The 51,084-nt window shown below is 42.4% G+C and carries 41 protein-coding genes and 2 pseudogenes; 5 read left to right on the top strand and 38 right to left on the bottom strand.

Annotated features, from left to right (window positions below; genetic code table 11):
- Positions 1-127 precede the first annotated feature (127 nt).
- The 7 genes from H6A32_RS12770 to allE form a co-directional block, all read right to left on the bottom strand.
- Positions 128-1,366: a M20 family metallo-hydrolase gene (locus H6A32_RS12770; RefSeq protein ID WP_087253791.1), complete on the bottom strand. Its 1,239-nt coding sequence runs from the start codon at positions 1,364-1,366 to the stop codon at positions 128-130.
- 21 nt (positions 1,367-1,387) lie between these two features.
- Positions 1,388-1,597 (bottom strand): hypothetical protein, encoded by a 210-nt coding sequence (locus tag H6A32_RS12765; protein ID WP_087253794.1) that lies wholly within the window; start codon positions 1,595-1,597, stop codon positions 1,388-1,390.
- 13 nt (positions 1,598-1,610) lie between these two features.
- A complete protein-coding gene (locus tag H6A32_RS12760; protein ID WP_204864491.1) occupies positions 1,611-3,221 on the bottom strand; it encodes an L-lactate permease in 1,611 nt (536 codons plus the stop codon).
- A 41-nt stretch (positions 3,222-3,262) separates the two neighbouring features.
- A complete protein-coding gene (gene arcC / locus H6A32_RS12755) occupies positions 3,263-4,198 on the bottom strand; it encodes a carbamate kinase (protein WP_087253801.1) in 936 nt (311 codons plus the stop codon).
- 20 nt (positions 4,199-4,218) lie between these two features.
- Positions 4,219-7,227, bottom strand: a complete 3,009-nt coding sequence (fdrA, locus tag H6A32_RS12750; RefSeq protein WP_118637233.1) for a DUF1116 domain-containing protein — start codon at positions 7,225-7,227, stop codon at positions 4,219-4,221.
- A 15-nt stretch (positions 7,228-7,242) separates the two neighbouring features.
- Complete coding sequence (allD, locus tag H6A32_RS12745) at positions 7,243-8,295, bottom strand: ureidoglycolate dehydrogenase (protein WP_087253810.1); 1,053 nt, start codon at positions 8,293-8,295, stop codon at positions 7,243-7,245.
- A 361-nt stretch (positions 8,296-8,656) separates the two neighbouring features.
- Positions 8,657-9,445, bottom strand: a complete 789-nt coding sequence (gene allE, locus H6A32_RS12740) for a (S)-ureidoglycine aminohydrolase (RefSeq protein ID WP_087253812.1) — start codon at positions 9,443-9,445, stop codon at positions 8,657-8,659.
- Between the two features lie 439 nt (positions 9,446-9,884).
- On the opposite strand from allE, the gene H6A32_RS12735 reads away from it, so the two are divergent.
- Entirely contained in the window at positions 9,885-10,733 is an 849-nt protein-coding gene (locus tag H6A32_RS12735) for an alpha/beta hydrolase (RefSeq protein WP_204864490.1), read from the top strand.
- 67 nt (positions 10,734-10,800) lie between these two features.
- On the opposite strand, the gene allB (H6A32_RS12730) is transcribed toward H6A32_RS12735, so the two are convergent.
- The 3 genes from allB (H6A32_RS12730) to allB (H6A32_RS12720) are packed head-to-tail and all read right to left on the bottom strand — an operon-like array spanning position 10,801 to position 15,012.
- Positions 10,801-12,174: an allantoinase AllB gene (gene allB, locus H6A32_RS12730; RefSeq protein WP_087253815.1), complete on the bottom strand. Its 1,374-nt coding sequence runs from the start codon at positions 12,172-12,174 to the stop codon at positions 10,801-10,803.
- A 36-nt stretch (positions 12,175-12,210) separates the two neighbouring features.
- Positions 12,211-13,554 carry an NCS1 family transporter gene (locus tag H6A32_RS12725; RefSeq protein WP_087253819.1) on the bottom strand — a complete coding sequence of 448 codons (1,344 nt, stop codon included), beginning with the start codon at positions 13,552-13,554 and terminating at the stop codon, positions 12,211-12,213.
- Between the two features lie 51 nt (positions 13,555-13,605).
- Positions 13,606-15,012, bottom strand: a complete 1,407-nt coding sequence (gene allB, locus H6A32_RS12720) for an allantoinase AllB (protein WP_204864489.1) — start codon at positions 15,010-15,012, stop codon at positions 13,606-13,608.
- Positions 15,013-15,227: 215 nt separating this feature from the next.
- On the opposite strand from allB (H6A32_RS12720), the gene H6A32_RS12715 reads away from it, so the two are divergent.
- Positions 15,228-16,097 (top strand): DUF2877 domain-containing protein, encoded by an 870-nt coding sequence (locus H6A32_RS12715; protein ID WP_138373355.1) that lies wholly within the window; start codon positions 15,228-15,230, stop codon positions 16,095-16,097.
- A gap of 88 nt (positions 16,098-16,185) precedes the next feature.
- Here the strand turns inward: H6A32_RS12715 and H6A32_RS12710 are convergent, their stop codons facing one another.
- From H6A32_RS12710 to H6A32_RS12670, 10 genes are all read right to left on the bottom strand, one after another.
- Positions 16,186-17,442: a dicarboxylate/amino acid:cation symporter gene (locus H6A32_RS12710; protein WP_087253828.1), complete on the bottom strand. Its 1,257-nt coding sequence runs from the start codon at positions 17,440-17,442 to the stop codon at positions 16,186-16,188.
- Between the two features lie 172 nt (positions 17,443-17,614).
- The gene (locus tag H6A32_RS12705) at positions 17,615-18,862 is read right to left on the bottom strand and encodes a pyridoxal-phosphate-dependent aminotransferase family protein (RefSeq protein WP_118637227.1); all 1,248 of its coding nucleotides are present in this window, start codon (positions 18,860-18,862) and stop codon (positions 17,615-17,617) included.
- Positions 18,863-18,918: 56 nt separating this feature from the next.
- Positions 18,919-20,163, bottom strand: coding sequence for an aspartate aminotransferase family protein (locus H6A32_RS12700; protein WP_118637225.1), 1,245 nt, complete (start codon positions 20,161-20,163; stop codon positions 18,919-18,921).
- A 215-nt stretch (positions 20,164-20,378) separates the two neighbouring features.
- Positions 20,379-23,429: a glycoside hydrolase family 2 TIM barrel-domain containing protein gene (locus tag H6A32_RS12695; RefSeq protein ID WP_204864488.1), complete on the bottom strand. Its 3,051-nt coding sequence runs from the start codon at positions 23,427-23,429 to the stop codon at positions 20,379-20,381.
- A 31-nt stretch (positions 23,430-23,460) separates the two neighbouring features.
- Complete coding sequence (locus H6A32_RS12690; protein WP_182466567.1) at positions 23,461-24,111, bottom strand: YczE/YyaS/YitT family protein; 651 nt, start codon at positions 24,109-24,111, stop codon at positions 23,461-23,463.
- 231 nt (positions 24,112-24,342) lie between these two features.
- Complete coding sequence (locus tag H6A32_RS12685) at positions 24,343-26,217, bottom strand: beta-N-acetylhexosaminidase (RefSeq protein ID WP_118637219.1); 1,875 nt, start codon at positions 26,215-26,217, stop codon at positions 24,343-24,345.
- A 12-nt stretch (positions 26,218-26,229) separates the two neighbouring features.
- A complete protein-coding gene (locus tag H6A32_RS12680; RefSeq protein WP_243424926.1) occupies positions 26,230-27,072 on the bottom strand; it encodes a carbohydrate ABC transporter permease in 843 nt (280 codons plus the stop codon).
- 4 nt (positions 27,073-27,076) lie between these two features.
- Entirely contained in the window at positions 27,077-27,673 is a 597-nt protein-coding gene (locus tag H6A32_RS12675; RefSeq protein ID WP_243424925.1) for a carbohydrate ABC transporter permease, read from the bottom strand.
- Positions 27,646-27,939, bottom strand: coding sequence for a carbohydrate ABC transporter permease (locus H6A32_RS16475; RefSeq protein WP_243424924.1), 294 nt, complete (start codon positions 27,937-27,939; stop codon positions 27,646-27,648). The genes H6A32_RS12675 and H6A32_RS16475 overlap by 28 nt, the downstream gene beginning before the upstream one ends.
- Positions 27,940-28,029: 90 nt before the next feature.
- Complete coding sequence (locus H6A32_RS12670) at positions 28,030-29,295, bottom strand: ABC transporter substrate-binding protein (RefSeq protein WP_087253843.1); 1,266 nt, start codon at positions 29,293-29,295, stop codon at positions 28,030-28,032.
- Between the two features lie 187 nt (positions 29,296-29,482).
- On the opposite strand from H6A32_RS12670, the gene H6A32_RS12665 reads away from it, so the two are divergent.
- Together H6A32_RS12665 and H6A32_RS12660 are read left to right on the top strand one after the other, a co-directional pair.
- A complete protein-coding gene (locus H6A32_RS12665) occupies positions 29,483-30,355 on the top strand; it encodes a class I SAM-dependent methyltransferase (protein WP_204864487.1) in 873 nt (290 codons plus the stop codon).
- A 49-nt stretch (positions 30,356-30,404) separates the two neighbouring features.
- Positions 30,405-31,015: pseudogene (locus tag H6A32_RS12660) on the top strand (BRO-N domain-containing protein).
- Between the two features lie 109 nt (positions 31,016-31,124).
- Here the strand turns inward: H6A32_RS12660 and H6A32_RS12655 are convergent.
- The 5 genes from H6A32_RS12655 to H6A32_RS12635 all read right to left on the bottom strand — a co-directional run bounded on the left by H6A32_RS12655 (position 31,125) and on the right by H6A32_RS12635 (position 35,880).
- Complete coding sequence (locus H6A32_RS12655; protein WP_346342283.1) at positions 31,125-32,000, bottom strand: alpha/beta fold hydrolase; 876 nt, start codon at positions 31,998-32,000, stop codon at positions 31,125-31,127.
- 61 nt (positions 32,001-32,061) lie between these two features.
- Entirely contained in the window at positions 32,062-33,432 is a 1,371-nt protein-coding gene (locus H6A32_RS12650) for a citrate/2-methylcitrate synthase (RefSeq protein ID WP_087169040.1), read from the bottom strand.
- A 40-nt stretch (positions 33,433-33,472) separates the two neighbouring features.
- Positions 33,473-34,153 carry a TIGR00266 family protein gene (locus H6A32_RS12645; protein ID WP_087169039.1) on the bottom strand — a complete coding sequence of 227 codons (681 nt, stop codon included), beginning with the start codon at positions 34,151-34,153 and terminating at the stop codon, positions 33,473-33,475.
- Positions 34,154-34,177: 24 nt separating this feature from the next.
- Positions 34,178-35,053, bottom strand: coding sequence for a 16S rRNA (adenine(1518)-N(6)/adenine(1519)-N(6))-dimethyltransferase RsmA (gene rsmA, locus H6A32_RS12640; protein ID WP_204864485.1), 876 nt, complete (start codon positions 35,051-35,053; stop codon positions 34,178-34,180).
- A gap of 65 nt (positions 35,054-35,118) precedes the next feature.
- Entirely contained in the window at positions 35,119-35,880 is a 762-nt protein-coding gene (locus H6A32_RS12635; protein WP_204864484.1) for a TatD family hydrolase, read from the bottom strand.
- Between the two features lie 92 nt (positions 35,881-35,972).
- On the opposite strand from H6A32_RS12635, the gene H6A32_RS12630 reads away from it, so the two are divergent.
- A complete protein-coding gene (locus tag H6A32_RS12630; protein ID WP_087169036.1) occupies positions 35,973-36,266 on the top strand; it encodes a hypothetical protein in 294 nt (97 codons plus the stop codon).
- 391 nt (positions 36,267-36,657) lie between these two features.
- Here H6A32_RS12630 and H6A32_RS12625 read toward each other — a convergent pair whose 3' ends face one another.
- The 13 genes and pseudogenes from H6A32_RS12625 to H6A32_RS12565 all read right to left on the bottom strand — a co-directional run bounded on the left by H6A32_RS12625 (position 36,658) and on the right by H6A32_RS12565 (position 50,879).
- Positions 36,658-37,728, bottom strand: coding sequence for a hypothetical protein (locus tag H6A32_RS12625; RefSeq protein WP_204864483.1), 1,071 nt, complete (start codon positions 37,726-37,728; stop codon positions 36,658-36,660).
- Positions 37,729-37,767: 39 nt separating this feature from the next.
- The gene (locus H6A32_RS12620; protein ID WP_204864482.1) at positions 37,768-37,995 is read right to left on the bottom strand and encodes a phosphopantetheine-binding protein; all 228 of its coding nucleotides are present in this window, start codon (positions 37,993-37,995) and stop codon (positions 37,768-37,770) included.
- 47 nt (positions 37,996-38,042) lie between these two features.
- Positions 38,043-39,389, bottom strand: coding sequence for a radical SAM protein (locus tag H6A32_RS12615; RefSeq protein ID WP_204864481.1), 1,347 nt, complete (start codon positions 39,387-39,389; stop codon positions 38,043-38,045).
- A complete protein-coding gene (locus tag H6A32_RS12610; RefSeq protein ID WP_204864480.1) occupies positions 39,367-40,338 on the bottom strand; it encodes a radical SAM protein in 972 nt (323 codons plus the stop codon). The genes H6A32_RS12615 and H6A32_RS12610 overlap by 23 nt, the downstream gene beginning before the upstream one ends.
- A gap of 205 nt (positions 40,339-40,543) precedes the next feature.
- The gene (locus H6A32_RS12605; protein ID WP_138373771.1) at positions 40,544-42,151 is read right to left on the bottom strand and encodes an ATP-binding cassette domain-containing protein; all 1,608 of its coding nucleotides are present in this window, start codon (positions 42,149-42,151) and stop codon (positions 40,544-40,546) included.
- A 30-nt stretch (positions 42,152-42,181) separates the two neighbouring features.
- On the bottom strand, positions 42,182-43,753 hold the full coding sequence (locus H6A32_RS12600) for an ATP-binding cassette domain-containing protein (protein ID WP_138373770.1): 1,572 nt from the start codon (positions 43,751-43,753) through the stop codon (positions 42,182-42,184).
- Between the two features lie 17 nt (positions 43,754-43,770).
- Positions 43,771-44,733: a hypothetical protein gene (locus H6A32_RS12595; protein ID WP_138373769.1), complete on the bottom strand. Its 963-nt coding sequence runs from the start codon at positions 44,731-44,733 to the stop codon at positions 43,771-43,773.
- 19 nt (positions 44,734-44,752) lie between these two features.
- Positions 44,753-46,588, bottom strand: a complete 1,836-nt coding sequence (locus tag H6A32_RS12590; RefSeq protein ID WP_204864479.1) for a S8 family serine peptidase — start codon at positions 46,586-46,588, stop codon at positions 44,753-44,755.
- 454 nt (positions 46,589-47,042) lie between these two features.
- A complete protein-coding gene (locus H6A32_RS12585; RefSeq protein ID WP_138373767.1) occupies positions 47,043-47,576 on the bottom strand; it encodes a hypothetical protein in 534 nt (177 codons plus the stop codon).
- Positions 47,577-47,637: 61 nt separating this feature from the next.
- Positions 47,638-48,291 carry a PD-(D/E)XK nuclease domain-containing protein gene (locus tag H6A32_RS16930; RefSeq protein ID WP_243128575.1) on the bottom strand — a complete coding sequence of 218 codons (654 nt, stop codon included), beginning with the start codon at positions 48,289-48,291 and terminating at the stop codon, positions 47,638-47,640.
- Between the two features lie 152 nt (positions 48,292-48,443).
- Positions 48,444-48,536 (bottom strand): annotated as a pseudogene (locus tag H6A32_RS17050) (SEC-C metal-binding domain-containing protein); the annotation flags it as partial.
- Between the two features lie 215 nt (positions 48,537-48,751).
- Positions 48,752-49,432 carry a tetratricopeptide repeat protein gene (locus H6A32_RS12570; protein ID WP_171027977.1) on the bottom strand — a complete coding sequence of 227 codons (681 nt, stop codon included), beginning with the start codon at positions 49,430-49,432 and terminating at the stop codon, positions 48,752-48,754.
- 205 nt (positions 49,433-49,637) lie between these two features.
- Positions 49,638-50,879 (bottom strand): aminopeptidase P N-terminal domain-containing protein, encoded by a 1,242-nt coding sequence (locus H6A32_RS12565; protein WP_138373764.1) that lies wholly within the window; start codon positions 50,877-50,879, stop codon positions 49,638-49,640.
- Positions 50,880-51,084: the final 205 nt, after the last annotated feature.

The following is a 51,084-nucleotide window of genomic DNA, read 5'->3' as shown; positions in this document are numbered from 1 at the left end:
ATGGCCTGCGAAACCAATATCATTATAGCATAGGAGTTTTTTAGTACTCTAGGTAACGCTACGGCTTTGCCTCGGCCCCCATTTCAAATGGGGGATATATATATTATTCATTATTTTTCAGGTCTGATTATCCGAGAAGCTTCTCTGCAAGTTCTGTCATGATTGTTGCTGCTTTTGCAAAATCACTGTACTTTGTAAACTCTACCGGGCAGTGGCTTCTTCCGTCTTTGCTCGGTACGAAAAGCATAACTGTCGGAAGAACCTGACCGATCTCAAGCGCATCATGTCCGGCTCCGCTTGGAAGGTATTTGTAGCTGTATTCGTGCTGCTTGCAGCTTTCTTCCATAATTCCAAGCATCTCCTGAGAAAGATCAACCGGTGTGATTACCAGTTTTGTCTCGATATCATAGCTTCCGCCCATTGCTTTTACTTCTCTGTCAAGTGCGGCGCGGATCCGGTTTGCAATATCATTGATATTGTCATTATTCTTGGAACGGATATCTACTGTAAACTGACATTCTTCCGCAACGATATTCATGCCTCCCGGAACCGTATTGATATATCCTACTGTGGAAACCGTACCGTCTGCTTTTTCTCTTGCCCAGTCCGCAATTTTGGAGATAACTTTTGTAGCTGCATCTACAGCGTCCATTCTCATATCCATCGGGGTAGTTCCTGCATGATCGGATCTTCCGTGCACGGTTACCATGTAACGCTGAATTCCTACGATACAGTCGACAAGTCCAAGTTCAATGTTCTCTGCGTCCAGAACAGGTCCCTGCTCAATGTGTGCTTCCAGAAAATATCCGATAGATCCATCCGGCCACTTTGCGTCTCCGATCTTTTCCGGATCCAGTCCGTATCCTTTCATGGCATCATAAATGGAAATACCGTCAGTGTCTTTGAATTTTTTGCAGTATTCTACATCTCTGTGTCCAAGCATTGCTCCGGATCCGAAATATCCGGTACCAAAACGCATTCCTTCTTCATCGCAGAAACCTACAACCGCAAAGTTTCTCTTCGGAGTAATGCCTTTTTCTTTTAACTGTCTTGCAACCTCAACCGCGCAGATAACGCCGGCAATACCATCATAGTCCCCGCCGTTTACAACAGAATCATAGTGAGAGCCCATCATAACGCACGGAAGAGAAGGATCTTCCCCTTTCATAATTCCGATTACGTTTCCTGCTGCGTCTTCACGGACTTCCAGGCCTGCTTCTTCCATCAGTCCCTTCAGATATTCCGCCGCTTCTCTTGCCTCTTTTGTGAACGGCAGTCTTGTACAGCCCTCTCCCGGTGTCGCTGTATACTGTTTCAAGTGTTCCAGATTCGCGGCAATTCTTCCTGTTACTTCTTCAATGCCCATAAATGATTCCTCTCTTTCTTTTTATTTTTTGGATTTTTTTAAGCGTTGATATATATGTACTTCAATCGGAGAATACAGCATTGCTGCTGCTGTCATAACGAAACCGACTGAATATAACATACTGTTGTCTGAATGCAGGCCTGTCAGCATGAGCACAAATGCTGCCATGATAACACAGAATGCAATCGTCAGACGTCCTGCTCTTGTCCGAAAAAATTTCTGTTCTTCCATGCTTCTCCTCCTTCTACAGGCTTGTCAGCGCAAATACCAGTACACCGATCACTACAGCCGCAGGAACTGTAATTACAATAATCTTCTTCAGTACCTTGCCTTCGCTTCCAAGAATATTGGCTGTCGTAGTCCCGAGAATAATATTACTCGGGCTGATAGCGCTTCCGATGGATCCTCCTGCTGTCTGCGCTCCCAGAACAATGGACGGATCTACATGAAGCAGATTTGCCGTTGTCGACTGGAATCCTGCAAACAGAATGTTGGAACTCATGTTGCTTCCTGTCATAAAGGAGCCGAGAAGTCCGATAAACGGGGAAAGAATGACGTAGACTTTTCCCAGCACATTTGCGATACCATTAGCCAGAACCTCTGTCTGCCCCGTACCTGCCATAATCTTTGACATAATAACCAGCCCGATGATTGCCATTCCGGACGGCATGGTCATGGACACGGCTCTGATAAAAATTCTTCCGATTCCTCCTTTTTTGATCCATCCTTTTTTCCGGTAATAGATCATTCCCGCCAAAGAGGAAATAAGAAGAAACATACTTGCGTGAGTAAATGGCGATAACGGTGAAAAGCTCTCCACCGCTTCATTTACATATCCGTATCCTGTCACTGTTTCCGGAAATGAAAATCCAATCTGTATGCGGCCCAGAAACGTATGCACCGGTTCCACCAGAAGAACAACCAGCGCAATTACCGAAAGCAGGAAATACGGAACAAACGCCTGAACAAGCGTCATGCCTTCCGGCTTCTCCCCATCTTCCTGTGCGGCAGTTTTTCTTTCCATAATCTGACTTTCTTTTACATTCCATTCATTGCGAAAAGCAGGCAGCCTGCCCAGCATCAGGATAATAATCAGGGAAATACATGCCGGCACAAAGCATGCAATTGTTGTATTTACCTGAGTCAGCAGCAGCTCACCTCCGCCTTGAATCACGGAAATCAGAGCAACTGCAAGAATTCCTTTTCTTATTGCCTTTCCTTTTCCATAAAACCAGCAGATTGTTACGCCGATGATCAGATTCCAGACCCAGATAAAAACAGCGGCCCATAATGCAGTAACCAGATACTCTCTGCTCCCGGTAGTCAGCCCGGCGCTCATTCCCAGCGCATCCCATGCTGCTGCCAGTGTTCCAAAAGTATTTCCCCAGGACTGTCCAAGAAGCGGAATAATAACCGCCCACATCGGCTTTACTCCGATTCCGATCAGCAGCGGCGCTCCCACCGCTACCGGAACCCCGAATCCTGTAATTCCCTGAAGAAAGCTTTCGAAAATCCATCCCATCGCCAGGATCAGCAGGAGCTCATTCGGGAGCAGCTTTCTCATGCCGTCCCGAATGACAAGAAATGCATGGGTCTCATTTCCCACCTGATACAGCAGTACTGCTGTCCATACAATAATCAGAATCGTCAGTGCATTCCAGATTCCCTTGCTTCCTTCCGAAACAATCACTTTCAAATCTGCCTTGTAAAATACAATGCCTGTAAACACGGTAATGGCAAGCCCGATCGGAGCCGCATCGGTCGCGCCCCACTGAAACCTGATCATCAGTACCAGAAGTACAATGATCGGCAGACATGCCAGAACCCACATAAAAAGATTTACCGGTATATTCATGCTTTCTCTCCTAAACTGTCTTACGCTTCAGCGCAATCTTTTTATTGATGGATTACCGTACCTGTTTTTCCGGCAATACCTTCTGCTGCTTTATCCAGCAGTGTAATCAGTGTCTTACGTCCTTCTCCGGACTTTGCAAACCGGATCGCAGCCTCTATTTTCGGCAGCATCGATCCTTTTGCGAACTGATTTTCTTCAATATATTTTTCAGCCTGATCTACCGTCAGATCAGACAGCCATTCCTGATCCGGTTTCCCGAAATTAATGGCAACTTTTTCCACGGCAGTCAGAATTACAAGATAATCCGCGCCGATTTTAGATGCCAGAAGGCTGCTTACATTATCCTTGTCAATGACAGCATTGACACCTACGAGTTTTCCTCCCTGGTTGATTACCGGAATTCCGCCGCCCCCGCATGTAATAACAATATGTCCGGCATTCATAAGTGTCCGGATTGTTTCCAGTTCGCGGATTCTTTTCGGCATCGGGGAGGCTACCACAATACGGTATCCTCTTCCGGCATCTTCCATGCAGCGGATTCCTTTTGCTTCTCTTTCTTCGGCTTCTTCTTTTGTAAGAAATCTTCCGATCGGTTTCGTCGGATTTCTGAACGCTTCGTCGTTCTCATCTACTTCCACCTGAGAAAGAATTGTAGATACTTTTCCATCAATATTTCTTTTAAATAATTCATATTTGATTGCATTCTGCAGATCTATTCCAATATATCCCTGGCTCATTGCCACGCTTGTCGGAAGCGGAACTTTCTTGGAATCCACCTGATCTTTGTCAAACTCATCCATGGCATTCTGAATCATTCCGACCTGAGGCCCGTTTCCATGAGTTACAATCATCTGATATCCTTCTTCTGCAAGATCTACAATCACTTTCGCCGTCTTGGCGACAGCCTCTTTCTGTTCTTCTACATCATTGCCGAGGGCGTTTCCGCCCAGGGCAATTACAATCTTTTTTGCTTCCATCGCCGACTTCCTTTCCGGCTTTATTTTGAAGTATAGCCAAGTTTCTTTGCGTATGCAGCAACTGCTTTTTCAAAACATTCAATCGGAGGATGTACTGTTCCTGCTCCGATCTGTCCGTATCCTGCAATTTTATGCGCAATACCTGTATTGATAACCGGGGTAATGCCTTTCTCCACAACGAGTCTTGCATCAATTCCAAGGCAGATTCCCTGGAAGTTCCAGTTCGGAATAATAAAGTTCGGATTTCTGTCGATAGTAATTTCTGTCATTTCCGTACTTGTACGAAGTGCATCTTCATATCCGCCGGCTCCTACAAATCTCGTAACAGCAGGGGCCGCAATCATCGCCATTCCTCCGACACCAAATGTTTCTGTAATTGCGCTGTCACCCATATCCGGACATGCATCTTCTCCATCATATCCTGTAAAATACAGTCCCTGAGGTGTGTTGACCGGACCTGTAAACCATTCGTCTCCCATGCCGGCAATCCGGATTCCAAACTCGTAACCGTTTCTGCACATCGCAGTTACAATGGTTCCTTTTTCGATCGTACGTGCCGCATCCATAACAGCTTTTCCGGTTGCCATCATGATGTTCAGGAAGAACTGGTCTGTATCGGAAAGGAACTTAATCACATCATAGCGATCTTTATCATCCATTTCCATCTTTGTAATAGTCGGCGCAACTTCCTTTAAGAACGCAAGGGAAGCTGCAATGTTCCTCTGATGGAATTCATCTCCCATCGCAATCGCTTTTGCGATCAACGGATTTACTGCAATACCTCCAAGCTCACGGATTGCCTTTCCAAGTGTCGGCCCAAGAATATCTCTCATCCAGCGGAGACGGTCTACTACTTCTTCTGAATATGCTCCAAACCGAAGTACTTTTCCGATACCTTCGTTCATTGTACAGTATGCTTCATTTCCATCTGTCATGTTCTTGACAACGAAAACTGCCATGTTCGGGGACGTAATACCGCCCATCGGTCCTACCGCCTTCACATGGTGGCATGGAATAAACCGGATTTCCCCTGATTCCAGAAGTTTTCTTGCATCCGCTTCATTATCCGCCCACTCTTCAAAAAGAACTGCTCCCACACAGGAACCCTGCATTGGATCCGGCATGTTCTCATACGCAACCGGCGGTCCTGCATGTAAAATCACTTTTCCTTCATTCATTTCCGGAATCACGTCTTTTGCTCTGACATTATCGATAATTACCGGCTGGCTGGCAACCACTTTCGCAATAACCTCCCGGTTCGCTTCATCAATATCCAGACCTTCATAGTGACGCAGGAAGTTGAGTGTTCTGATTAATTCTACATTTCCTCCTGCCGGCGGCATCCAGTCATATTGTACAACCTGACATCCGAACTGTTCTACGACTTCCGCAAAGCTCTTCAGACCGATGTTGATGATCTTCGGTTTCTCGGAAAGAAGCGCGCGAAGCTTTTCAGATGGTACTGCCTTTTCTGCTTCTACTGCCTTCTTCGGACGTACTTCCTTAACCGGTTCCGTGAAATCTCTTCCGACAGCCCGGATTGCTGTCCGGCATGCAAGTTTATTGTTTTCACAGACAATTACGCCTGCTTCTTTTAATTTACGTACAGCCTCATCATATCCCTGATAGTCTCTTCTTGTCCCGCAGACAGTCGCAATAAAGAACACTTTCCTTCCTGCTGCATCAGCCTTTGCTTTCAGCTCTTTAATCGTAGGAAGAAGAGCTCCTGCCATATCCTCATGAGATCCGTATCCAAGCATAATATCAAGGAGAACGGCTCCTGTGCTCTCGTCATCAACCGCTTCCTGCATGCATTCAATCCGTTTCGCAGGGTCAATCATCGGATGAGGTTTGCCCTGAGTATAAGCGTCATCCCCAAGATCCACAACAACATTGCCATCCAGCTGAAGCATATATCCTTCGATATCTTCCGGCGGTACTTTCACATCCATCGCATCTTTGATCAGCATGGCAGCTTCATTTGCCAGAGTTCCGCCTGAATAATATGCCTTGATCGTCTTTCCGTCTTCCGCCTTGTAAAACGTAGTTTCATCCACATCCGCAACAGCTTCCGGAATCTCCGTTCCTCTCACCAGCCCCACTGCCAGTCTTGCCGCCTCATCCAGTGTATACGCATGGTAGAAGTTTTCTTCATGGTATTCCGGTTTTTCGCCTACAAACAATGTGACAACCGGTTTGCTGAAATTACTCAATCTTGCGGCAATTTTGTCACGGACTTCTTTTGCCGGCGGTTTGGAAACAATGATGACAACCTTCACCGCGTCATCATCTTCCATTGCGTCAATCATATCCATCATAGTGATTCCGCCTACCGCTGCATTCAGATCTCTTCCTCCGATTCCGATCGCGTTGGTTACACCTTCACCAAGACGGTCGATAATTGTTGTCAGTTCCTGAATTCCCGTGCCTGATGCTCCGATAATCCCAATAGAACCAGGCGCTACATTATTGGTAAACGCAATCGGAACGCTCTGAATAATGCCGGTGCCGCAGTCCGGTCCCATTACAGCCAGCCCTTTTTCATGTGCTTTCTTTTTCAATCTGACTTCGTCCTCAAGTGTCACGTTGTCGCTGAACATGAATACGTTCATTCCTTCATCAAGCGCGCGGTCTGCTTCGAGAGCTGCATAGGCACCAGGAATGGAAATCACAGCCAGGTTTGCATCCGGAAGCTTCTGGAGCGCCTTGTCCCATGATTTCACGCTTTCTGTTCCCTTTTTTTCACCGCTTTCCGCGGACTGCTGGCGGAAAAACTCTTCTGTTTCTTCCATAATTGTATCCAGAAGGCTGTCATCATCAATATCCGCTACAACAACCATATCATTCGCTGTTGCTGCCATAAGTTCCTCTGTGTCCAGCCCGCTTTGTTTGAAAATATCCTTGTTGGCAGGCGTTGCCATCATGATGGAAACCTTTTTGACTCCTTCAATCGCTGATATCTTGTTGGTCAGAAGCATCAGCACAACAGAGTCATGATAGCTGCCTTTTTTTACTACTGTTTTTAACATGTCTTTCTCTCACTCCTATTCTGCAAATCTGTTTTTATGATCATATCGATTGTAGTGGATATCATCGCTTTTCAGGTATTCATAAATAGAATCTACGATCTCAATACCGCCCGTCTTGTATGCTTTTTCTTTTCTCATCTGCGCACGTTCTCCCGGATAATACACTTTATCATATCCGTCGGCTGTCGGCATTGCGTTCAGCTCATCACAGGTTGCGGACATATTTCTCTTAAATGTTTCAAGTCCCACAAAGCGTTCCGGGTCCATCACGATATGCATCTGTCCAAGCTCTCTTCCCTTGGAGCAGTCATGGTACATGGAGCTGACATGCTTTCCAAACGGAACTCCTGTCATGATACCGGAGAAAATATCTACCATCATCATCAATCCGTATCCCTTTGCTCCGGCAATCGGAAGGAGGGCATTCACCTTGTTCGGATCAGTTACCGGATTTCCCTTCTCATCTACCGCCCAGTTGTCCGGGATAGATTCTCCTCTGGATCTCTTATCCAGGATCTTGCCCCAGGCCTGTACAGTAGTTGCCATATCGAAAACTACTGTCCGGTCATCTGCTGTCGGCGCCGCAAAAGAAATCGGGTTGGTTCCATAATAAGGTTCTGTTCCTCCCGGAGGTACTGCCATCGGATCAGACTGGCAAAAAGAAATCGCAGCCAGATCGTTTTTTGCCGCCATCTCCGTGTAGTAACCGATAGAACCACTATGAGAAATATTACTGATACCGATAACGGCAATTCCGTTCTTCTTTGCCATCTCGATCGCTATGTCCATTGCCTCTTTTGCTGCTGCATATCCGCATCCATTGTCTCCGTCAAACATACCGGAACATGGACCTGTTTCCTTAAATGTGAAATTTGGATTCGCGGTAATGCCGCCTTTGGCAATTCTTTCACTGTAGTATTCCACTCTCACTGCTCCATGAGAATGATAGCCTCTCTCATCGGACCATGTCATAACTTCTGCCGCAATATCAGCATGCTTTTCGTTCAGTCCGGCTTTCATCAGCTTGTTTTTCATCAGGCCTTTCAATTCTTCTCTGGATAATTTCATTTTTCCATCTCTCCTTAACTATTCGTTCCCTTCTTAAAACTGATAGCATTATTATCCCAATTTACCGGGGATTTTTCAAGCGGAGAACTAGATAAACACCAAAAACATTTTTATCTAGTTTTGTATAATTTGTCTCATTTTTATCAATTATTTTCCAATTCTATGTACTTTCAGACAAGAAGTTCTTTCATCCGGTTAAAATCCCTTGTGTTATTGCCCAGTTTTTCCGTCTCTCCTGCTTTTTTTTGCACATCCTTTATGAGATAAAATGAAATCGGCATTATCCAAAATGGATAATGCCGATTTCTGCGCAAACATTCTATATAAAACTATTAAGGAATAACTTACCGTCATCTGCTGATTAGAGCTGTACGTCTCTGTTGCAGTCTTTTGAGTAGATGTAAATCAGATCCTCTTCTTTACCTACACCATAGCATGCCTGAGGGCAGTAGCTGTCCATGAATACATAATCGCCCTTCTTTAACGGAATCCAGTCATCACCGATTCTGTACATTGCCTTTCCCTGAAGGAAGTACATACCATGCTGCTGAATATGAGTCTCAATATATCCATGAGATCCGCCCAGTTTGAATTTCAGAAGATGCATGTTCATATCAAATCCAAAATCTCCTGCTGCCGGAAGGAAATCTTTGCTGTGGCAGTTTTCCATTCCTTCATATGGCATCCACGGTGTGTCATTAATATTGGCTACAACTGTATGAGCGCTGTATCCCTCTACCGCCTCATATCTACGTTTGTATGCAAACAGTGTAGCGTCCTGTGCACCTGCGTTTTTAAATGCGATTGTATTTCCTGCCGGAGAATAGATGTATCCGCCGGCTGTCAGAGTTGCCTCTTCATCTGCGTTTTTCACAGTAATGCTTCCTTCTACCACATAGATGAAAGATTCGATGCCTTCTCCTCCAAATGCAGGATTGCTTCCATTTTCATGTACTGTGATCAAGTAATCCGCAAAAGTTGCTCCCATAGCCGGAGATCCAAGAATGGTCACATCACAGTTCTCATATCCCGGGATTGCATTTTTTACAATTCCGTCTGGTTCAATTACTGCGTAGCTTCCCATTTTTACAACGGATCTTGTATTAAGAAGATCTTCGCGATATCCTGTCTGACCATTTAAATAGCTCATAACATATCCTCTCTTTCACTTTATTTGGACCGTTCAGTCTTTATGATTTTATTATTACAATTCTTTTTCCCTTTTTCAAGCAAAATATCAGATAAAATACCTGCCGTTTTTTATCCAGTTTTGCCCTGTTTTTCTTCCACAGGAGCTCTGACTTCCTTCCCGATCCCAGTAAACAGACACTGTCTGTCATTCATAAATCCTACATCTCCATACCATCATCTTAAAATCAGCAATATAGTTGTTGGGTATCAAAATACGTGCTAAACTAATCATAGCGGTTTACGTATTTATGAAGCAGGTTCCTGTGCACCAGTCCGGCTGTACGCTGTAAATACCAAAACTGCTGTTTTTTCAAAACATCGAAATCATCTGCCCTGCATCAGCAGCTGTGCCGGATGCGGGCAGAAATTCCAATATAACAAAAGAAAGGATCGTTAATATGATATCGATAAAAGAACTCGAAACAAAAGGCAGCGCATTTCCGGTCCGTGCCGTTGTCTATACGAATCCATCTGTCGAACCCAGGGCCTGTATTCTCTATTTCCACGGAGGCGGGCTTCTATATGGACACGCGGAAGATCTTCCTTCCCTGCATCTGCAGAGACTGACCGAAGCCGGCTACCCTGTCGTTTCTTTTGAGTATCCTTTGGCTCCGGCCGCAAAGCTGGACACCATTTTGGCATGCGTATGCAGTTCCATCAATCATTACCTGAATCACTGGCAGGAATATGTCCCGAAAAGACTTCCATATGTTCTTTTTGGCCGTTCTGCCGGAGCATATCTCTGCCTGACCGCTGCCGCCCACGGAAAACTTGATGAAAAACCCGCAGGAATCCTGTCCTACTATGGCTATGGATTTCTCTGTGACCATTGGTACGAAACACCCAGCAGTTACTACTGCTCTCTCCCGGCAGTTTCCGAAGCCTGTCTGGATGCTATTCCAAAAGAAATCCATACTTCCGGAGATCTGGATACCCATTACAGTGTCTATGTATATGCACGGCAGACAGGAAAATGGAAATCGCTCATCTACGAAGGACGCGAAAAATTCTTTTATCTGGATTACTCTCTTCGTACCATCGATACACTGCCGTGCCCTCTTTTCACCGCACACAGTATCGGGGATACTGATGTTCCTTATGAAGAATTCACTGCCCTCTGCAGCCGGTATAATCCGGTCCGATATATTTCAGCCGGAAACATCCACGACTTTGACCGGGATGAGAAATCGCCGGAGACCACAAAACTGTTGGACGAAACAATTGCTTTTCTGAAAACCATAGAGTAAACCGCAAAAGGGGGATATAAAAAGGGACTATCTATTTCCCGATAGCCCCTTTAACAGCTGATTCTGTCTATTTGATTTTCTTTACAAATTCTCCAACGCCTTTTTCCGCAACAATTTTGCCGTCTTCTGCTACAATATTTCCTCTTACGATTGTGCATACCGGAAGACCTTTTCCTTTCATTCCTACAAAAGCGGAAATTTTGTTAACATAAAGCAGCGAATCACTTGTGATTTCCCACTCTTTTTCCGGATCGATGATAATCATATCCGCATCAAAGCCTACACGGATATCACCTTTCTTGCCATAAATTCCAAATGCTTCTGCCGGTTTCTTTGCCATTGCGTTTGCAAGAACTGTCGGACATACATTACGTTTTACGCATCCTTCATAGAAGCTTACCTGGACACCGCTCTGGATTCCGCTGATTCCGCCCCATACGTCAAATACATTTTCGATCTTTGTTCCAAGAATTTCATTATATTTTTCATCATAGGAACACGGAGAATGGTCGCTTGCGATTCCGCTGAATGTACCGTCTTCTACATAGCTCCAGAGTCTGTCTACTTCTTCCTGAGAACGGAGCGGCGGCGCACATTTGAACATTGGTCCGTTCTTGAGCACATCCTGATCTGTCATGCTCAGATAGTGAGAACATGTCTCGGCCGTAATATCATAGCCTTCCTGCTGTGCTTCTTTAATTTTCTGCGCAACATCCGGACTGCTGACGTGACAGATATGTGCTTTACACCCTGTTGCTTTTGCAAGTTCAATAATATCAACTGTCGCAAGCATTTCTGCGGCAACCGGTCTGGAATCCAGGAACCCCTGCCAGTCAAGGCGTCCTTCTTCTTTCATACGCTTTTCCAGCCATTTAATTGTTGAAAAATCTTCGCAGTGGAATCCGGCTCTTCCGCCAAATTCCTTAATAATGTTCATTGCCTCGTAAGCCTGTCCATACGTCAGCGGAGAGTAATCCGGAGAAACAGGTCCGATGAAAGATTTAAATGCCACGCATCCTTTCTCGTCAAGCCCTTTCAGATCCTGGAAGTTATCCGGAATCAATCCGCCCCAGAAGCAGTAATCTACATATGCGTTCGGGTCGACTTTCGCGATTTTCTTTTCCATAATTTCTGCCGTTGTCATAGCCGGTTCATTCTGGAGCGGCATGTCGATAATTGTAGTATATCCACCTACTGCCGCGGCTGCTGTACCGTGTTCGTAATCTTCACGCCATTCATAACCCGGATCATTCAGATGTGCATGAGTATCAATTGCACCCGGGAATACATAACCCCCTTTTGCATCCACAGTTCTGGAAGCTTCCGGTTCCTCTCCGGCAAGAAGAATTGCCGCGATTTTTCCGTCCTTCACCGCTACGTTCCCTTCATAAACAGCCTCTGCAGTTACAATTTTTCCGTTCTTTACCAATAAATCATACATGTCTTTTTCCTCCTTTTACATTAAGATCATGCTGTTTTAATCTGCCGCTTTATCCTTATTCATGACTTTATTCAGGATATAGTAAACCAGTCCGGCCGGGACAAGGCTGATAATCCAGGAAATATCCAGGAAAATAATACCTACAACAGCTCCCACTGCAACACCGATAATGGCCGCCAGATTAATTCCTCTGTACGGTCCGTCCGGATTATAATAGTTTTTCAATGTTACTTTCTGTCTGTTATTAATATAGTAATCAACAACAAGAATCGCAAAAATCGGTCCAAGAACAGCGCCTGAAACTAGTACAAAAATATTCAGTCCTGCCGCCGAGGAGTCTTTGACCAGTTCCCAAGGGAATGTCACATAAGCAAGAAGTCCGATAATGATCGCACATTTCTTAACCGGAAGTTTTGCCAGCTCTGCCAGGACATAAATAGGCGGAAGTGCATTATTCAGCATATTAACAGTAACAACACCGAATACAATACCTAAAAGCGTAATAACCGTAATCACTTTGTTCGGCATGATGTAGGCAAATCCAACAATCGGGTTTGCTATTCCTGTTACGCTTGTAACCAGAAGACCGATGATTCCCATAAATACCACAGAAGGAACCATCGCAAATCCATATGCTGCACAGCGGGTTCCTGCGCCGTATCCCGGCTTCAGCTCTCTTACAGAGTCTCCGATATTTACAAGCAGCGCGCAGTTGGATCCGATGAAAGCTGTAATCGCTCCCCAGAACGGAAGTCCCCAGGATCCTTTTTTGTTTACCACTTCTGTTACAACGTCTCCATGCATGCTCAAAATCGTAATCAATGCATAGATCAGGGCAAGAATAACAACCGCACCGCCGATGTTGTTGATAATCTTAATTCCCTGGAATCCTTTTGCTGAAAGCACAATCTGAAGTGCCTGGAACAGGATGAACCATAATACAATATTATCAAATCCGCAGATAATTTTACTGATTTCATTAATTGCAGATGCGCCTACCCAGCTCTGGAATCCATACCAGATAACCGCCGGAATCGCACGGCATAACGATGGCAGCAGTGTACCTTTATATCCGAACGCCCCTCTTAACTGTACAACATACGGAATTCCTGTCTTATAGCAGAGTTTGTCATTTAATGCCATGCAGACTGCACAGATTAATCCGCCTAATGCAATGGCGATAATGGCCTGCATCAGGTTCATTCCTCCTGACACAAGGTTGGAACCTAAAGTCAGGTTCGCTGTGGAAACACTCCCTCCAATCCAAACCAGCCAGTAGGAAAAGGCTCCCATTGTCCTCTTTTCTGCCGGTACCGGGCCAAGTCCGTCTTTCCCGACTTCAACTCCTGTGTTTTCTCCTTCTCTTGTCTGTCCGCTCATTTTATTCCTCCTGTCTTAATCCCCCCTCCTGATCAGAGGGCTGAAATTTCCTTATTTCTCTGTCGGTGTCACATATTTGCCGTAGCCGACCGCATCTTCCTTATACATACCATCCTTCGCGACCACTTTTCCACGGATGATTGTATAGATAGGTGCTCCTTTACCTTCCAGACCGTCAAAGCAGGACACATGACCTTTTGTCAGCAGTTCTTCCTGTCTGCATTTCCATGCTTTCTCCGGATCCACAATGACAATGTCACCATCAAAGCCGAGTTCAAATGCACCTTTCTGTCCATACAGCCCAAATACCTTTGCCGGATTATAATCCATAACTTTGGCAATCAGACTCGGGCTGAGTCTTTTTTTATGTACTACCATATCAAACATCATAGGGAGGAAGAACTGGATGGAGTTCAGTCCGCCCCATGCCTGCCAGATATCTTTTGTCTCATTGTCTTTTTCCTCATCTGCTGCCGGAGAATGATCGCTTCCAACACAGGAAAGTGTTCCATCCAGAACGTAATCCCAGAGTTTTTCCATATCCTCTTTCTTCCTCATCGGAGGCGTACATTTGGCTGGAGCACCCTTTTCAAATACAAAGTCTTCTGTAAATCCAAGATAATGCGGGCATGTCTCCGCAGTTACCGGAAGTCCTTCGTGAATTGCATCTTTTACTACCTGTGCCACCATCGGATGGCTCACATGACAGATATGGACGCGTCCTCCCGTTGCTCTTGCCATATCAATAATATTTTTTGTAGCAACGTATTCTGTCCATACGTCGTGCGCGTCAAGGAATGCACGGATCTTTTCTTCTCTGCTCAGTCCTTCTTTTGCTTTCGCTTCTTTTTCCCGCTCAAGCACCTGTCCGTATTCTTCGCAGTGGAATCCGCACAGTGCATTATAAGGTTTCAGAATTTCAAGTGCTTTTCTGACATTTCCCATGTTAACGGTAGGAAACAGATCGCCGTTCGGGCATGTAAATCCTTTGAATGCCGCAACACCGCATTTATGCAGGTCAACCAGATCGTTCATATTATTCTTTACCGAATCCGGTTTATCATCATAGTCTCCTACAATTCCTCCCCAGAGAGCAAAATCCACTGCTGAATGCTTGCTGATTTTTCCCATTTTCAGATCAAAGATTTCTTTATTCATCAGAGATGGGTTATTGTTCAGCGGCATGTCAATCAGACATGTACACCCTGCCGCCGCAGCTGCTCTTGATCCTGTTTCAAAATCTTCCCGATATTCAAATCCAGGTTCGTTTAAATGGGCATGACAGTCAATAATACCCGGAAATACATAATTTCCCCCGGCATCAATCTCTTCTTTTGCTTCTGCCGGGGTCCTCTTTTCAAGAAATGCGGCGTATACGCCGTTCTTGATTGCAATATCGGCTTCGTAGATTCTGTCTGGTGTAACAAGTTTTCCATTTCTTACAATTAAGTCATACATGGTGTGTACCTCCTTCTTTTCCCCAATATATTTTTTCCGGTTTATAAAGTATAAAAAAATCTGTATCACATAACAAGTGTACGAATAGGCAAAAAAACTGTTCCTTTTTATCTATTATGTATAATTTTTCTCCTGATTTTCGCTTTTTTTGTGCTTTTTATCTATCCTTTTCTGAGGTATAATTCCCTTATCATGATAGAAAGGACGTACTGCTTATGAATATTCCTGTTATCTGCGCATCTTCGTATGCTCTCTCTCTTCTGCAGAAAACAGCATCTTTTCAGGTGCATTCCGTGTACCGGAAAACCATCAATCTTTCCGGCGGTTCCTCTCTGCTTTCCCTGCAGGCTTTTGGATCCCCTGTCTCTCCGCTGAGTCTGATCACCTGCCTGTCCCTGCCGGAAATGGAGATGCTAAAAGCAGCACCCGGCATCCCCGTCCAGAATAGACCGGACGGTCTTGCTTTCTCCGCCTCCGGAGAGGAATATATCTTTACGCTCTTAGGCACGCAGACTGTGGACTCTTTTCTCCGCTCAGGATTGCCTGACCATGCTGTACCGCTCATCCGAAAGGCCCTCTCATCAGCTGAAACTACAGGATTCCGGATATTATTTCCTGAGCTGGAAGCAAATCCTGCCCCGCCGGGTCAGTTTCTGATCAACGAAGCGGCACAGCATCTTCTGGATCAGTGTACAGCTTTAATCCGGCAGGGAAACTGGGAGATGGCCGCCTGTTTTCTGTCCCGCCTGACCGGGCTTGGCATCGGTCTGACCCCAAGCGGTGACGACTTCCTGTGCGGCGCTCTTGCAGGGCTGATCCTTGCCGACATGACCGGTCATCCTTTTTTTACTGCACTGAAACAGGAAGTCCGCAAGCATCTGAATCAGACCAACGACATCAGCCGGGCTTTTCTCTCCTGTGCTCTTCTGGGGCAGTTCAGCCAGGCAGTCTGTTCCCTTTCGTCCGCCCGGTCCGCTGGAGAAATCCTCTCCTCTTTCCAGGCCATCGGACACTCGTCAGGGACGGATACCCTATGTGGAATCTACTATATTTTTACCTCTTTTTCAAAAGAACCAACTGTATAAAAAAGTGTGTACCGGCTGAGTGAATATGCGTCTCAGCTGATACACACTTTCTTTCTATGTGCTGCCTTATCCGGCAGACACGCATCTACTATTTCTGGCTCTGATAAGAAACCTGTTTCTTGTCGTTGTATACGTCATAGTCGAATTCTCCGATCTTGCATGCAACCAGCATAGCAACCATAACGTCTACGTCTACATTCATCAATGTACGGAACATTCCTGCGAACCAGTCGATACCGATCAGAACTGCAATACTGTCCATCGGCAGTCCAAGAGAGGACGCAAGGAATGTATAAACGATCACAGAACCTCCCGGTACGGAGATTGTTCCAAGACACATCAGACAGGAGAGCAGGATTGCCATACCCATCTGGTATGGGCTCAAATCGATGCCTGTTGCCTGTGCCATAAAGAAAATAGCCACCACATAACACTGAGCAGCTCCACAGCTGTTCATTGCCATGGTAATCGGGCCTGTGAAGTCTGCAACCTTACGGCTGACACCAAACTTCTCCACTTCGTCTTCCATCTTCGTCGGAAGACAGATCGCACCGGATGTCGTTGTGATTGCCATCATGGACATCTTGGCAAATTTCTTCGGCATCTTGAACAGGTTGACCTTGCAAAGAGCCGCTGTAAGCGGTCCGAATACAAGGAACTGAATCGCATCGCCCACAAGCAGAATTCCAAGGAATTTTGCCATCGGCACGATAACCGCAAATCCTGTCTTTCCGGCAACATCTGCCAACAGACAGAAGATACCGATCGGCGCTACTTTCATGACAATCTTGATAATATTTGTAATGACAGCATTCACGCCCACTACCAGATCCGCAATGTTTCTGTTCTTTGTCGTCTTTGTGTACTGTCCCATCGCCACACCGAAGAACAATGCAAACACGATACAAGGAACCATGGATCCTTCTGCCATGGACTGAATGATGTTGGTCGGTACAAATGCAGTGATCGTATCCTGAAGAGATGTGGATACTGCTGTTTCCGTAACTTCCTCTGCACTTGACAGATCAATGCCAAGTCCCGGTTTTACAAGTATTGCCATTACTGCACCAAGTGCAGCAGAGAAAATTGTAAACCCGATGATCCATTTGAATGTATGGAAGCCCATCTTTCCAACATCCCGTCCGTCTCCTCCACCGACAGCGCCTGCCACGGCAGACATAACCAGAAGCACAACGGACATCTGAATCAGACGTAAGAAGATATCACCGATAAACTTCAGGTTGGATGCCCACGGTCCTACGATCGCTCCGAAAACCAGACCACCAACCGTACCGATCAGGATCTGTGTTGTCAACGAAATTGACAGTTTTTTCTTCTTTTCCATCCATATTTCCTTCCTTTCTTTATAATATTTCTCATACGGAAAATATAGTTTTATTTTACAGAATGCTTTCGCACATTACAATGCAAAAAGGAGGGAAAATATTTTTTTGTTTTATCCATCTTGTATAATTTAATCCCTGTTTCTTTCTGTTTTTCGTCTATTCAACCAAAAATTATTCTTTCTTTTTGTTTATTTCTTCTGCCATATAAACATCCAGCGCCGCATCTACGGCTTTTCCTGCTGTCACTTTTGCGCCGTTTCTTCGCATAACCGTTTCCAGCGCTCCAAGAAGCAGAAGGATGTTTCGTTTCTGGCTGGAATATCCCATATTTCCGATTCTCAGGATTTTTCCGTCCAGCGGGCCAAAGGAGGTGGCAATTTCAATACCGAACTCGTTTAACAGCATTCCTCTGACTGCTTTTCCGTCTACTCCTTCCGGAATATTGATGGCGGTTACAACCGGCATCTTGTGCTCCAGATCCCCGAAAATTTCAAGCCCCATCGCCTGCAGGCCGGCTGTCAGTGCCCGGTCATTTAATTGATGTCTTGCAAACCGTGCTTCGAGCGTTTCCTCCACGATACAGCGGAGTGCTTCATGCACCGCATACTGCATGCTGGTTGCCTCTGTATGGTGGTTAAGCCGGCGCGGGCTCCAGTAATCTTCCAGCTGTCCAAGGTCCAGATAGTTGCTTGGGATTCCGGCAAGCTGCCCCGCCACATCATCCGCCGTACGGATTCCTTTCTCCACACGTTTTCTCGCTTTGACAATCTGCTCGATCTGCTCATTGTAAGTGATCAGGGCAGAGCCTGACGGAGCGGAGATACATTTCTGTGTCCCGGAGATGCAGGCAGATAATTTCCATTCATCGACTTTTACTTCTGCTCCTCCCAGAGTTGCCACTGCATCTACAATCAGAAGGGCTCCGTACCTCTCGCAGATTTCTCCGATTTCTTTCAGCGGCTGCATCATGGATGTAGAAGTCTCCCCGTGGATGCAGGCTACTGCCTTATAGCTGTCTTTTTTCAGCGCATCCTCCACTTCCTGCGGATCAAACACAGTTCCCCATTCTTTCTCCAAAAGCGTGATCTGCGCTCCGCAGCGCTCCAGGATCTCCGCCAGCAGATATCCGAAACGTCCGAATGCCGGGATCAGTACTTTATCCCCCGGACAGATGGCTCCGGTAAGAACCGTCTCAAGTCCTCCTCTGGAGGTAGTATCCACAAGATATGTCTGACGGTTTTTCGTCTGGAACACATAGCGTTCCATCTCCATTGTCTCATTCATCAGTTCGGTAAACTCCGGGTCAAACTGTCCCAGAATATGTGCACTCATCGCGCGCAGCACACGTGGGTCCGCTTCAACCGGTCCCGGTGTCATCAGTGTGCGTGGTGATGGATTGATTTCTTTAAATTTTCTCATGTTTCTTTAACTCCTTTTCCTACTTTACAAACCCTTTTTTCGAATTCCTGTTTTGATTATGCAGTCCGGAAATTCTCAGACTGATAGGAAAGCACTGCCGCATGGACTGCCTTTTTCATAATATCAATTGCCTGGTCGACATGCTCTTTCTTTAAGATCAGCGGCGGGATCATCCGGTTGGTGCTATCGCCGATCGCCGTGATCAAAAGGCGTCTCTTCATACATTCCGCCTTGACTTCGTGTGCAATCGGAATATCGAATTCACATCCTGTCAGGAGTCCTCTTCCGCGGACTTCTTTAATATGAGGAAGTTCTTTCATCCGTTTCATGAAATACTCTCCCATGATTTTGGCATTTTCGCTCAAATTCTGATCAAGGATTTCTGAAATTGATGCCAGCGCCGCCGCACATGCTACCGGATGTCCTCCATAAGTAGAACCATGGGATCCGGATGTCATGACCCTTGCGAGCTCCTTTGACATACAACATGCACCGATCGGCATTCCGCCTCCCATCGCTTTTGCCATCGTGACCGCATCCGGCTTCACGCCATATCCCATAAATGCCATGATATCTCCTGTTCTTCCCCATCCGGTCTGTACTTCGTCAAGGAGAAGAAGCATTCCTCTCTCATCGCAGAGCTTCCTTAAGCCTTCGATAAATTCCTGGCTGGCCGGATGAACTCCGCCTTCACCCTGTACCGGCTCAATCATGATCGCAATCGTATTTTCAGTACATTTGCTCTTAAAATCTTCCAGATTGTTAAATTCCGCATAGGAAAATCCCGGGAGCACCGGTTTATATCCCAGCTGGCATCCGTTGTCCGGCTGTCCTGTCGCGGAAAGCGCACCGTAAGTACGTCCATGGAATCCATTTTTGGCCGTTACAATATGGTAATGCTCCGGTCCGAATTTCTCCGTCCCGTATTTTCTGGCCATTTTGATCATGCATTCATTTGCTTCCGTTCCGGAATTCTGATAAAAAATTTTGTCCATGCCGATGGTATCACAGATTTTCTTTGCAAGCAAGGCCTGCGGAACCGTATATGGATAATTAAACGTGTGAATGATATCATCTGTCTGTTCGTGAATTGCTTCCACAACCTTCGGATTGCGGTTTCCTACGCTGTTTACTGCCACGCCGCCGTAAAAGTCCAGGTAGGCGTTTCCTTTTTCATCATACAGATACATGCCTTCCGCCCGTTCTGCAATAAACGGATATCGTTCATATGTTTCTACCATATATTTGTTCACAATTTTTTTCAGTTTCTCGGCTGTCAGCCCTGCATCTTTCAATCTCATACCAATCTTCTTCCTTTCTGCATCCTTTTCGTTTTTCCGCGCTGCCGGAAAGCTTTTTATTCTGCGGGAAATCCTTCGGATTCTCCTGCAAAAATAAAAAAAGGTGCCAGATCGTCTTTCGATCTGACACCTTTGTCACGCGATATGGTTATATTACCCCGTTTTTTCCCGTCTGTCAAATGCTTTTTCAAAAAATGCATGATTTTCTTTCAGATTTATCCGAGCAGACGGATATAAAATGTAAATGTCCTTTCTTCGTTTCCTTTTATCAGATACGGCTCATGTGCCCATGCACCCCAGCTGTTGTCTCCTCCGACTCCTGTCTGTTTTTCCATAATCCGCAAGACAGAAGCATATACCGGAGGAAGTTCATAGGCATGCTCCGCGGATTCAATCTCATGACATGTATAAGGAAGTACGGAAAAATCAAAGTTTCTGTCCGCCTCAATCCGAATACCGCATCCTTCCTGATCCGTCAGCTCTATCCATCTGGTATCTGTATGATTACCGCATTCCTGAGGTCTGACATAAGGTGTCATCCCTTTCTCCGCCGTCGTCTGGAATACGCCGATACGTCCTCCGCATGCCCGGTCGCAATAAGTCTCTTCCGGTCCTTTTCCATACCATGTTACCCGTGAAAACTCTTTTGGAAGCTTCCAGGACATTCCAAAACACGGCAGATCCGGCACATTCGGGAATCCATTGTATTTCTCCGTGACTTTCATCGTTCCTTCCCCGTTTACCAAAACAGAAACCGTACATGTCACACCTTCAAACAACTGATATGTTGTCTCAACTTCCAGTCCTTCTTTTTCTTTCCGGATATCTACCTGATTCACTTTTGGATACAAAGATGCCGTCTTCCACGGTGCGCACTTCTCAGCCATACGGTACCCTGCATCATTGTCTGTCGGCGCTCTCCAGAACTCCGGCTTTAATGTATGGCCGATATGATAGACAAGCTCTTTCCCGCCAATTTTACATGCAGTCATTTTTCCATTGTCTTTTTCAAAGGTAATACGGAATCCCCTGCCCACGACAGAAACAGAAAAATCTCCATCTACAATTTCCGGTTCTGCAGCGGACTCTTCTCTTTTGACTTTCCGGCTTCCCACCATTTCCACCGACTGTCCAAAACAGAATTCCTCTCCTTCTTCTGCGTACGGTGTACTCTCCTTATAGACAAGCGCGGCTGTCCGGACATATTCTCCCGGCTCGTCGCCTGCCAAAAAGCTGCATGGTATTTTCACCTCTTCTCCAGGTCCCATTTCCACATCTGTGCTGCCCCGGCGCAATACCTGTCCATCTTTTTCCAGCGTCCATCTGAGCCGGTACGCCGCGGTTGTCTCAAACAGCTGTCTGCTCTTTATACGTATTCCATCTTCCTCCGGGATGAGCTCATATGGTTGATACAGGTAACGAACCTCCTGCATTTTCGGGGAAAGTGTCCTGTCCGCAAAAATCACACCATCCGCACAGAATGCGTAATTGGACGGTCTGTCTCCAAAATCCCCTCCATAAGCCAGATATTCCTTTCCATCCGGTCCTTTTTTGTAAAGCGCCTGATCAATATAATCCCATATAAAACCACCGCAGTACTGAGGATACTGATCTAAAAGTCTCGTATATTCATCCAGATTGCCTGTAGAATTTCCCATGGAGTGAGCATATTCACACAACACATATGGTTTCTCCGGATGATCTTTCAGGTATTCTTCTGCCTTCTGCGGCGAGGCATACATCCGGCTTTCCAGATCTGTCGTTCCTGCCCATTCCGGTGTATGACAGACATTTTCATAGTGTACCGGACGGCTGTTGTCTCTTTTTCTGAAATACATGCTCATGTCATACAGATTTTTCCCGCCCCATGACTCATTTCCTACGCTCCAGCAGAAAATACAGGCATGGTTTTTGTCCCTTTCAAGCATCGCTTCCGCCCGGCTTATAACCGCTTCCCTCCACTGTGGAAAATCTCCCGGCAGTGTGTGTTCAAATTTCATCGTGTGCCATGTTCCGTGTGTCTCCAGATTCACCTCATCCATGACATAGATTCCGAATCTGTCGCACAGATCATACCAGGCCGTCTGATTTGGATAATGACTTGTTCTCACGGCATTAAAATTGTTCTTTTTCAAAAACCGGATATCCCATTCCATCTCTTCCATTCCGACCGCCCTGCCTTTTGACGGTGAGAATTCATGCCGGTTCACTCCGTTTATCCGCAAACCCTTTCCATTAAACAGAAGTACTGCATCTTTTATCTCCACTTTTCTAAATCCGATCAGATACGGAACTGCTTCCTGTATGGTTCCTGCAGAATCACATACCGTCAAAAGGAGTCTGTAAAGGTAGGGAAGTTCGGCGCTCCAAAGTTTTGCCTGCGGAACCTCAAACGAAATCTCCGCCCTGCCGTCATGAATTTGGACCCTTCCTGCCATAATTTCCTTTTCTTCCTTTTCAAAAGGACTGTCCATGCGGATAAGACCGTCTGCCAGTGTCCAGCATATTTCTCCGTCATCTGCTCCGTCCAGTAAAATGCAGACCTCTGCTCCGGCATTCGTATATGTAATGTCCAGATCCGTCTTTACCTCGATGTCACGAATGTGCAGATCCGGTATCGCCGTCAGAGCCACCTCCCGTATAATTCCTCCCATTCTCCAGAAATCCTGATCTTCAAGCCATGCCCCGGAAGAAAAACGGGATACTTCCACCGCGAGTCTGTTTTCTCCTTCTTTGAGAAAATCCGTAATCTCAAATACAGCCGGCGTATAGCTGTCCTCGCTGTATCCGGCATAAATCCCGTTCACCCAGAAATGAAACGCGGTCTCCACACCTTCAAAATGGATCTGGATTCTTTTTCCCTTCATCCGGTCCGGAACCGAAAATGTCGTCACATAGCATCCTGTCGGGTTGTCTTTTTCCGGCACTTCATGCGGCTTCACATCTTCAATCCCATTCCATGGATAGTCTGTATCACGGTATACCGGTGATCCGTAGCCGCTTAGTTCCATCTGTGCCGGTACTGGAATCGTATTCCAACCTTCACAGGAGAACGATTCCTTCTCAAATCCATCCGGCACACTGTCCGGATTCGGCACATAAAGGAAGCGCCATCTTCCATTCAGGCTGTATCTTAAACGCATCTCCTTCCCTGATACTGCTTCCTTTTCTGTCTCATACCATCGATGATCCGATACCGGTTTCATTCTGTTTTCCTGAAAAAATTCCGGATCAGACAGATGTCTTTTGATTTCTTCTCGTTTCATAGATCCTCCGTAATCATATTTCTTTTTTCCATTATTTTTTTCGGATTCTGTCTGCTACATGAACCCGGAAAAACTGTATCAGCGGGCCATTGAAAAATGCATTGCACAAAGTCCCTATACCAATAACCGTCCACAGAGAGCTGTCTGACATCAGACAGAATATCACTCCGACAACTACAACTGTGATATCACTTCCAACGCGTGCATACCGAAACCCGATCTTTCCTCTGCTCATCTTTCCGATAATCAAAGCAACACTGTCATACGGCGAAATTCCCATTTCAGCCGCCATATAGAGCGCAACCCCAAGACCGGCAAACAGACACCCTGTAATCAGTGCCGCGATACGCAGCGGTAATGTCATCTCCATCTGTAGAGAATCCTGTACAAGCCAACATAGAAAATCCGCACCATATCCGACTCCCACCATATTCACAATCGTTCCTGCTCCAATACAGTTCCGCACCGTAAAAAATACCACTGCCAGAATCACTGCATTCATAATCAACTGCCATGTACCAAATGTCATTCCCAGATATCCGCTGATCCCGAGATTCATACATGTAAAAGCATCTACGCCAAAACCGCTCAGCCGGTAGCATCCGACACAAATACTGATAAAAAGATTGCCTGTCAGCATCATGACCATTCTCTTTACCAGCTCATTCCCTTTTCTGCTCATTTTTTGATCCCCGTTTCTGTAAAATGTAATGTCTGAATTCTAATTCCATCCGGTTCGGATTCTTTCGTTTTCAGTATAAAATTGTCCGGTTTTTTTTGCAATACGGCATATGGAAAAACTGAAATTTAGCAGAAGACAAAATACCGGTTTCTCTCAAATCACCAACCGCAAAAAGAGCATGTCACATGAGAAAATAAATTTCTCATGCGGCATGCCCCATTAATGGAATATTTACAATTCATTGATATTGGATGCGCTTACAATCTGTTCCCACCGGTTGAACGAATAGATTCTGTCTTCATCCGGCCAGAAACATACCCGCTTTTCTTCCAGCTCTTCAAGCGGCTGCTCCGGATCTGAAAGCCAGGTGGAAATCCGTTTTGCGGCAGATTCCAGGCGGCTTCTTATACCGCCCAGACGCACATCGATTACTTCATATCCCTGTGGTTTGCACTCATCCATCCAGATTTCTTCCCTCATGCCGTGCAGTTCCTTCAGAAGATTAAGACATGCAGGAATCCTTTTCTCGGCCCAGACGCAAAGGCGGTCCTTATCCTGATTGTCATAACCGGACTTTAATTCCAGACCCATCTCCGCTTTCTCAGCCAGAAACGCTGCCAGCTTCTGATAATAAGCAAGCAGTTTCCTGATTCTTTGCGGCTGTTCTTTTTCAAGACACTGCTCCAGTTTCTCCGCAAGATCCTGATAATATTCCCTGAGCCCTTTTCCTTTAAACTGCCCGTCAAAGATTCCAAGCATCGGATCCTGATAAAGAGCCAGCTTGGACGGGTTTGCCGACTTGAGATTATACGGATCCTCCGGCTGAAAATTATCGAACCGGTCAAGAAGCATGAGGTCTTCACTGTCGATGCCGAACAATTCCTTTACTCTGTCATGCAGCCGTTCTTTCGTCACTTCTTTTTCGTAAGCACACTCGGCAAAATATGTTAAGGAAAGCAGACAGGTTTCCATCGGTGTTTCCGCTCCATCGTCCTGCCAGAGAGTGCAGAACCATTTGTCTGCTCCCGCTTCTTTCATGACCTTCGTCCCAACCCGTGTCGTTTCCAGTGCTCTTGCGTAATTCGGCGCGATTCCATTCCAGGTCCAGCCTCCTCCCGCAAAATACATGTGACCGGACAGTTTTCCATGAAGATGTACCATCTTTCTGTACATATCCTCGGACGCATTGTAGTAGTCCCAGTATACGAGTGTAAGATCCTTGTCCGGTTTGTCCTTCTCCTGCCATTCATAGTCTTCGGAAACACTGTAATAACGTCCGTCTTCGGATGCCAGCATGAAATACATATCACTCCAGATCATCGGATCAAACTCGTATTTCCGGCAGATCGCGCATACCCGGTCCAGATGCTCTTTCATAATTCCGGTACGGTCCTGATATCCGTTCTTTCTAAGATAATTACCGAGCCCCAGCTGAAATGCCTCATCCATTCCGATATGAATGCGCTTGCCTGAAAACGAAGTTCTTACAGAACGGATCATGTCCTCTAAGAATTCATATACCGCAGGTTCACCCACAAGAAGGATATCTGAATTGTCCCGCATCTTTTCCGTAACCGGCCATCTCAGATAGGTCCGCAGATGTGCAAGTGTCTGTATACACGGAACCAGTTCGATCCCGAATTTTGCGGCATACCGTTCCATCTCTCGGATCTCTTCTTTCGTGTAGCGTCCTCTGAGCGCTCCAAAATGCGGATATTTTGGAATCTCATATGTATCTTCCGTGTAAAGAAGAAGATCATTCATTCCAAGAAGCGCCAGATATTCAATGTACCGTTTGACTGTCCCGACTTTAAGCACTCCATTTCTGGAACAGTCGAACATCGTCCCAAGCCGGCTCGTGTACGCGGTCTCCGAGCAGGAAATATCTTCCTCCGGATCTCCAAGCACCATCCCAAGCGCCCGGTAATACTGAACATCCTGGTGGTACTGAATTTTGACGTTGTTTCCGTATTTCAGCACCCTCAATCCGGATTTTTCCGTATACTCCGGATAAATTACCAGCTCTTCTTCCGGTGCTTCCGGAAAATGTTTCAGCAGAATCTCCGAAGTCTCCTGAAATTTTAAGTCCTTTACAATCAGTTTCATATCGTCCTCCTGTTATCCTTTTACACCTCCAAGGGCAATTCCCTGAACGAACTGCTTCTGAAGGAAAATATACAATATAAACGGGAAAATAAATGTAATCAGTGAGCCCGCCATAATCAGACCGTAATTGACTGAATACTGCGTTTTCAGTACGGACAGGGCAACCGTCAATGTATATTTCTCCGTCTCAGTGGCCGCGATTAATGGCCACAGGAAATCATTCCATGCCGAAATGAATGTAAATACAATCAACGTCACCACAACCGGTTTTAAAAGAGGCATCACAATCTGGATAAAAATCCTGTATTCCGGACATCCGTCCACCTGCGCGGACTCAATCAGTTCATCCGGAACCCCATTCATAAACTGCTTGACAAGGAATACCGAGAACGCCCCGATCATGGTAATCACAAGGGCTGTCCTCGTATTGAGCAGTCCTAAATTTCTCATAATAACGAACAGCGGAATCATTGTCACCTGTCCCGGAATCATCAGAGAAACCATGTAAATCTGGAAAATAAAATTCCTCCCCGGAAACAGCTTCTTCTCAAATCCATATGCTGCCATACAGGATATTATCACATTGAGCACACAGGAGGCAACGACTACAACTACACTGTTAACAAATGCCTGCAAAAATCCGCTGTTCTGGAAAATATAGATAAAGTTTTCCATATTGGTAAAGTCCACATCTGCCAGATGAAGTTTCAATGTCCTGGATTCGGTAAAGGACATCAGGAACATGTAAATAAACGGAAACACCGCGATCACTGTCACAAGAATCGTACAAAGCAGTCCGAAAATACCAAGCGGCGTCCAGTGTTCTCTTTTTTTCATTCTTATTTTCTGTGCCATCTTATCACCTCGCTGCCTCATTTTTCTCTTTAAAGAATACGTTTTCTACAATGTTGATAATCAAAATGATAATTAGAAGCAGAATCGCCATCGCGCAGGCGTATCCCATCCGGTATTCTTTAAAGGCCGCATTGTAAATTCCCATGACAAGGGTGACGGTCGACCGTCCGGGTCCTCCGTTTGTCATCGTGTAGGAAAGGTCAAATACCTGGAAGGACCAGATGATTCCAAGAGTGATAACCAGATAGTTGATCGGCTTTAAAAGCGGCATGGTAATCTTGAAAAAGGACTGGATTGAAGTCGCCCCGTCCACTTTTGCCGCCTCGTAAAGTTCCGGCGAAAGCCCCATAATACCGGCGTAATAGATAACAAGGAAATATCCTACATTTTTCCAGATCGCCACCACGCAGACGCAGATCAGCGCCGTCTTCGAGCTCCCCAGCCAGTTGATCTCACCGACTCCGAACAGGCCCAGAATGGTATTGATGATACCGCCGTCTGTTCCAAAAATTGTTCTCCAGATCGCCCCTGCCGTAACCGAAGATGCAATCACCGGAATAAACATGGCACTCCTTAAGAAATTTCCGACGATATTCTGCATTTTGTCCGCCAGAAACGCCGCAAAACAAGCGCCAGAAAGGTCTGAACCGGAACTGTGACAATAACATAAATAAACGTATTTTTCAGTGCGTCCACCACATATTTATCCGAGAATACTTTTTTATAATTTTCCAGTCCGATAAAGTCGGCTTTTGTCATGATATCGTAGTCTGTCAGACTGAAATACGTTGACATAAAAATCGGCAGCAGACAAAAGCACACCATAAAAAACAGACTCGGAAGAATATAAATGTATCCCTGTATCATTTCTCGTCTTCTTCTTTTCAACTGTCTCACCTCAACTACATTGACACGAACCGGCAGGAACCTTCCCGCCGGTCCGTATGTTTGAATTCCTTATTCTGCTGCCAGGTTTTCGTTATAGTAATCCTGAGCGTTTTTCAGAACTTCGTCCGGTTCCATCTCACCCATCATCATGGACTGCAGATTTTCATTGACTTTCGTCAACAGGGAAACCGCACTGTTAAACGGAGTGATGGTCTTGAAGTTGTCATTTTCCACTGTGTAGAGCTCTTTAAACCGCTCGTCTCCTGTATATTCCTCATCTTTGGTGATCGGCGGCTGTTCTGTGATCTGCTGGTGGAACGCGGACATCACATCTGCACTGGAGAGCAGTTTGATCGCCTTCATTGCCAGTTCCTTGTCCTCACACTTATCAAAGAGCACAAGGGAATCTGCCGCAAAGAAGGTCTTTGCCTGTCCGTCCGGTCCTGCAAGAGCCGTCGTCCAATCCCAGTCTACTCCTTCCAGATTCAGGCAGTTGCTTGTCGCAAGCACCATAAATCCGGTCTTTCCTGCCTCAAAATCCGGGCGGGCATCGTCGTTGGACGTCGCTGCTTCATCGATAAAGTTGTACTTAAATCTCAGATCATAGAGGAACTGCATTGCCTCTCTGCCCTCTTCCGTGTCAATCGTGACATTGCCATCCTCATCTACCAGCTCTCCGCCTGCACTCCAGAAGAACGGGAGGAAGTTTTCATCCACATTTCCCCATGCTCCGCCAAGTGCCATATCAAACGGCTTCACACCTTCACAGTTATCCTGAATTGCCTGACATGCGCTGATAAATTCATCCCATGTCGTCGGCATCTGTGTAATACCCGCCTGCTGCATAATTGCCTTATTTCCTACAAGAACCCGCGCATTTCCAACAATAAACGGCAGTGCATACTGTTTTCCATTAATTGTTCCATAATCATAGTAGATATAATTATCCTTTTCTGCATCATCGAAATAAGAATCCATATCTGCAAGAAGATCTTTGGAAATATAGTCTCCCATCATCTCCATGGACATATATCCGATGTCCTGTCCGTTTCCGGATGTTACTCCAGACAGATATTTCTCCTCATAATTAGACCACGGAAGGATCTGAACATCAAACTCGCAGTTCTCTTCCTTCTCTAATGGTGCAAGCTGTTCCTCCCAGAATTCCTGGTCTGAAACTTCCGCATCCGTTCCCGCATAAGCCGGGAACCAGATAGAAACTGTCTTCTTTCCGCCGTCTGATGAATCCGAACTGCCGCCACAGCCCGCCAGCAGCCCAACACACATTGCCGCTGTCATACATACCGCACCTAATTTTTTGAACCGTTTTCTCATATAGGCCTCCCTCGTTTACTAATATCATTGTTTTCTTGTCAAATGCCTGGCCAGATAAACTCATCTTCCCCCCGGTATATATTTGTCAAGCTGTTACAAAAATTTCTTTTCAACTCCTCTCTTTTTGTCGATTTTGTTCACTCTGCATGATATACTTTCTGTACACAATCGGAAAGGGGGGCCAATTATGAATATCATCTGGTCAAAATATGTACAGGGAGTAAAAACCTTATATTTTTCCCGCAGATTACGGTTTCATGATATGTTTGCAGAACAGTATCAGGCACTGTTTGACTTGAGTAAAGACAAGCAGCTCAAAATTCTGGAAATCGGCTGCGGTCCGGGTGCTCTGGCAGGTGCTCTTCACCGTTGGTACCCGAACGCTGAAATTACCGGGCTGGATCGTGACAGTGCATTTATCCAGTTTGCCGGAGAGCATGAACCGGGAATCTCATTTGTTGAAGGGGATGCCGCAAAACTCCCTTATCCGGACAATACCTTCGATGTTACGATCTCCTTTACAGTCAGCGAACATATCGATCCTTCCGCATTCTTTCAGGAGCAGCTTCGGGTACTGAAACCCGGCGGAGTCTGTCTCGTACTTTCCTCCCGTAAAGGAATTACGGTTCCTGCACCCGTCATTTCCGATAGCGACCGCGAACAGAAATTCTGGGATAAAGCCGGGAAATACGATCATACAAAGGATCAGTATGAAATCTGCCGTTATCCGATGAGCGAAGCCGAATTACCACTTGCAATGGAATCCTATGGTTTTCAACAGATTCACACAGGATTTGTAACTGTCAGTCTGACACCGGACAATCCAGATATTTCATCCTCACTGGCTTATGATATGATTAACGCATCCCGCCAGACAGAACTGGATTCTATTGAGTCGGTATGTCATTCTATACCTGAACAGGTCTCACCCGAAGAACGGGATGAAATGATACGGCTTATCAATGAAAAATATGATCGCCGGCTCCACCAGTACGATCAGGGCGAAAAACAGTGGGATACAAACGTGTCTCTCATCATGGTTGTGCGAGGAGTAAAGTGAGCCGGAAGACACAAAATAATTATTTTTTATCAATAGGGAGGTAACTATTATGAGGGAACTGAAGAATAATGATGCGGTTCAGTTGTTCGAGGACAAAAAGGTCCGTACCGCATGGGACGAAGAAAAAGAAGAATGGTATTTTTCCGTTGTGGATGTAATCGCCGTTTTAACTGACAGTCCAAATCCAAATAATTATTGGAAAGTCTTAAAAAAACGACTTAAAGATGAGGGAAATCAGTCGGTTACAAATTGTAACCAACTGAAATTGAAATCCCCCAAAGATGGCAAGCGCTACAAAACTGATGTTGCCAACACTGAACAGCTTTTGCGGATCATCCAGTCTGTTCCATCCCCGAAAGCCGAGCCGTTCAAGGCCTGGCTTGCCATGGTCGGCACAGAACGTATCGAAGAAACCATTGATCCAGAGCAGGCAATTGACCGTGCACTGGAAACCTATCTGAGCATCGGGATGTAGCCAAACGCGGAGGAAACGTAGCCGGCATTGCACGCCAGGCTTTGGAAGCCGAAACCGGAAAGCCGGTAATCACTTCGCAGAATGCCAATCATTTCCGGCAGATTATCACAGATATTGTAGAGGATGCCGCCACGCTGCCAGTTCACACAGAAAAGGTTTTTGACAACGAAGGAAACACTAAATAATCATTCCAACGCTCTCTTCGATTATAGGCATACAGTAATCTGTTATCGTACAAAAAAGGGAGCCCTGCTTACGCACCCTTCGTGCAAAACAAGACTCCCTTTCTCTGCTTTATTTTATTATCCGGTCTGCTATCCAGTTCTCAATCTCTTCAAAGACCTGCATCCGGTCTTCTTCATGCAGGATTTCGTGCCGGTCGTCCGAATACAGCCGGATCGTCGTATCTGAAATTCCTGCCTTCCGGAACTGTTCGTATACTTTCCACACTCCGGCTCCGAAATCACCTACCGGATCTTTTGCCCCGGATACAAAGAACACCGGCAGATCTTTCGGTATCTCTTTCACGCCTTTTTTCGTCAGTGTCCGCATACCGCGGAACATCTGACGGTAACCGCTTACCGTAAACAGGAAACCGCAGAGTGGATCTGCTTCGTACCGTGTCACATTTCCCTCATCTGCGGAAAGCCATTCCCGTCCGGTCTTTCCCGGTTCAAATTCTTTGTTATAACTTCCAAACGCCATGCTGTCCACCAGCCGGCTCCGATAATGGTTTCCACGAAATCTGCCGATCAGGCTGCACAGAATCTCTCCTGCCAGAAGCAGCGGGTACGGCTGATACCCGGTCCCCATGATAACGGCTCCATCAAGTTCACTTCCATATTTCTGGATATACTGCCGCAGTAGAAAAGATCCCATACTATGCCCGATCATAAAATACGGGCAGTCCGGATATCTCTTCTTTGTCGCCAGATACAATTTTCGGATATCTCCAATGACACATTCATTTCCCTGCTTCTCCGGGAAATAGCCGTAGTCTTCCTCCGAAAAAATGGATTTCCCATGCCCCAGATGGTCGTGTCCGGTGACATAATATCCCTTCCCGCAAAGCCAGAGCGCAAATTCTTCGTACCGGTCAATATATTCTGCCATGCCGTGGCAGACCTGGATCACCGCTTTCACCTTCCGGCTCTCCGGCTTCCACGCCACGGCATGAATCTTTGTCCTTTTGTCACAGGATAAGTAAAAAGTTTCCCTTTTCATTCACATCCTACCTGTCTTCCAGTTTCACATATTCCTTATGTCCCGCCAGTGCTTTGTAAGCCGGACGGATAATCTTATCTACATTTTTCAATTCTTCAAGACGATGTGCGCTCCATCCGACAATACGTGCCGCTGCAAAGATTGGTGTATAGAGTGCAGGCGGAAGATCCAGCATACTGTATACAAGGCCGCTGTAGAAGTCCACATTGGCATTAACACCTTTGTAGATCTTTCTCTTCTCCCCGATGATCTGCGGGCCAAGGCGCTCCACGAGTTCATAAAGTGCATACTCTTTTTCGTATCCTTTTTCTTTGGCAAGTTTCTCCACAAATACTTTGAAGATCTCTGCTCTTGGGTCGGAAATCGAGTAGACTGCATGTCCCATTCCGTAAATCAGTCCCTTTTTATCAAAGGCCTGCTTATCCAGAAGCCGTGACAGATAGTCTCTTACTTCGTCCTCGTCCGTCCAGTCTTTCAGATGGCTCTTCATGTCCTCAAACATCTGCACAACCTTGATATTGGCCCCGCCGTGTTTTGGTCCTTTCAGGGACGCCATCGCCGCTGCCATCGTAGAATAGGTGTCTGTTCCTGATGAGGTAACGACATGTGTTGTAAAGGTAGAATTGTTACCACCGCCATGATCCATATGAAGCACAAGTGCCATATCCAGAATTCTTGCCTCCAGATCCGTATATTTCCGGTCTTCCCGAAGCATCATCAGGATGTTCTCCGCTGTGGAAAGCTCCGGCTTCGGCGCATAGATAAAAAGATCTTCTCCCATCTTATAATTATACGCATGATAGCCGTACACCATCAACATAGGGAACTGGCTGATCAGATTGAGACACTGTCTCAGTACATTCGGAATACTTGTATCATCCGCCTTGTCATCGTAAGAATACAGCTGAAGAATGCTCCTGGAAATACTGTTCATCATATCAGGGCTTGACGCTTTCATGATCACGTCCCGCACGAAATTCGGCGGCAGCGTTCTTCTCTCTACCAGAAGTTCATGAAAATCTTCCAGCTGCTTTTCTGTCGGCAGTTCTCCGAACAGAAGCAGATATGCAATCTCCTCGAAGCCATAATGATTCGAAGCCAGAAATCCTCCCACCAGATCTTTAATATTATATCCCCGGTAGTAGAGGCTTCCCGGGCAAGGTACTTCTTTTCCGTCCACAATCTCTTTTGCATGAACATCCGAGACATTTGTAAGTCCGGCAAGAACACCTTTTCCGTTTAAATCACGCAGCCCTCTTTTTACCTCGTATTTGGTAAAAAGTTCTTTGTCGATTGCGTTGTTCTTTTCACTCAAATCGGCAAGTTCCTGAATTTTCGGTGTAATCTCAAATAACGCTTCGTCTACTGTTTTGGCCATAAGCTGCTCCTCCTTTACGTCTTGATTTTATGTCAGAGTCCTAGTTTGACGATGGGAAATACGGTCTTAATACACCTGCCACGTTACTCAGCGGCATCGTCTGAAGCCAGACATGTCCCGGTCCCGTAACCACCGTGTTAAACAGGCCTTCTCCTCCAAATACCATATTTTTAATGCCAGGGACGGTCTGAATCTCGATTCCGCAGGAAGCCGACATTGCAGCCAGGTATCCGGTATCAATAACAATCTGCTGATCCGCCCTGAGTTCGTACTCTACCACATGTCCGTCAAACTCGGCAAAAACGATCCCCTGTCCTGACACTCTCTGCATGATAAAACCTTCACCTCCGAAAAGTCCTGAAGCCACCTTTTTCTGGAAATGGATACTCAGTTCCACTCCAGCCTCAGAGGCAAGAAATGCACTTTTCTGAAGGATATATTCCTGGCCCGGGCCGACTTCAAATGCCTTGATCGAGCCAGGAAAACTGGATGCAAACGCAATCATGCCGTTTCCATGCTCTGCAGTATAAACATTCTGGAAAATCGAATCTCCGGAAAACATTCTTCCAAATGCCTTTCCAATACCTCCGCGGGCTCCGGATTCCATCCGCATATTCGGTGACATCCAGCTCATCGCGCCCCGCTCTGTCACCATCTTTTCACCATCTTCCAGGTGGCAGATTACTACCGGCAGTGTCTCTCCCTTAATCTCATAACGCATCTCATTACCTCCTTTTCTGTGCTTTTATGCAAGCATCTCATTAATTTTATTGGCAAGTCCGGCAAACTCCTCCAAAGTCAGAGCCTCTCCTCTGACACCGGCACCCTTGCCAAGACTTTCCACCGCCTCTGTGATCTGCTCTTTTGTAAGCGTGATCTCCGGCGAATTGTTCAGACCATTTACCAGCGTCTTTCTCCTCTGGTTAAACGACGCCCGGATAATCTGGAACATCAGTTTTTCATTGTCCACCTGTGCCGGCGGCACTTCGTGCCTCGTCAGGCGGATCACCGCCGACCCCACATTCGGCCTTGGCATGAAACAGTTCGGCGGCACATTAGCCGCAATATACGGTTCGGCATAGTACTGAACTGCCAGCGAAAGCGCTCCATAATCCTTGCTTCCCGGACCGGCCTGCATCCGCTCCGCAACTTCCTTCTGCACCATGACGGTCACCGAAGCCAGCGGCACCTGACTCTCAAACAGACTCATAATAATCGGAGTCGTAATATAATAAGGCAGGTTTGCAACTACCTTGATCGGCCTGCCGCCGTTTCTTTGTTCTGCGAGGCCCGCAATATCTACTTTAAGGATGTCATCATGTATCACTTCTGCATTTGGGAATCCGGAAAGAGTATCCTGTAGAATGGGAATCAAAGCCTTATCGATCTCTACAGCGACCACTTCTCTCGCTGCCTGCGCCAGATACTGAGTCATCGTTCCGATGCCCGGTCCGATTTCAAGAACAAAGTCATCTTTCGTAATCTCAGCTGCGCGTATAATCTTGTCCAGAACGTGGGTATCGATCAAAAAGTTCTGTCCGAACTTTTTCTGAAAATTGAAATGATATTTCTGCAGTACCGCGATGGTATTCTGCGGATTTCCTAAAAAAGGATCTGTCATAAACTTTCCTCACTTTACTACTTTATTTAGTATAACATACTTCACTTCTGCAAATTGTTAAAATATTATGAAAAGTATATTAATTTTGCATTATTTTCAGTCTGTTTTATTACCGTTTCTTTGTCAATTCCTTTGATTTCTGCAATCTGCTGTGCCACAAAGTGAATATTCCGGGAGTCATTTCTCCTGCCCCGGTTCGGCTCCGGCGCCAGATATGGACAGTCTGTCTCCAGTACGAGCTTCTCCAGCGGAATCTCCTTTACAATCTCTTTAAGTTTTCTTCCGTTTTTAAACGTAACCACTCCGCCTACTCCGATGGAAAATCCCATCTTAACATATTCTTTTGCCATTTCCCTGGAATAGGAAAAACAGTGAATGATGCCGCCCAGCCCCTGTGCGTGCTCCTTCATGATCTCCATCGTATCTTCCGCCGCATCCCGGCTGTGAATATTGACCGGAAGCCCCGTCTCTCTGGCCATATTAAGCTGCCGGATAAACCAGTGCTTCTGCACCTCTCTCGGCTCCGTATCCCAGTGATAATCGAGCCCGATCTCTCCGACCGCCACGACCTTTTCCTTCCGGCACATCTGCCGCAGTTCTTCCATGGCCTCCTCGTTCAACTCCCCGACATGATCCGGGTGCACGCCCGCAGCCGCATAGACAAACGGGTACTTCTCTGCCAGCCGTACTGCATCCCGGCTGGACTGCATGGACGCTCCGATCTCTACGATCGTTCCCACACCGGCGTCCGCCATTCCGGCCAGAAGCTCATCCCGGTCCTCGTCAAACTGCTCATCGCCATAATGCGCATGTGTATCAAAAATCATAGTTTCCACTCCTTAAAATCCAACAAGATGGTTGTATTATAATTTAAAACATACTATAATTCAAATAGAATATCAATAGGAGGGACTTTACAATGCAGGTATATGACAAGGTAAACAAAACCGAGCTTACCGCCGACACCGAAGAGCTGATCAAGCTGATGGCTCCGGGCGGACGCCAGGTTGACTTATATCTGAAAGAGAAAAAATCCGACGAGGACGGATACATGACATGGGACGTAGAGCACTGGTCCAGCGTAGACGGAAGACGTTTCATCCGCTGCTACTCTCTGGAGGGCCGCGTATTAAGCGAATCCACAGGCCACAACATCTACGACCTGAAGAATGAATTCAAGCCGGAAGAAGCAGAGAAAGTAGAACTCAGCTAAAAGTTACTCAGCAAAAGCATCGGCGCACCGGGAGCATGTCTCCCCGGTGCGCCAGTTTCGTTATGTGGTTTTAGCCAGTTAAGCGTGGAGGAATTTTTCGCGTTCTGAAAAACAGAGGCACACTTAATAGACTAACGCCTCATTAATCTGTAGATGCTGGTTCCGAAAACCGGTATCTCCTTGAAATGGCTTCTATAATCCTGTTTAAAGAAATTTGCACTTTTCATACATCCTTGTTAATTTTCCAATAGGATCTGGTAATGACTCAAAAAATGCGTAGTAATATTGGAACATTGCAAATGCGCCAACAGAAATTCTTCCATCGCAATAAGAAAGAATTGCAATAATTAAGCCAATATCAAGTTATAGAAATTCTAAGTATTTTTTTGTTTTAATCCTTTTTTGTTATAACACTTATTTTTTCAATTACTTTGCATACTACTTCATCTGTATTTTCAATTTCAATAATTAAATCTTCAATTAATTTCTTTTCTAACATTGTTATTTGCGGGAAATATATTTTTACAATTTTTTCTATCTCATTTTCTCTTAAATTATAAACAAATTTTCTTATTAAGGTTTTGACTAAATTATATTGCTTTAAAACCTCATCAAACTCACTAAAGATATCTTTATTATATATTTTTTCATTTTCCCAAAAGTATATCCGTCTTAAAGTTTCCATATAATTAATATGCGAAATTAGCCCCTCTACCTCTTTAGGCCAAGGTCCTACATCGTTAATAACCCATTTTTTATGATGTATATTTCCCGCATTTGCCACTAGATATTGAAATGCACTATATAAGCCTTCCGTATTCTTTTTCATATAAGAATGGTACTCGTTAAGCATATCTCTTAATAACGCTTTATATATTTCTACAATATTGCTATTTTTAAACCATAATAATTTATTTTCCTCTAGTCTATAATAAGGGAATTCATTTTCTTGAATTTTACTTACTTGTTTATAACACTCTTTAACAGTACCACATAATTCAAATAAATCGTCCTTTGAATAATATTGTTTGCAATATCTCATTCCATTTTGACGATTTTTAGGAATACCATAATTTTTGCTATAGTCCTCATCAATAACTTCATAACAATCGCGTATTGTATCATAAGATGAGACAATTAAATAATGTGTATAATGCTCCATATGGAACATTTTATGCTCCTTTTTATAGTACAAATTTATTGGCAAGATAAGTTTGCTTTTTTTTAGTAATTTGTTTATACTTTCAAAAAATTTTTGTTTATCTCCTAGATAAAGTTGCAAACAATTAGAAGGACTGATTTTTAATTCTTTTGAAATATTGTTTTTAATATCTTTATATCCACTTAAAACCAAGTAATTTAGGGTAATTCCAGGATACTTTTCCTCTAAGATTAACCAAATACACCTATCAATACAATCAAATGTTAATAAATTAAATGAATCAATAAATTTATTTTCCACAATACTCTTCCTTTTATATATTTCTAGTTAACTGTTATTTTATTTCTTTTTTAAAACAATTTTTCTTTCAACGCACTGGATAAATTCATTAACATTAGCATATTTATCCGAAAACAGCTCATCATCCGAAAATACTATCTCGAATTTTGATTCCAAATCACATATTAGCGCAACAAATTGCAATGAATCCATCTCTATACTTATTTCTTCTTCTCCCTCTAAATTTACACCAACATTATTTATTACCTCTAATATTTCCTCTCTCATGTATCATCTTCTCCTTCTTGAAAACAAATGAAAATAATATTTTTAATTTATAAAAAACTGATTATCTCTTTTGACGATGTACTTAATAATGAACTCATCCAATATAAGTATTCTATATTTTCCTCACATTCCATCTGTTGATGAAATTTCATTGCATAGTTACATTTTGCTCCGCCCATGCAAAACGGAAATGCAATGCACTCATAACATTTGTCTAAGTTTTGTTTTCTCGTCAACCATTTCGCCTCTTTATATGGATCTATATGAATCTTCCCACTATTATCAATAAAACCTATATTATTTGCTTCTTTATATACTTCGTCAGACATTGCCATTTCACATTTATGAACAGAAGCATCATTCATGATAACATAGCCTTTTTTCTTAGATGCGGCACAAAACTGAACCTCACTATTATACTTTAAATAGTCCTGTAAATTTGTTCCTTGTCTTGCAGCCTCTTTATATAAAGCGCTTATAAGTTTTATATCAGAAATTACCTGCTCCTGATGTGTTTTAATCCGTTCACCTTTCCAATCATGTACCGGTTCCAAAACAATGTGGAAACGCCTATCTTCTTCAAATTCCAAATTCCATTTTTTTAAAAACTCTTCTATATAAGGATAATTATCTCTAGACACATTAACTCTTATATCTATTGAATATGAGCGATTAATTTTCTTGATAGCTTGTAAATTCTCCATAATCCTATCATATGTTCCCTTACCATTTTTCAGAGGTCTCTGTTTATCATGGTATTCTTTTATACCATCAATTGTAATCATATAAAAAAATATGTGCGAATTCAAAAGATTTAGAAATAAATTTTCTGTTAACAAATATCCATTTGTAGTAATGCGTCCTAAATAGGTAAATTTATTTATTTTTCCTATTTTTAATATAAAATCACTTAAGTCAAGTAATGTCTCTTTTTCTAATAAAGGTTCTCCCCCAAACCAATTGATATAAACTTTTTTTATATTATTTTTTGTTTCCCTTTCTATAAACCTCTTAATTTTTTTTATAGCATCTATTGAAAAAGATTTTTTTTCTTCTTTCTGGTAGCAATAAATGCATTGGAAATTACACGCATGTGTCATTATAAATGTCAAATCTAAAACTTCTGAATCCCATACGATACTATTATATTTATATTCAATATACTCCATTTCATTTATTGTATCATCAATAATATAACCTTTTTCTATCATTTTTTCTTTTAAAAATGGATTAACTAAAATTTTATCTATTTTTTTATTCACTAATAGATTATATATCTTACTAGAAACCAAATCACAATTTTTACTTAATACATTATATATATAATATTGATCCATATAATTCTTAGCAACTAAATTATATTTCGAAAATTTATACATCTTTTGCTCCTTCATTCAAAATACATCCTTCTTTTTCCCAATTAATGGGACATGGTGAACACCACTCATAATATTGGCATTGCTCACATTCTTTATATTTAGGATCACTATCTCTCACATCTTTTAGTATATTTTCTTTATTCCAAAATTCAATTAAATTAGCTTCACTGCACACAGAAATTCTACCATCTGCATGAGTACATGGCATCATGTATCCCCAAACGTTTATTGCCATTGAATATTTCCCTGCGCTACACCCTTTTAAAATAGAATTTTTGATTTTAATGCCACACAAGTTTCTTAACTCAAAAAAGCAAGACTCAATATTGATCTTAATTTTTTCCAATGTGTTCCTCATTATAAAATTAGCTAAAAACTCGATGTCTTTATACTGTAATTGACCATTAATTTCGCCCCTTGCATCTGGCTTATTTTTTAATATGTCAATCGCTTCAACGCCTACATCTTCAGCAAATTTGCACAATTGAGGAAAGTCCTCCACATTATCTCTACGTGCGACCCAATTAATTCTCGTTTTGATCCCTCTTTTTTTCGCTTCGAATAGCATTCTTTTCGCTGCCTTAAACCCATCCCTAGACTTCTGATTCACTTCCTCCGTAGATCCATTTAATGATATATAAAGAGCATCCAGCTGTGTCATTATATTATACAATTCATCTTGTATTTCTACGCCTCCTGTAGAAATGTATAACTCCATTTCAAGTTTTTTTACTAGTTTTATTGCCTCCTTTATCCAAGGATAAAATAATGGTTCTCCTCCACTGAACAATATTTTTCTTACCCCTACTGTTTTTGCTTCCACTAGTAACTCCTGAAGTCTTGACCATTCAAAATTTTTTTCCTCAATTCCTTTTATTTTTTTATAACATTGAGGACATTTCCATGGACATATTGTCGTCAACTCTATATTAACAATTTGGGGACTTCTCAAATATTTTTTCATGACTCTTTCTCCTTTTTCTTGGGGGAACGACTCCCCCAAGAATTTTCATCAAAAATCTTACCAGTTACAACACTGTTCTCCATTCATAAAGAGCAATACTTTTTTTGATGACTTGGCTTTTCTTTTTTTTAACTTTTTCATACTTTACCTCCTTCCTATTTTTTATTTATTTACACCATTAAATACTGGTGAAAATATCTCTTTCCTATTTATAGATATTCCCTGTCTTTAATTCCTCTACTTGTTCTGCATATTTTAATAAATTTTTGTCATGCGTTACAATAATTAAAATCTTTTCTTCTTTTATTTTTTTTAGCACTTCCCACAATTTTTGTTTATTTTCTTCATCCAGGGATGCCGTTGGTTCATCCATGATAAGAACAGGACAATTTTTATATAATGCTCTTGCAATAGACAATCTCTGCCTCTGGCCACCAGACATTTCCAGTACTTCACTATTCAAAACATGATAAATGCCGCCCTCTATACTTGATATCCAGGCATCGAGATTCAATTCTTGAATGAGTTGGAACACTTTGTTTCGATCAGGAGTCTCCTCATAGCCTGTAATATTTTCTAAAATTGTACCTTCTAACAATATATTATTTTGATCGACATATGCCGTGTTTTGTCTCAAATCGACATTTCGTTGTCTTTCTTCATCAAAATAAACTTCTCCAGTCTGAGGAATCAATAAGCCACATAAAATTTTTATTAATGTCGTTTTGCCTGCCCCATTTTCTCCTATTACAACATTAATTTTATTTTTTTCAAAGGAACATGAAAGCTTCCTTAAACCACCACCATTTTCATATTGAAAACTTAAATTCTCAATCTTGATCTTCTCTACTTTTTGTTTTTTTATGGATAACTCTGCTGTCTCTGTTTCATTCTCCAATAGTTTTATAAGACGTTCAATAGAGGTACTACATTCTGCGTTTTTCACTCGATAATTTCCCAGTTCTCTAGCAACTTCACTAAAAAAGCTTGTCATATTTAACGTGGCAATAACCATACCGATATTCATATTTGCATAAATACTTCCATAAAAAATAACGATCAACTCTCTAATGATATTGCATAAGTACGATATCGTATCAAAAAGCAACATCATTTTTTGCTTTTCTAATTCCTTTTTTGAACATATATGTATGGTCTTTCTATGCTGTTCGAGCAAACGTCGACTAAATTTGTGAAAGTTCAAAATTTCTATCATCCTGAATAATTCTAAAAAAGATTTATTTTCTTCATCGACCTTCACCAAACGTTCTTTCTCACATAATTCAATCTTTTTCGCATAAATATAAGATGAGGCTGAAATTACCGAACATATCAACACGCAAAAAAACAATACTCTGTCAAGATATAAGACAATACCACCCATAATAATAGAGATTACGATAGACTCAATCAGTTCGGATAGCTGATTTTCGATAAAATCAATGATCTTATTTTTATCTTCTGTAATCATAGAAATCAGTTTCCCGTCATAATCTGATTCGAGAATATTCTGATTTAAAAATTGTATAAAAATTTTTTCTTCAATTCTTTCTCTGATCCGAACTAATTTTGTAATTATAATCTTGCGTAAAAAACCAATTAAGCAAAAGCTAATTAGAAAAGCACCGATCAACAATTTTAAATTTTGTGTGTCAACATTTTTCTCATAAACAATCAGATTTACCAAAATTGCCGCTATCATAGAAGCAGAATATGCAGCCATACCGATCAAAGATGCTGTCGATAATAACAAAACTATAATTTTCCATTTATCTTTCCCACAAACCATTCTCCAATTATATTTTTTTCGCATAACTCCACCATTTATTATCTTTTTATGTTTCTAATGCAAAATGTAAATATTATCTGCATACTCATCCATATCTGTTTCATGCATTGCTATAACAACGCATTTCTGTTTTGCTATTTCTAATATCATTTTTTCTATCTTATCTTTTACTTTTTGTTCCAAAGCGGAAAATGGTTCATCTAAGAAAAGCCAGTTTGCCTCACTGACAGTGCATCTAAGAACCTGAATGATTTTTTTCTCGCCTCTAGATAACATTTCACATCCTACATTTTCCCACATTTTTTTTGCTAATTTAGGATCAAAACACTTTATGAAACTAAAAACTTCTTCATCGCTAAGCGTATTGTTCACTATTCTAAAATTATCTTTAATATCACTGCATAATACTGGATCTTGCGGTTCATATACACATAATTGAAACAATTCTTCTCTTTCAATTTCTGTATTATTTATATAAAACTTCCCAGTTGCTATTTGAAGCAAACCAGACATGCATTTAAGCAGCGTACTTTTACCTTTTCCACTTTCTCCTTTTACTAAAATCAATCCCGTACTAGGTAAAACCATATTATACGATTTGAAAACTTCTTTATCGCCATAGGCATAACCCAAATTTTCACCTTTTAATTCTAAAATTTTATCCCCAGGCTTCGTATACAGCTCTTTTAAAGTATCCAGGCTATAGAATTGTTCCAAAAATTCCATATCCGCTTTCTGTTCCTGCAAATTTCCTATTCGTCCCGCAACCTCCATCATGTGTCCGAGCAAATAGAAAAAGATAATAGATGACGATAAAATCCCCTCTTGTATGAGATTCATTTTTCTTGACAAAAGAGCCGTTAATGTAGGAATGAGAATCATAATTAGGCACCTTCCAATTTGCATGTATATTTCAACAATAGATTGATATATCTTTTTATTTTGTTCGATCTTTGACAAAAAGTGAATTTTTTCTTTAAACTTCTGTGTCACTTTGCTTTCGAGAAAATAACATTTTACAATCGACAGCCCTCTTATCATGTTTTTTATTAGCAACAAACTCTGTTTTTCTAGTTCATTCATTTCCTGTTGCTTCTTTTCAATTGGCTTACTTAAAATCATCGTTCCTATCGGAATGCATATCATCAATATTACAAAGAGCAGATATCTGAGATCCATGTAAACACAAATATAAACGCTTAAAACAATCAGCATCCCCGTAGAAATTCCTATACTCAAGTAACTATCCACCAGCTCACTACAGGATTTAATTTTTGTTACAAGCATTAAGTATTTCGATTCCCCGCTTTGACATAATTCATAAGGTTCTATCTTCCATAAATATTCTCCTAAATCACCCTTCAGCTTCTCATTCATATCTATATAATATTTATTTGTTTTCTCTTTAGAAAAAAAATAAAAAGTAACTGTTATTATCACAAACCCTATAGTCAGCAACACAAAAGACAACTCTAATCCTTCTTCTCTATAAAAGAGTCTCCTCTCTATACTGTTTATAAAAGGAATATATAAAAAAGCCAAAAAAGTATTTATAATATTGAGCATCAGCATAATAAAGAAATCTTTTTTTGTTTTATCAATGTAATGAATTACTTGCGTTTTCATTTTCTTCTCCTCTACATTTACTTCAAGCTGTAATGTTCAATTCTAGTATAAATTTTAGGGGATTCATTATTTTGTTTTACTTTAATATGACAAATTTGCCAAATCAATAATCCACTTTTATTTGTATAAATAACTTTCTTATGTTGCCATTTAAGCAAGGACGCAATAAAGGATTCAGATAAATCTCTATGCTCGTTTAATGTGCTTAATAAAGAAATTTTTTCCACATAATCTTTTTGATAAATGTTAATACCAAAATTCGAATAATTTTCTCCAATTAAATCACAATCTAAGATATATTCTGCCGTTTTATTTGAATATTTTTTATATAACTCGCTGTTTTTTAAATTCCAGCCTAAAGATTCCGCTAATTTTTTGCTATTTTTATACGAACATGGTGTCCATACTAGCCGCAAAAAACTATTTCTTGATGCCATAACACCTATATTCCATAAATAGTATCCTTGATTTCCTAACCACACGATTTTATCCAAAATTTTTTCAAATTCTTCATTGGATATGTCTTTTAGAGAAAAATCTAACAATTCCATTATATATTTATAAACATTTTTTATTTGCTCTTTTGGAATTTTTTCATAATCTATTTCCAAAAATATACAAGGAATAGGATTTTCTTTTACTAGTTCATTTGAATCATATTCTAATGAAATTGCATTAATATATTCCCTTTTTTCTAACAATTTTTTAAGCATCAAAAAAATATGGTTGACTGTGCTATTTTCATTTTTACTATATACATACTCTTTGTAAAACATATATATTTTCTCAAAATCCCATATTTTAAATATTAAATCTATTTTTTTATCAGAATGATATTCAAACCATATTTCATTTGTTTCTATTTCATAATATGACAGATTATTTATCAACCTCTGTATATTATCTGAAGTCTCTTTTTCCATTAATTCTTTATCCATACGTTGTAATGCATAATTATAGATTTCCTTTATCGGTAACATAATAACACTCCTCTTTCCCTCATTCTGTATAATATGATATACACTTTTCAAATATTTCTTTGTCTTCTCTTCCCAAAATATATGTAGCTATTCCAAACTTCTTTTGAATCTCTTCCGCACGCTTTTTAGCTTCTTTAAACTCTACTTCTTTTTTTACATTTGATAAATATGCCCATTGCAGATCCTCTTGAAAAGGGTATATTCCAATAGCAATAATATTATCTGCCGCATTAAAATGATTTAAAAAACATATATTTCTTTGTAAATATTCATCGTCATCAAAATAATTACAAATTAACAGAAATCCATCTGGATCTGATGCATATAACAAATTATTCTGACGAATAGGCATATATCTTAGATTTCCAGAATCATACGGTATAGTTTGACTTTGTGATCCAACTAATATGATATCAGGTCTCTTCTTTTGAATTTTATTTAATAAATAATTAATCATTACAATCTCATCCATACCGTCCAAATAAGCGGTACTCCCGTATCCCATGGGGTATACTTCATCTATCCCAAACAATTGCGAAGAGGGTTCTGTTCCAAGTTGCCCAACTTTATATCCCATCTTTTGAAATTTTTCTCTTAACTTTAACTGCGTAGTAAATTTCCCTTGTTTTGAACTTGTACCAGTTACACATAAAATAGGCACTCCTATTTTATATAATTTTCCAAAACGATTACACGGCAAATTTCTATTACTTATTCGGGGTACATATACGTTATCCAAATGCTCTATACTTTCTTTATAGTTCAAGTCGTCAAACATAACTACTTTTTTATTGTTTTTTTTACTTAGCATCAATAATTCTTTTTTATATTTTTTTCCAATGATCTGCTCTAGCTGTTCAAGATGTCCTAAAATAATTGTATCAAACTCATCTTTCCAATTTAACGTGTCTATATCCTTTATTTGATAATCTTTACTTAAGTCTTTTGTGTTTAAAATAGTAGATGCATTTTTACCACAAACCCCCAAATACTTACTATCATAAACATCTTTAAGATTAAATTGCAGTAAATGCGAAAATTTAACTATCGAATGCATTTCCTTGTTAAACGGGAACAAAATTGCGTTTTTTATATCAAAAAGTTGGGGCAGTTTATCTATTTTCTCATATCCATATACTTTTTTCGCAAATCTTTTTAATAATTTTTTTATTTGACAAATGCTAGTTTTCACATTTTTTTGTTTAATCATACGGTAAATCAATGCGGATATATATGGGCAAGCAAAACTTGTACCAGATACACGTTTCATTTCTTGTTTTAACCACGGTAATCTATGAGTAATTCCGCATGCCCGAACATTAATAACATCGCTTTCAACATATTCATAATCATATATATGTTGACATTTTAAAGATATATCGACTCCAATAACACTGCTACATGCTGCTGGATAACTTATAGACCCATCATTAGCAAATGCAGCTACAATAGTACTTCCTTGTTTCTCTAGTAAATTACACACTTTTGCTAATTCATCCTCATTTTCGCATACACTAAGTCCACAACTTAAATTTATAATCTTCCCTTGATATTTATTTGAAATATATTTTAAGCTATCAATTAATAACTTCTCCGAAATTTCCATATCAGTATCAAATAGTTTTATAACTAAAATTCTAGCATCCTTATTTTCTTTCCAAATGGTATAAAATACTGCTGTCCCGTGTCCAATTTTATCTTCAATGTCGGAATCTTCAATAATTTTCCGCTGTTGCTTATCATACATTAAATGAATCCCTTTGTATTTAGCAGGCAAAATTTTAGTATGTTTTGTGTTTAATCCACTATCAATTACTATAAAATCAAATATTTCCTTTTTATTTTCTATTTTCATGCTCTCACCCTATCACCAAATAATACTTTATTTTTATCTATAAAAACATCTATAATAATTCTCTATATATACCCATTTATATATAATATTTTCTATAATTTAATGTTTTATCTCTCTATATATCATATAACATTTTGATATATTTTACATTCTTTTTTTCATTTTATTGCTATATTGTCTTTTTTATTTGTATTCTAAGCTATAAAAAAGATATACATCTCCTTTTCTCAGGAAATATATATCTTTTTTCATACTTTTTCTGATTTCTACTTCATCCCCGCCCAATATCTTCCACCATTCTTGGGATGTCCTTGAACAAGTTGCATCATCGGTAATCCTGGTTTCAGCATAGCGAACATTTGCTTAGTAGTACAGGAATCACATTCAAAGATCATTTTTGTCTAGAAATATTTTTCGTTACAGGATCATACTTTGGATAATTATCTATAACCTTCTATGAAATCTCATCAATCGCCGTAAAAAACTCGTCATCTGCAAAATAGAAGTAATCCACTTTTCCATCTTCAAAGGCCGCATCGATTTCCTGATGAACCGGATTTCCATTTACACGGATTTCCACACTATATGTTTCCGTATTTTCCTGATCTCCCCCGCCAACTGTTTTCTCAAGCTTTTCAAAAGACAGCTCACAGTCTTTCTCCTGCGCTGCATAATACAGATTCAGAGGGAAACCGCTCCGGTAAAAATTCTGAAGTCCAGATTCCGTAAAATAGTCTCCGTAAACTTCTTCGATCGTCTGGCTCAGACCTCCTGACTGTTCTTCCGTGTCTGTATCCGTTCCCGAAGAATCATCCTGTGCCGCCGCCAGTATCTGATCGGCGCTACCGCCCGGAAAAGAAAACAATTCCTCACATAATGCACGCAGTTGCCTTGTCTCCGGGTTCTGTCCCGAACATCCCGCCAGCAAAACAGCAGAAAGCATCAGGCTTCCAAGGAGAAGGCATCCTCTCTTTTTTATCAATTTCATATTGTATCGACTCCTTATCTCTTTCGTAAAATCTTACTTTTGTCTTTACCAGACAGCTTTTTTAATATTGTACCCTCTCCAGCTCAATTTGACACCGCTTCCGGTAACATGCTACTCCGTATTTTAAGATTGTCTTCATCCCATCCTCAGGCAGCAAGTCTGTGTATCGTCCTGCATTGATCTGATGCAATGCCTCCCGACACCCTGCTTCCAGAGTTCCGTCTTCTGCATATTTCACTTCAATCACAATCCCCGTCTTTTTCTCATCGATCTCTATCAAAATATCCGTATATCCATCTCCGGATTCCCGATTGGATGTCACATGCCAGTTCTCCTTATAATCCAGAAGACCAAGCAGAAGTCCATGAAAATAATTTTCTTTCATCTCTTTTCTCACAGCTGTATCTCTGATACTGATAGTGCGATTGAGATACTCGTTGAATTTTTGCTGTGCATCTTTTGCATCTCCGTTTTCAAATGCTTCGCAAAAAGCACTTAAAGCTGCTCCATCTTTTCGTGCCGTCTCCTGAAACCATCGTGAAATCTGTTCCTCGAAAATATTCAGGATCTCCTTATTCAGAATTGCAAGCCGTATCCGATTCCCATCAGCTCTTCCTCGCCGGGTCAGGTAACCTGTTGTAAACAATACGCTCCAGATATTTTCCTCAGAATCATAAATATCCTTGTAGGTCAACTCCTGCCGTACTGTTTTCACAATACTTTCTCCTGAAAATCCTCGATTCCCACCGGAAGTTTTTTCTCTCTTTCCATCATTTTCCTCTCATCTCCTCCCTGAAGACTGTGGATTCTTTCTTTTGCATAATTTTATCATCTCTTCCGTCTTCAGGCAAGGAAAGCCGGAGATCTTTACTTTCCACAGCACTTTTTATATTTCTTACCGCTTCCGCAGGGACACGGATCATTTCGTCCTACTTTTACCCCTTTCCGCCTGTATGGTTCCCAGCCATCTACCAAAACTTCTGCCCTGTCTGCTGCATTCATCTGACTAGATTCGTTTTCAAGAAACGCTTTCCATTCCTGAATGGTTTGATGATCGGATAATTTCTGTAATTCTTCCAGCACTTCTTTTTCTGTTTGTTCCGCATCCTGTTTTACTCTTTCCAGAAATTGCCGGCTGCACTCATAGTTATATGGATAGTTTTCCTGAATGTACTTTATTTCTTCTGGATGTTCCGGCACATATCGGCACAGATTCCATTCCGAAACAAGTGCATCTCTTTGTATATCTTCTCTGTCTTCCATCCACAATATATCTTTGAGAGTATACGGATATTATAAATAGAAGTCAGACCGGTATCCATAATTTTGCCGACTTTCCTGTCGTCATGGAAACGATACGATTCCCATGTGATAAAAGCTGATTTCAATGTTTCTTTAGTTCTCTCTGTTCTCAGATAATTTTTCCCGCTGATATAATCAATCAGTTCACGGAAAAGCGGGCGGCATTGTTCCAGCAATCCAGCCTCTTTGAATTGCTTTACAGCTTCTTCAAATTCGCCCATTCGATGATATGCCATTCCAAGAGAACAATGATATTCCGCGTTCTCCGGGGCGATTTCCACCAATTCATGAAATGCCATTGCGGCTCCTGCCATATTTCCCTGCGCAAAATAACATTGGCCAAGCAGATTCATGATCTCCGGTTTTGAATCATCCTCATCCAGGATTCGGCAGCACAGCCCTGCTGCTTCCTCGTATTTTTCTTCATCTGCCAGACGAAACGCCTCTTTTATCTGCTTTTGCAGCGGCAGTACAAACTGTCCGGCAAGCTGTTCTATCTCCTCCCACAACGCCTGTTTATCATCTGAATCTTTTATTCTGAGAATCTTATTCATCTTCACCATTCTCCTTTATTCTATTCTGATATTGGTGGACTATTGATTCTCGCGGTTTTATCTTTTTTGTGAGTCCATATTTATAAATCTCAATCCACTGTTCATTTGTACCCGCCAGATCTGCCATCTTTACTTTGATCCTTTTCCAAAAAAAAGATATGTATCTCCGTATTCCCGGAAATACATATCTTTTTCATTTTCTTTTCTAATTCATAACTGCTTCAATGTCTTCCACTGTTCTTGGGATATCCTTTGACAGGTTCCTGCATCCGTCCTCTGTGATGAGGCAGTTGTCTTCGAGACGGAATCCGATGCCCCATTCTTCGTGGTAGATTCCGATATCCACACAGAATACCATACCAGGCTGGATGATGGCGTCTCTTGCGGATACGACATCGTGGGTGTCAAATCCGACATGATGCGCTCCGCCATGCCACATATAGGTTCCGATATCATCAAAGCTCTTGCATACGCCTGCTTCTTTCAGCTGCTCGAAGCAGTAGCGGCGGATCTCCGCATCCACTTCTTTCATCGGGATGCCCGGTTTCAGCATCGAGAACATGTGCTCGGAAGTATTGTACTGACATTCAAAAAGGAGTTTCTGTCTGGAGGAATACTTTCCGTTGCAAGGCCATCCTCTGGATACGTCTGTCAGTTCGTTGTCCCAGCGTACACCTACATCGTTGAGCACGATGTCGCCGTCCATAGCCTGTCCGCGGTATCCATAATAATGGATGCAGAAGTTATTCTTTCCGGCGCTGATAATGGACGGGAATCCCGCTTCCAACACACCATGCTGTGCCAGTGCATAATCATACTCTGCCTTATACTGGTATTCATACATACCCGGTCTTGAATGTGTCATCATGGCAAGAATTCCGGCTTTTGTGATCTCCTGCGCTTTTTCCATCGCACGGATCTCACACGGTTTCTTGATGAGACGGAGCATCTTCATGATCGGCAGGGAATTTTCGATCGGCATGGATGGATATTCCTGCTTCAGGAATGCTTCCATGCTGTCTGCCGCGCTGACAACAACCTGTCCTTCCATCCGGTCAATGTCCAGATACACCTTCTGGATCCGTCCGGAAGTCAGCACCTTTTTCAGCTCTTCTTCAAATGTCTCTTTGTAGGCAAAGCTGGAAATCATGGAGACTGCTTCGATCTCTTCCGGTTTCATTCTGCTTCCGGTCCATCTCTCCTCAATCAGGTTTGGCGGAAGAATAAACAGGGTTTCCCTGTATCCTGATGCGTCTTTCTCCATCATAAGAACAGTATCTTTCTGCTCCATTCCGGTCAGATAGACGAAATTCCGGTTCGCGAAGTAGCCGTAGTCCTCATCAGCCGTCTTACGGACCGGGCTTCCGCTGAAGAACAGGGCAAGGCTGCCCGGCTCCAGCTTCTCCATAAACGCATCTCTGTTTCCCTTGTAAAATTGTGGTTCCATTTGTTATTTCCCTCCTTCGGTCTTTGTACTTTAGTCTAATAGTATTCTAGCACAAACAACCGTCAGAATCACTCTATTTTCATCACTTTTCCAGCACTGAAGAATAAAAACTTTTCGCAATAAAAATCCCAGAGATTTCCTGCTTTTCTTCTGTTTAATGTAAAATAAAAGAAAAAAATTTTACACACAGGAGAAAAGTATGAAG

This window comes from Drancourtella massiliensis, assembly GCF_016900655.1.
Lineage (GTDB): Bacteria > Bacillota > Clostridia > Lachnospirales > Lachnospiraceae > Sellimonas > Sellimonas catena.
Note: the sequence above shows the minus strand (reverse complement) of the source record. Positions and strands in the feature narration are given on the sequence as shown.

Bases quoted from the DNA above. Each gene is read 5' to 3' on its own strand.
- H6A32_RS12770 (WP_087253791.1), bottom strand. From the start codon at position 1,366: ATGGGCATTGAAGAAGTAACAGGAAGAATTGCCGCGAATCTGGAACAC.
- H6A32_RS12765 (WP_087253794.1), bottom strand. From the start codon at position 1,597: ATGGAAGAACAGAAATTTTTTCGGACAAGAGCAGGACGTCTGACGATT.
- H6A32_RS12760 (WP_204864491.1), bottom strand. From the start codon at position 3,221: ATGAATATACCGGTAAATCTTTTTATGTGGGTTCTGGCATGTCTGCCG.
- arcC (WP_087253801.1), bottom strand. From the start codon at position 4,198: ATGGAAGCAAAAAAGATTGTAATTGCCCTGGGCGGAAACGCCCTCGGC.
- fdrA (WP_118637233.1), bottom strand. From the start codon at position 7,227: ATGTTAAAAACAGTAGTAAAAAAAGGCAGCTATCATGACTCTGTTGTG.
- allD (WP_087253810.1), bottom strand. From the start codon at position 8,295: ATGAAATTATCCAGAGAAGAATTGAAAGGCCTGATGAAAAACAAGCTG.
- allE (WP_087253812.1), bottom strand. From the start codon at position 9,445: ATGAGCTATTTAAATGGTCAGACAGGATATCGCGAAGATCTTCTTAAT.
- H6A32_RS12735 (WP_204864490.1), top strand. From the start codon at position 9,885: ATGATATCGATAAAAGAACTCGAAACAAAAGGCAGCGCATTTCCGGTC.
- allB (WP_087253815.1), bottom strand. From the start codon at position 12,174: ATGTATGATTTATTGGTAAAGAACGGAAAAATTGTAACTGCAGAGGCT.
- H6A32_RS12725 (WP_087253819.1), bottom strand. From the start codon at position 13,554: ATGAGCGGACAGACAAGAGAAGGAGAAAACACAGGAGTTGAAGTCGGG.
- allB (WP_204864489.1), bottom strand. From the start codon at position 15,012: ATGTATGACTTAATTGTAAGAAATGGAAAACTTGTTACACCAGACAGA.
- H6A32_RS12715 (WP_138373355.1), top strand. From the start codon at position 15,228: ATGAATATTCCTGTTATCTGCGCATCTTCGTATGCTCTCTCTCTTCTG.
- H6A32_RS12710 (WP_087253828.1), bottom strand. From the start codon at position 17,442: ATGGAAAAGAAGAAAAAACTGTCAATTTCGTTGACAACACAGATCCTG.
- H6A32_RS12705 (WP_118637227.1), bottom strand. From the start codon at position 18,862: ATGAGAAAATTTAAAGAAATCAATCCATCACCACGCACACTGATGACA.
- H6A32_RS12700 (WP_118637225.1), bottom strand. From the start codon at position 20,163: ATGAGATTGAAAGATGCAGGGCTGACAGCCGAGAAACTGAAAAAAATT.
- H6A32_RS12695 (WP_204864488.1), bottom strand. From the start codon at position 23,429: ATGAAACGAGAAGAAATCAAAAGACATCTGTCTGATCCGGAATTTTTT.
- H6A32_RS12690 (WP_182466567.1), bottom strand. From the start codon at position 24,111: ATGAGCAGAAAAGGGAATGAGCTGGTAAAGAGAATGGTCATGATGCTG.
- H6A32_RS12685 (WP_118637219.1), bottom strand. From the start codon at position 26,217: ATGAAACTGATTGTAAAGGACTTAAAATTTCAGGAGACTTCGGAGATT.
- H6A32_RS12680 (WP_243424926.1), bottom strand. From the start codon at position 27,072: ATGGCACAGAAAATAAGAATGAAAAAAAGAGAACACTGGACGCCGCTT.
- H6A32_RS12675 (WP_243424925.1), bottom strand. From the start codon at position 27,673: ATGCAGAATATCGTCGGAAATTTCTTAAGGAGTGCCATGTTTATTCCG.
- H6A32_RS16475 (WP_243424924.1), bottom strand. From the start codon at position 27,939: ATGATACAGGGATACATTTATATTCTTCCGAGTCTGTTTTTTATGGTG.
- H6A32_RS12670 (WP_087253843.1), bottom strand. From the start codon at position 29,295: ATGAGAAAACGGTTCAAAAAATTAGGTGCGGTATGTATGACAGCGGCA.
- H6A32_RS12665 (WP_204864487.1), top strand. From the start codon at position 29,483: ATGAATATCATCTGGTCAAAATATGTACAGGGAGTAAAAACCTTATAT.
- H6A32_RS12650 (WP_087169040.1), bottom strand. From the start codon at position 33,432: ATGGCCAAAACAGTAGACGAAGCGTTATTTGAGATTACACCGAAAATT.
- H6A32_RS12645 (WP_087169039.1), bottom strand. From the start codon at position 34,153: ATGCGTTATGAGATTAAGGGAGAGACACTGCCGGTAGTAATCTGCCAC.
- rsmA (WP_204864485.1), bottom strand. From the start codon at position 35,053: ATGACAGATCCTTTTTTAGGAAATCCGCAGAATACCATCGCGGTACTG.
- H6A32_RS12635 (WP_204864484.1), bottom strand. From the start codon at position 35,880: ATGATTTTTGATACACATGCGCATTATGGCGATGAGCAGTTTGACGAG.
- H6A32_RS12630 (WP_087169036.1), top strand. From the start codon at position 35,973: ATGCAGGTATATGACAAGGTAAACAAAACCGAGCTTACCGCCGACACC.
- H6A32_RS12620 (WP_204864482.1), bottom strand. From the start codon at position 37,995: ATGAGAGAGGAAATATTAGAGGTAATAAATAATGTTGGTGTAAATTTA.
- H6A32_RS12615 (WP_204864481.1), bottom strand. From the start codon at position 39,389: ATGAAGGAGCAAAAGATGTATAAATTTTCGAAATATAATTTAGTTGCT.
- H6A32_RS12610 (WP_204864480.1), bottom strand. From the start codon at position 40,338: ATGAAAAAATATTTGAGAAGTCCCCAAATTGTTAATATAGAGTTGACG.
- H6A32_RS12605 (WP_138373771.1), bottom strand. From the start codon at position 42,151: ATGCGAAAAAAATATAATTGGAGAATGGTTTGTGGGAAAGATAAATGG.
- H6A32_RS12600 (WP_138373770.1), bottom strand. From the start codon at position 43,753: ATGAAAACGCAAGTAATTCATTACATTGATAAAACAAAAAAAGATTTC.
- H6A32_RS12595 (WP_138373769.1), bottom strand. From the start codon at position 44,733: ATGTTACCGATAAAGGAAATCTATAATTATGCATTACAACGTATGGAT.
- H6A32_RS12590 (WP_204864479.1), bottom strand. From the start codon at position 46,588: ATGAAAATAGAAAATAAAAAGGAAATATTTGATTTTATAGTAATTGAT.
- H6A32_RS12585 (WP_138373767.1), bottom strand. From the start codon at position 47,576: ATGAAATTGATAAAAAAGAGAGGATGCCTTCTCCTTGGAAGCCTGATG.
- H6A32_RS12570 (WP_171027977.1), bottom strand. From the start codon at position 49,432: ATGAATAAGATTCTCAGAATAAAAGATTCAGATGATAAACAGGCGTTG.
- H6A32_RS12565 (WP_138373764.1), bottom strand. From the start codon at position 50,879: ATGGAACCACAATTTTACAAGGGAAACAGAGATGCGTTTATGGAGAAG.